The sequence below is a fragment of the Pseudomonas sp. PDM05 genome, assembly GCF_014851685.1.
Classification (GTDB): domain Bacteria; phylum Pseudomonadota; class Gammaproteobacteria; order Pseudomonadales; family Pseudomonadaceae; genus Aquipseudomonas.
Window position 1 is genome coordinate 1 of the sequence record NZ_JACVAC010000024.1, and the last position, 57,423, is coordinate 57,423.

Annotated in this window: 52 protein-coding genes and 1 pseudogene; 30 read left to right on the plus strand and 23 right to left on the minus strand. The window is 60.4% G+C overall.

The genetic code is table 11. From position 1 onward, the window contains the following. Positions 1-145, plus strand: a pseudogene (locus IB241_RS28090) (IS481 family transposase); the annotation flags it as partial. A gap of 335 nt (positions 146-480) precedes the next feature. On the opposite strand, the gene IB241_RS26605 reads toward IB241_RS28090, so the two are convergent. Next, positions 481-1,824 carry an ABC transporter substrate-binding protein gene (locus tag IB241_RS26605; RefSeq protein ID WP_192301157.1) on the minus strand — a complete coding sequence of 448 codons (1,344 nt, stop codon included), beginning with the start codon at positions 1,822-1,824 and terminating at the stop codon, positions 481-483. Positions 1,825-2,077: 253 nt separating this feature from the next. On the opposite strand from IB241_RS26605, the gene IB241_RS26610 reads away from it, so the two are divergent. The 9 genes from IB241_RS26610 (at position 2,078) to IB241_RS26650 (ending at position 15,065) form a co-directional block, all read left to right on the plus strand. Next, positions 2,078-2,614, plus strand: coding sequence for a sterol desaturase family protein (locus tag IB241_RS26610; RefSeq protein WP_192301158.1), 537 nt, complete (start codon positions 2,078-2,080; stop codon positions 2,612-2,614). Positions 2,615-2,767: 153 nt separating this feature from the next. Next, entirely contained in the window at positions 2,768-4,135 is a 1,368-nt protein-coding gene (locus IB241_RS26615) for a cytochrome C (protein ID WP_192301159.1), read from the plus strand. Then, a complete protein-coding gene (locus IB241_RS26620; RefSeq protein ID WP_192301160.1) occupies positions 4,132-4,644 on the plus strand; it encodes a sorbitol dehydrogenase in 513 nt (170 codons plus the stop codon). Before IB241_RS26615 ends, IB241_RS26620 begins: the two co-directional genes overlap by 4 nt. Next, complete coding sequence (locus IB241_RS26625) at positions 4,641-6,851, plus strand: GMC family oxidoreductase (protein WP_192301161.1); 2,211 nt, start codon at positions 4,641-4,643, stop codon at positions 6,849-6,851. The genes IB241_RS26620 and IB241_RS26625 overlap by 4 nt, the downstream gene beginning before the upstream one ends. 357 nt (positions 6,852-7,208) lie before the next feature. Beyond that, positions 7,209-8,450: a multidrug efflux RND transporter periplasmic adaptor subunit MexE gene (gene mexE, locus IB241_RS26630; protein ID WP_192301162.1), complete on the plus strand. Its 1,242-nt coding sequence runs from the start codon at positions 7,209-7,211 to the stop codon at positions 8,448-8,450. A gap of 15 nt (positions 8,451-8,465) precedes the next feature. After that, the gene (locus tag IB241_RS26635; protein ID WP_192301163.1) at positions 8,466-11,645 is read left to right on the plus strand and encodes an efflux RND transporter permease subunit; all 3,180 of its coding nucleotides are present in this window, start codon (positions 8,466-8,468) and stop codon (positions 11,643-11,645) included. Beyond that, positions 11,642-13,057, plus strand: a complete 1,416-nt coding sequence (locus IB241_RS26640; RefSeq protein ID WP_192301164.1) for an efflux transporter outer membrane subunit — start codon at positions 11,642-11,644, stop codon at positions 13,055-13,057. Before IB241_RS26635 ends, IB241_RS26640 begins: the two co-directional genes overlap by 4 nt. 138 nt (positions 13,058-13,195) lie before the next feature. Further along, on the plus strand, positions 13,196-13,723 hold the full coding sequence (locus tag IB241_RS26645; RefSeq protein WP_192301165.1) for a hypothetical protein: 528 nt from the start codon (positions 13,196-13,198) through the stop codon (positions 13,721-13,723). 811 nt (positions 13,724-14,534) lie between these two features. Beyond that, on the plus strand, positions 14,535-15,065 hold the full coding sequence (locus IB241_RS26650; RefSeq protein ID WP_192301166.1) for a hypothetical protein: 531 nt from the start codon (positions 14,535-14,537) through the stop codon (positions 15,063-15,065). Between the two features lie 60 nt (positions 15,066-15,125). On the opposite strand, the gene IB241_RS26655 is transcribed toward IB241_RS26650, so the two are convergent. Continuing rightward, positions 15,126-15,506 (minus strand): hypothetical protein, encoded by a 381-nt coding sequence (locus IB241_RS26655; protein ID WP_192301167.1) that lies wholly within the window; start codon positions 15,504-15,506, stop codon positions 15,126-15,128. Positions 15,507-15,801: 295 nt separating this feature from the next. Continuing rightward, on the minus strand, positions 15,802-16,818 hold the full coding sequence (locus IB241_RS26660) for an AraC family transcriptional regulator (protein WP_192301168.1): 1,017 nt from the start codon (positions 16,816-16,818) through the stop codon (positions 15,802-15,804). Positions 16,819-16,985: 167 nt separating this feature from the next. Here IB241_RS26660 and efeU point away from each other — a divergent pair, with 167 nt between their 5' ends. The 4 genes from efeU to efeO (IB241_RS26680) are packed head-to-tail and all read left to right on the plus strand — an operon-like array spanning position 16,986 to position 21,194. Next, complete coding sequence (gene efeU / locus IB241_RS26665) at positions 16,986-17,819, plus strand: iron uptake transporter permease EfeU (protein WP_192301169.1); 834 nt, start codon at positions 16,986-16,988, stop codon at positions 17,817-17,819. 10 nt (positions 17,820-17,829) lie between these two features. Beyond that, positions 17,830-19,032: an iron uptake system protein EfeO gene (gene efeO, locus IB241_RS26670; protein ID WP_192301170.1), complete on the plus strand. Its 1,203-nt coding sequence runs from the start codon at positions 17,830-17,832 to the stop codon at positions 19,030-19,032. After that, positions 19,029-20,348: an iron uptake transporter deferrochelatase/peroxidase subunit gene (gene efeB, locus IB241_RS26675; protein ID WP_370694894.1), complete on the plus strand. Its 1,320-nt coding sequence runs from the start codon at positions 19,029-19,031 to the stop codon at positions 20,346-20,348. The genes efeO (IB241_RS26670) and efeB overlap by 4 nt, the downstream gene beginning before the upstream one ends. A gap of 27 nt (positions 20,349-20,375) precedes the next feature. Next, on the plus strand, positions 20,376-21,194 hold the full coding sequence (gene efeO, locus IB241_RS26680) for an iron uptake system protein EfeO (RefSeq protein ID WP_192301172.1): 819 nt from the start codon (positions 20,376-20,378) through the stop codon (positions 21,192-21,194). A gap of 60 nt (positions 21,195-21,254) precedes the next feature. Here efeO (IB241_RS26680) and IB241_RS26685 read toward each other — a convergent pair whose 3' ends face one another. Both IB241_RS26685 and pssA read right to left on the minus strand, forming a co-directional pair. Then, positions 21,255-25,034, minus strand: coding sequence for a hypothetical protein (locus IB241_RS26685; RefSeq protein WP_192301173.1), 3,780 nt, complete (start codon positions 25,032-25,034; stop codon positions 21,255-21,257). A 158-nt stretch (positions 25,035-25,192) separates the two neighbouring features. Further along, positions 25,193-26,536, minus strand: a complete 1,344-nt coding sequence (pssA, locus tag IB241_RS26690) for a CDP-diacylglycerol--serine O-phosphatidyltransferase (protein WP_192301174.1) — start codon at positions 26,534-26,536, stop codon at positions 25,193-25,195. 125 nt (positions 26,537-26,661) lie between these two features. Here pssA and IB241_RS26695 point away from each other — a divergent pair, with 125 nt between their 5' ends. Both IB241_RS26695 and IB241_RS26700 read left to right on the plus strand, forming a co-directional pair. Then, positions 26,662-27,225, plus strand: coding sequence for a TetR/AcrR family transcriptional regulator (locus tag IB241_RS26695; RefSeq protein ID WP_192301175.1), 564 nt, complete (start codon positions 26,662-26,664; stop codon positions 27,223-27,225). Between the two features lie 54 nt (positions 27,226-27,279). Next, the gene (locus IB241_RS26700; RefSeq protein WP_192301176.1) at positions 27,280-27,759 is read left to right on the plus strand and encodes a DUF1348 family protein; all 480 of its coding nucleotides are present in this window, start codon (positions 27,280-27,282) and stop codon (positions 27,757-27,759) included. A gap of 75 nt (positions 27,760-27,834) precedes the next feature. Here IB241_RS26700 and IB241_RS26705 read toward each other — a convergent pair whose 3' ends face one another. The 4 genes from IB241_RS26705 to IB241_RS26720 form a co-directional block, all read right to left on the minus strand. After that, positions 27,835-28,992, minus strand: coding sequence for a PQQ-dependent sugar dehydrogenase (locus IB241_RS26705; protein WP_192301177.1), 1,158 nt, complete (start codon positions 28,990-28,992; stop codon positions 27,835-27,837). Between the two features lie 11 nt (positions 28,993-29,003). Further along, a complete protein-coding gene (locus IB241_RS26710) occupies positions 29,004-29,318 on the minus strand; it encodes a hypothetical protein (RefSeq protein ID WP_192301178.1) in 315 nt (104 codons plus the stop codon). A 117-nt stretch (positions 29,319-29,435) separates the two neighbouring features. After that, positions 29,436-30,335 carry a lipid A hydroxylase LpxO gene (gene lpxO, locus IB241_RS26715; protein ID WP_192301179.1) on the minus strand — a complete coding sequence of 300 codons (900 nt, stop codon included), beginning with the start codon at positions 30,333-30,335 and terminating at the stop codon, positions 29,436-29,438. 201 nt (positions 30,336-30,536) lie between these two features. Continuing rightward, positions 30,537-31,784, minus strand: coding sequence for a Wzz/FepE/Etk N-terminal domain-containing protein (locus tag IB241_RS26720; protein ID WP_192301180.1), 1,248 nt, complete (start codon positions 31,782-31,784; stop codon positions 30,537-30,539). Positions 31,785-32,093: 309 nt separating this feature from the next. On the opposite strand from IB241_RS26720, the gene IB241_RS26725 reads away from it, so the two are divergent. After that, entirely contained in the window at positions 32,094-32,480 is a 387-nt protein-coding gene (locus tag IB241_RS26725; RefSeq protein ID WP_192301181.1) for a TIGR03067 domain-containing protein, read from the plus strand. Between the two features lie 10 nt (positions 32,481-32,490). Here the strand turns inward: IB241_RS26725 and IB241_RS26730 are convergent, their stop codons facing one another. After that, positions 32,491-33,297 (minus strand): class I SAM-dependent methyltransferase, encoded by an 807-nt coding sequence (locus tag IB241_RS26730; protein WP_192301182.1) that lies wholly within the window; start codon positions 33,295-33,297, stop codon positions 32,491-32,493. A gap of 154 nt (positions 33,298-33,451) precedes the next feature. On the opposite strand from IB241_RS26730, the gene IB241_RS26735 reads away from it, so the two are divergent. After that, positions 33,452-34,690, plus strand: a complete 1,239-nt coding sequence (locus IB241_RS26735) for an MFS transporter (RefSeq protein WP_192301205.1) — start codon at positions 33,452-33,454, stop codon at positions 34,688-34,690. A gap of 180 nt (positions 34,691-34,870) precedes the next feature. Next, positions 34,871-35,125, plus strand: a complete 255-nt coding sequence (locus IB241_RS26740; RefSeq protein ID WP_192301183.1) for a hypothetical protein — start codon at positions 34,871-34,873, stop codon at positions 35,123-35,125. Positions 35,126-35,256: 131 nt separating this feature from the next. On the opposite strand, the gene IB241_RS26745 is transcribed toward IB241_RS26740, so the two are convergent. The 3 genes from IB241_RS26745 to IB241_RS26755 form a co-directional block, all read right to left on the minus strand. Beyond that, positions 35,257-35,592 (minus strand): hypothetical protein, encoded by a 336-nt coding sequence (locus IB241_RS26745; RefSeq protein WP_192301184.1) that lies wholly within the window; start codon positions 35,590-35,592, stop codon positions 35,257-35,259. A 74-nt stretch (positions 35,593-35,666) separates the two neighbouring features. Next, positions 35,667-36,314, minus strand: coding sequence for a hypothetical protein (locus IB241_RS26750; protein WP_192301185.1), 648 nt, complete (start codon positions 36,312-36,314; stop codon positions 35,667-35,669). A gap of 800 nt (positions 36,315-37,114) precedes the next feature. Next, a complete protein-coding gene (locus IB241_RS26755) occupies positions 37,115-37,717 on the minus strand; it encodes a hypothetical protein (RefSeq protein ID WP_192301186.1) in 603 nt (200 codons plus the stop codon). A 292-nt stretch (positions 37,718-38,009) separates the two neighbouring features. Between IB241_RS26755 and IB241_RS26760 the strand changes: the two genes are divergently transcribed. Together IB241_RS26760 and IB241_RS26765 are read left to right on the plus strand one after the other, a co-directional pair. Continuing rightward, the gene (locus IB241_RS26760; RefSeq protein WP_028616043.1) at positions 38,010-39,596 is read left to right on the plus strand and encodes an ABC-F family ATPase; all 1,587 of its coding nucleotides are present in this window, start codon (positions 38,010-38,012) and stop codon (positions 39,594-39,596) included. Positions 39,597-39,798: 202 nt separating this feature from the next. Next, the gene (locus IB241_RS26765) at positions 39,799-40,974 is read left to right on the plus strand and encodes an MFS transporter (RefSeq protein ID WP_192301187.1); all 1,176 of its coding nucleotides are present in this window, start codon (positions 39,799-39,801) and stop codon (positions 40,972-40,974) included. Here the strand turns inward: IB241_RS26765 and IB241_RS26770 are convergent. After that, complete coding sequence (locus IB241_RS26770; protein ID WP_192301188.1) at positions 40,968-42,005, minus strand: alpha/beta hydrolase family protein; 1,038 nt, start codon at positions 42,003-42,005, stop codon at positions 40,968-40,970. The two genes, IB241_RS26765 and IB241_RS26770, sit on opposite strands and share 7 nt — an antisense overlap. Before the next feature lie 212 nt (positions 42,006-42,217). Further along, positions 42,218-42,829, minus strand: coding sequence for an FMN-dependent NADH-azoreductase (locus tag IB241_RS26775; protein ID WP_192301189.1), 612 nt, complete (start codon positions 42,827-42,829; stop codon positions 42,218-42,220). 124 nt (positions 42,830-42,953) lie between these two features. On the opposite strand from IB241_RS26775, the gene IB241_RS26780 reads away from it, so the two are divergent. Together IB241_RS26780 and IB241_RS26785 are read left to right on the plus strand one after the other, a co-directional pair. After that, a complete protein-coding gene (locus tag IB241_RS26780; RefSeq protein WP_192301206.1) occupies positions 42,954-43,862 on the plus strand; it encodes a LysR substrate-binding domain-containing protein in 909 nt (302 codons plus the stop codon). Next, complete coding sequence (locus tag IB241_RS26785) at positions 43,859-44,215, plus strand: MmcQ/YjbR family DNA-binding protein (protein WP_192301190.1); 357 nt, start codon at positions 43,859-43,861, stop codon at positions 44,213-44,215. The genes IB241_RS26780 and IB241_RS26785 overlap by 4 nt, the downstream gene beginning before the upstream one ends. Here the strand turns inward: IB241_RS26785 and IB241_RS26790 are convergent. Then, positions 44,204-44,587, minus strand: a complete 384-nt coding sequence (locus tag IB241_RS26790) for a DUF1294 domain-containing protein (protein WP_192301191.1) — start codon at positions 44,585-44,587, stop codon at positions 44,204-44,206. The two genes, IB241_RS26785 and IB241_RS26790, sit on opposite strands and share 12 nt — an antisense overlap. Continuing rightward, on the minus strand, positions 44,584-45,414 hold the full coding sequence (locus IB241_RS26795; RefSeq protein ID WP_192301192.1) for an undecaprenyl-diphosphate phosphatase: 831 nt from the start codon (positions 45,412-45,414) through the stop codon (positions 44,584-44,586). Before IB241_RS26795 ends, IB241_RS26790 begins: the two co-directional genes overlap by 4 nt. Before the next feature lie 197 nt (positions 45,415-45,611). Here IB241_RS26795 and IB241_RS26800 point away from each other — a divergent pair, with 197 nt between their 5' ends. The 3 genes from IB241_RS26800 (at position 45,612) to IB241_RS26810 (ending at position 48,484) form a co-directional block, all read left to right on the plus strand. After that, on the plus strand, positions 45,612-47,246 hold the full coding sequence (locus IB241_RS26800) for a methyl-accepting chemotaxis protein (protein WP_192301193.1): 1,635 nt from the start codon (positions 45,612-45,614) through the stop codon (positions 47,244-47,246). A 153-nt stretch (positions 47,247-47,399) separates the two neighbouring features. Further along, entirely contained in the window at positions 47,400-47,963 is a 564-nt protein-coding gene (gene pnuC, locus IB241_RS26805) for a nicotinamide riboside transporter PnuC (protein WP_192301194.1), read from the plus strand. Next, complete coding sequence (locus tag IB241_RS26810; protein ID WP_192301195.1) at positions 47,960-48,484, plus strand: AAA family ATPase; 525 nt, start codon at positions 47,960-47,962, stop codon at positions 48,482-48,484. The genes pnuC and IB241_RS26810 overlap by 4 nt, the downstream gene beginning before the upstream one ends. A gap of 120 nt (positions 48,485-48,604) precedes the next feature. Here IB241_RS26810 and ggt read toward each other — a convergent pair whose 3' ends face one another. Both ggt and IB241_RS26820 read right to left on the minus strand, forming a co-directional pair. Continuing rightward, positions 48,605-50,329, minus strand: coding sequence for a gamma-glutamyltransferase (gene ggt / locus IB241_RS26815; protein ID WP_192301196.1), 1,725 nt, complete (start codon positions 50,327-50,329; stop codon positions 48,605-48,607). Between the two features lie 110 nt (positions 50,330-50,439). Then, the gene (locus IB241_RS26820) at positions 50,440-51,822 is read right to left on the minus strand and encodes a PLP-dependent aminotransferase family protein (protein ID WP_192301197.1); all 1,383 of its coding nucleotides are present in this window, start codon (positions 51,820-51,822) and stop codon (positions 50,440-50,442) included. A gap of 134 nt (positions 51,823-51,956) precedes the next feature. On the opposite strand from IB241_RS26820, the gene IB241_RS26825 reads away from it, so the two are divergent. The 4 genes from IB241_RS26825 to IB241_RS26840 are packed head-to-tail and all read left to right on the plus strand — an operon-like array spanning position 51,957 to position 54,662. Beyond that, positions 51,957-52,433, plus strand: coding sequence for a carboxymuconolactone decarboxylase family protein (locus IB241_RS26825; protein ID WP_192301198.1), 477 nt, complete (start codon positions 51,957-51,959; stop codon positions 52,431-52,433). Beyond that, a complete protein-coding gene (locus tag IB241_RS26830; RefSeq protein WP_192301199.1) occupies positions 52,426-52,866 on the plus strand; it encodes a GNAT family N-acetyltransferase in 441 nt (146 codons plus the stop codon). The genes IB241_RS26825 and IB241_RS26830 overlap by 8 nt, the downstream gene beginning before the upstream one ends. Continuing rightward, complete coding sequence (locus IB241_RS26835) at positions 52,863-53,456, plus strand: FMN-dependent NADH-azoreductase (RefSeq protein ID WP_192301200.1); 594 nt, start codon at positions 52,863-52,865, stop codon at positions 53,454-53,456. The genes IB241_RS26830 and IB241_RS26835 overlap by 4 nt, the downstream gene beginning before the upstream one ends. 60 nt (positions 53,457-53,516) lie before the next feature. Next, a complete protein-coding gene (locus IB241_RS26840; RefSeq protein ID WP_192301201.1) occupies positions 53,517-54,662 on the plus strand; it encodes a MalY/PatB family protein in 1,146 nt (381 codons plus the stop codon). Positions 54,663-54,704: 42 nt separating this feature from the next. Here IB241_RS26840 and IB241_RS26845 read toward each other — a convergent pair whose 3' ends face one another. From IB241_RS26845 to IB241_RS26860, 4 genes are all read right to left on the minus strand, one after another. After that, the gene (locus tag IB241_RS26845; RefSeq protein ID WP_003173733.1) at positions 54,705-54,920 is read right to left on the minus strand and encodes a TOBE domain-containing protein; all 216 of its coding nucleotides are present in this window, start codon (positions 54,918-54,920) and stop codon (positions 54,705-54,707) included. A gap of 132 nt (positions 54,921-55,052) precedes the next feature. Next, entirely contained in the window at positions 55,053-55,955 is a 903-nt protein-coding gene (locus tag IB241_RS26850) for a FecR domain-containing protein (protein ID WP_192301202.1), read from the minus strand. Further along, on the minus strand, positions 55,952-56,458 hold the full coding sequence (locus tag IB241_RS26855; RefSeq protein ID WP_192301203.1) for a sigma-70 family RNA polymerase sigma factor: 507 nt from the start codon (positions 56,456-56,458) through the stop codon (positions 55,952-55,954). The genes IB241_RS26850 and IB241_RS26855 overlap by 4 nt, the downstream gene beginning before the upstream one ends. Positions 56,459-56,603: 145 nt before the next feature. Then, positions 56,604-57,245 (minus strand): hypothetical protein, encoded by a 642-nt coding sequence (locus IB241_RS26860; RefSeq protein ID WP_192301204.1) that lies wholly within the window; start codon positions 57,243-57,245, stop codon positions 56,604-56,606. Positions 57,246-57,423 lie beyond the last annotated feature (178 nt).

The following is a 57,423-nucleotide window of genomic DNA, read 5'->3' on the forward strand; positions in this document are numbered from 1 at the left end:
GAAAGGAAAGTTGTTGTTTGTAAGCGAAGCGCTATCAGGAGAGCGGATTGCGCTCAAAGAAGTTGAAGATGATGTTTGGGATCTGTACCTGTGTGACTATCCCCTAGGGAGGCTTGGACGAGGCATGAGCCGCGTCCAAGCCTAAAATGTGTAAACGATGTCCCCGGTTTCAGATGTAAAGGATGTCTACGGTTCTACACCGCGCTGGGCGGCGAAGCCGCCCCAATAAGGCCGATGCGGTGTTTCAGGGAGACCGGGATGTCTGGTTTTAGGGCGGCTTCGCCGCCCGGCGCGGGGCAAGCCCGCTCACTACAAGGTCTGCGTTTGGGTGTGGTTGCGATGCGTAATCGCGCGGGGCGATCAGCCTGTAGCCAATACGCACGGTCAACAAACTGTAGTGAGCGGGCTTGCCCGCGCTGGGTGGCGAAGCCGCCCCAATAAGACCGATGCGGTGTTTCAGGGAGACCGGGATGTCTGGTTTTAGGGCGGCTTCGCCGCCCGGCGCGGGGCGAGGCCTTTCTCTTCGGCATATGCTGCGGACTTGGCCTCGATCAGTGGGCGCAACGTGGCGCGGTCAGCCTGTAGCCAATCCGTCACCAATACCCACTTCTGCCCATCCCACTGCTGCACGCGGGCGGAGCCGCCGCCTTCGTGGTCGGCGCACGACAGCTTCAACGGCGCCAACAAACCTTCAAAGCCCAGGGCCTTGAGGCGTGCAGCATCGATGTCCAGATGCTCGAATGCCCAGCGGGTTTCTTCGCCGTTGAGCGCACGGTTGCCAAACTTGGCCTGGCCGGTGCGCAGCGCTTCGACGGCAATCGCGGCATTGATCAGACCGATGTTGTAGTAGACCTTGCCGAAATAGCTGGGGTCCTTGAGGTTGCTCTTGCCCGGATCGAGGATGTACTGCTTGAGCTTGCGGTGAATCTCAAAACCGTCGCCGCCCGGAAACGGCGCCAGGGCCTGATAGCCCTTGGCGGCCGTGCCGGCGGGAATCACATCGGCTTCGGAACCCGCCCACACGTCACCGATCAGGCGGTCTACCGGGACGCCAAAGCGCACGGCGGTCTTGATCGCCACCGGGGTGGACACGCCCCAGGTGCGCAGGAATACCCAATCCGGGTTGAGCTGGCGCACTTGGCGCCACTGGGTCGACTGTTCGTTGCCCGGGTCCGCCACGGGGATCTGGATGTTGTCGAAACCATACTTGTGCGCCAGCAACTGCATGGCCGCCTGGGTTTCGCGACCGTAGGCGGAATCGTGGTAGACCGTCACAATCTTTTTGCCTTTGAGCTTGTCCAGGCCGCCTTCGCGCTGGGCGATGTAGTTGATGCCCACCGACGCCTGCCCGTAGTAGTTGAGCAGCAGCGGGAAGGCATAAGGGAACACGCGACCATCGGTGGACTCGGTGCGCCCACCGGCACCGTCGATCAGCGGGATATGGTCCTTCGCCGCACGATCCATCAAAGCGTAGGAAGCAGGCGTGCTGTGGGTGAAGAAAAACCCGGTGGGTGCGCCATCCAGGCCATCTTTGTAGCGCTCGTAGCATTCGATGATGCGGTCGGTTTTCCACTCGGTCTCGCATTCCTGCCAAACCAGCTTGACGCCGTTCACGCCGCCTTCGACTTCGTTGATGTAGCGAAAGTAGTCAATCTCCCCTGCCCACCACGGGATGCCGCTGGAGGCATAGGCGCCGACGCGATAAGTGGCCAGCGGGATGAACTGTTGATCATTGGCAGCCTGGGCGGCCGCCGGAAGGAGCGTGCCCAAGGTGGTGAGCGCCACCAGGCTGGCGATCAGGGTGCGTTGCAAGAGCTTGTGCATGGGTGTGGTTTCTTGTGAAGGGTGGGGTTCCCCTCCCGTGGTCGGGTTGAGGCAGCGAGTGCTTCAATCAACTGGAGACACAATTCATGCCAAACCAATAAATCAATGTATTCAATGACTTGATCCGCATCAGGAGTGCGGACTCCAGCAGGCAATCGGACAATCTCTTGAACCGCTGTTGCGTCACCAACACTGCGCCTTGAATCTGTGCTCCAATTGCCGCCGCCTTTCGCACTATAGGGATATTCCGCACATGGCTGCTTCCAATAAATGGCTGATGTCATCGCTCGCTTACTACCTCGATTTTTTCACCGTGCCCCTCTTTATCCTGCTGGCGCTCTACCTCGCGCCATTCGACCTGGGCCTGGCCCTGATGGGGCTGCTGGCCTGGACGCTGGTGGAATATTCGGCGCACCGCTTCCTGTTCCACTCGTTGTATCGCCGCGAGCATTGGACCCACCACGTCGACGTGCTGGCCTATATCGGTGTGTCCAGCTGGAAGACCAGTTCGACCTTCGCCATCCTGCTCCTGCTGGCCTGGTACACCGGGCTGACCTCGGCCTTCGTCGGCGCAGTCGCGGGCTATGGGTTCTATATCTCGGTGCACTACGTGATGCACCGTCCCGAGCACTGGGCCTACCGCTTTATGCCACGGTTGGTGGCCAATCATGATCTGCACCATCGCCAGGGGATCGAGAAGAACTTCGGGGTCTCTTCGCCGCTGTGGGACCACGTGTTCCGCACCTTTATCCGCGCCGAAACCCGCCGCGCCGACAAGGAACCTGCTTGACGCCGTTAGCGATTGTTTTTATTACGAATAAATCTAGTCGCAGAACCACCGGTCATTCCAACGTTATCTAATCTCAAGCCCGTGCCAGGAGGCGCATTGAAGAGTCCATGACGGACCCACTGTCTCCTGACGCCTGATGCCCAGGAGATAACGATGAGAACGGAAACCCATCGCCCCCGGCCCGGGTTCGGCTGCGCGCTGTTCGGCGCATTGCTGAGCCCACTGGTCGTCGCGGCCCCCACGCTGTCTACGCAAATCCCCTTCGATGTCACGGCGACCCCGCCGTTTTCCCTGACCAGCCTGCAACAGAACTTCGATGACATGTCGTGGCAGACATTCATTGCACTGAACTGGCCGGCCCTGGCCGACGGCAACCCCAACACCGGCATGCAGATCGGCCAGCAGGACGCGGCCACGGTGTGGGAAGGCTACCGGGAGAGTTACCAGATCTTCCTGCCCCAAGGGCAGAAGCCACAGCCCTATCACGCCCCGGCAGCCGTACCGCCGGCCTGTGAAGGCAAGGGCTCCGGGCGCCTGTTGCAGCAGATGGGCAAGGTCCCGGATGTGCTCGACGAGTTTATCCAACCGTTTGAAAGCGGCCCGCTGGTGGACCAGAGCGGCGTGTACACCCGCAATGAAATCGTGGTCAATCAGTCGATGTTCGACGGCATCGTCAACAACGGCCTGTATAGCATCCAGGGCCAACAGGCGTTTTTTGCCGCCAGCCCGACCAACGCAGTGGCGTTCAGTTGCGGCGACCCGGCTACCAGCCAGGTCGGTTCGCTGATGGTCAAGGCCTCGTGGAAGGTGCTGGATGGCAACGACAAGCCCGGCAGTTTCCATACGGTGGATGCGTTGGTGTATACGCCGGGCAACAGCGACCCGAGCAAGGGGCCGGTGGTGGCTGAATCCTGCGTGGCCGAGCCGGTCGGGTTGGTGGGCCTGCATATCGTGCACAAGACCACCAGTGCGCCGCAGTGGGTGTGGTCGACCTTCGAGCACGTCGCCAATGTGCCGGAAAAGACCACGCCACCGGCCGAGCGCAAGGGCCCGTATCTGTTCTACAACGCCAGCAGCCAGGCCGAGGTCAACCAGCCGCCGCCCCGCCCGTGGAACCCGGCGGTGAAAGCGACGCCGTCGCAGATCGTGCGCGAGATCCCGCTGACCGACGCGACCAAGACCCTCAACAACACCTACCAGACTCTGCTGCGCACGGTGAACCCCAACAGCGTGTGGGCCAACTACCAGTTGATCAGCACCCAGTGGCCGACCCTCACCGGCCAGCCTCCGTGCCAGATCTCGGCCACCGTGCCGCTGGGCAAGCCGGCGCCGTCGTTCCTGGCCAATGCGACCTTGGAGACTTACATCCAGGGCACCGTGCCCCAGGCGTCGTCCAGTTGCATCGCCTGCCACGGCAATGCCGCGACCCACGTGACCCAGTCGCCGCGCACCAGCTTCGCGGACTTCACCTACCTGCTCGAACGCGCCCAATCCACAGGTGCGACAGGGAGTCAGCCATGAGTACCGACCTCGACAATTTCACCGGCCTGAGCGTGGTGCTTACTGGCATCGACCAGGAACGCCTGGCGCCCTCCGTGGACCCCATCGGCCTGCCCACCACGTTTCTCAACTTCATCGGCCCGCGCCTGGGCCAGAACGTACTCGGCGCCCTGCTCGCCCAATACGCTTCGCTGCTGGCCGAGCAACAGACGCCGCAGCAGATCGGCACCGCGATCCTGATGCAGAACGGCCAGCCCGCCACCACCCAGACCGCCCTGGCGGCGCGCGCGATCATGAAGCTGTGGCTGCTCGGCGTGTGGTATCAGCCGTATGCCCAGGGGGCGTTCCCGCTGGGTGAGCAAACCGTGGTCAGCGACGAGGCCTACACCCAAAGCTGGGCGTGGAGCATCGCCCAGGCCCACCCGATGGGTTACAGCGAGTTCTTCTTCGGCTACTGGAACAGCCCGCCGCCCAGCCTTGAGGATTTCACCGGGGTGGCCGCCAGCCTCCAGCCAGGAGCATCGTCATGAGTACTGAACAAGCAGATGTAGTGATCGTCGGCGCGGGCCTTGCGGGCAGCCTGATTGCCTATCAACTGGGCCTGGCGGGCGTGAAAGTGCTGGTGCTGGAGTCCGGCCCGGAAATCCCGGCGAACCGTAACCAGTACCTGGAGCGCTTCTACACCGCGACCCTCAAGACCCCCGAGTCGCCCTACCCGCCGGTCAGCACCCTGAGCCCGGCACGCAACCCGGCCGAGCAGAATGCCCCGCGCGCGACCATCGCCGACCTGATCCTGGGTTGGGACAATCCCGACGTCAGTTACCTGGTGCAGAAAGGCCCGCTGCCGTTCACCAGCACCTACGAGCGCGTGGGCGGTGGCACCACCTGGCACTGGGTTGCCACCTGCCTGCGCATGTTGCCCAATGACTTTCGCATGAAGTCGCTGTACGGCGTCGGGGTCGATTGGCCGATCGGCTACAACGACCTGCAAAGCGCGTATTGCCGCGCCGAAGCGGAAATCGGCGTGGCGGCGAACGTGGCCGACCAGGGTTACCTCGGTATTACCTTCCCGCAGAACTACGAATACCCGATGACCAGCATCCCGCTGTCACTGGTCGACGGCAGTTTCGTCAGTGCGGTGCAGGGCCAGGCGTTCCAGGGCCTGCCCCTGGTGGTGAGCCCGACGCCGGCCGGGCGCAACTCCCAGCCCTATGCCGGGCGTCGCGTGTGTGCGGGCAACACCAACTGCACGCCGATCTGCCCGATCCAGGCCAAGTACGACGCCACGGTGACCATGAACAACGCGCTCAACACCGGCAACGTGCGGGTCCTGTACAAGACCGTGGCGAGCAAGGTTACCGTGGCGGCGGACAAGACCATCAGTGGCATCGAGTTCATCCAGTATCAATTGGGCGACGGACCGGCGACCGGCACCGGGATGGCAATCGGGCAGCGCTATGTGATCGCCGCCCATGCCATCGAGACGCCCAAATTGCTGCTCAACTCCACCAGCAGCGCCTGGCCCAAAGGCGTCGCCAACAGCAGCGGCCAGGTCGGGCGCAGCCTGGCGGACCACCCGATCTACCTGGCGTGGGGCTTGATGCCTGAAGGCAAGACGGTGTTCCCGTACCGCGGGCCGGTGTCGACCTCGGGGATTGAAAGCCTGCGCGATGGCGCCTTTCGCAGCCAGCGTGCGGCGTGGCGTATCGAGATCGGCAATGAAGGCTTCAACTGGCCGATTGGCGACCCCTACACCACCGTTGCCGACCTCATCGATGGCAGCAATGTCAGCCGTACCAACCCGCTGCCCAACAGCGGCGATGTCACGCAGACGCTATTCGGCACGGCGCTGGTACAGCAGTTGAACAACCTGTTGACCCGGCAATTTCGCGTGGGCTTCCTGGTGGAGCAAGTCGAGGAAGATCCCGACAACGCCAACTGCTACATCGTGCCGTCGAGCCAATACAAGGACCGCCTGGGCATCCCGCGCCCGGAGATCCACTACGACCTGTCGGACTACACCAAGGAGGGCTTCAAACAGGCGCGCATCCTGGCCAGCCACATCATTACCGAACTGCTCGGTGCCACCGAACTGACGGCCGACATCCAGCCGGGGGTGTTCGTCTATCAGGGCGAATCCTATTCGTTCCAGGGCGCCGGGCACTTGATGGGCACCTACCGCATGGGCGCCGACCCCAAGACCTCGGTGGTGGACAAATACCAGCGCAGTTGGGACCACGCCAACCTGTTCCTGGTCGGCGACGGCGTGTTCCCTACCACGGGCACGTCCAACCCGAGCCTGACCATCGCCGCGCTGTCGATCCAGGCCGGTGACACCCTGTGCAACGACCTCAAGGCCGTGACCGTGCAGGTGCAGGCCAACCAACCATGGCAAGGCACCGGCGTGCAGATCAGCGGGCCGAGCCCACGCCTGGTGCGTTATGTCAGCGGCAAATGGCTGGCCAGCCCGGTGGGCGGCATGGTGGATGGCAACGGCAGCCCGGGGTTGATCGCCAAGGCCGGGTATACGTTGCCGGGGGCCAATGAAGGCGCGCTGATCGGGCGTGTAGGCAGTGGTGGGACGCCGTTTCTGGTGGGCGATCTGGCAGCGGTTCCGCCGGGGCTGACGGGGGAATTGCAGCTGTGTATCAATGATGATCTGGAGGGCCGGTATGGGATTGGACTGGGGGATAACCAAGGGGCGCTGACGGTGCAGGTGGGGTTCGGCACGGTGTAGCTTGTCGACCTGATACATGGATCTCCACATGTGGGAGCGGGCTTGCCCGCGATAAGGGGCTGTCAGTCAATTAATGTATGACTGACACACCCTCATCGCAGGCAAGCCAGCTCCCACAGTTTTGAACGAGTACGGCACATGCTTCGGTGCTGCTATTCAGTTTTGCTGTTGCACGCCCCGCAACAGTCCTTTGTCATCACCGACATTGATAGCACCCTAACGAAAAGCCCATGCTAGAGGGCTAATCCCGCGCTTATATCATTCCGAATGATAGTTACCTTTGCTTCATTCGATTCGTGACATAGCACCTCGCCGCGCATGATCCGCCCATCTCAAATACATTGGCGGATGCACCTCATGGAACAGTCACTCAAACATTTGCGCTTCCCCCTGGCAATCTTGGCCGTGGTGGTGATGAGCGCGTGCGGCAAGACCCCGGAACAAGCGGCCGCCATGCCCCCTGCGCAGATCAGCGTGGCCAAGGTGCTTGAGCAACCCGTCAACGAGTGGGACGAGTTCACCGGTCGCCTGGAAGCGCCGGAAACCGTGCAGATCCGTCCACGGGTGTCGGGGCAGATCGATCAAGTGGCCTTCACCGAAGGTGCACTGGTGAAGAAAGGCGACCTGCTGTTCCAGATCGACCCGCGTCCGTTCCAGGCTGAAGTGCGCCGCCTTGAAGCCCAACTGCAACAGACCAAAGCCGCCGCCAGCCGCAGTGAAAACGAAGCACAACGTGGCGAGCGCCTGCGCGAAAGCAACGCGATCTCCGCCGAGCTGGCCGAGTCGCGCACCACGGCCGCCCAGGAAGCCCGCGCCGCTGTCGCCGGCATCCAGGCGCAGTTGGACCTGGCCAAGTTGAACCTGAGCTTTACCCGCGTGACTTCGCCGATCAGCGGCCGCGTCAGCCGTGCCGAGATCACCGCCGGCAACCTGGTGACCGCCGATGTCACCGCGCTGACCAGTGTGGTCTCCACCGACAAGGTCTACGCCTACTTCGACGCCGACGAGCGCGTGTTCCTCAAGTACACCGAACTGGCCCGCCAAGGCCGTCGTGGTGCGACCACCCCGGTGTACCTGGGCCTGTCCAACGAAACCGGCAACCCGCACCTGGGCCAGATGAACTTCGTCGACAACCAGGTCAACCCGGCCACCGGCACCATCCGTGGGCGTGCGGTGTTCGACAACACAGACGGCCGCTACACCCCTGGCCTGTATGCACGCCTGAAACTGGTCGGCAGTGGCACCTATTCCGCCGTGCTGATCAATGACGAAGCCGTCGGCACCGACCTGGGCAAGAAGTTCGTGCTGGTGATGGAAGGCGACAAGCCGGCGTATCGCTCGGTGGAACTGGGGCCGAAGATCGAAGGCTTGCGCATCGTGCGCAGTGGCTTGGGCAAGGACGACACCATCGTCGTCAAAGGCCTGCAGCGCATCCGCCCTGGCTCGCCGGTCGCCCCGCAAACCATCCCGATGGCCAGCAAGGAAACCCTCGCCGCCTTGGCCCAACAACGACAAGCGCTTGAAGCCAGCAACCTGGAGCAAGTGGCGCCGGAAAAAACCGCGCCCAAGCTCGCAGCCGTCGCGACTCCACGCGGTTAAGGGATACGACTCAAGATGAATTTTTCCAAGTTCTTCATTTCGCGGCCGATCTTCGCAGCGGTGCTGTCGCTGTTGATCCTGATCGCCGGCGCGATCTCGCTGTTCCAATTGCCGATCAGCGAATACCCGGAAGTGGTGCCGCCAACCGTAGTGGTACGCGCCAACTTCCCCGGCGCCAACCCCAAGGTCATCGGTGAAACCGTGGCCGCGCCACTGGAGCAGGCCATCACCGGCGTCGAGAACATGCTGTACATGTCCTCGCAATCGACCGCTGACGGCAAGCTGACCCTGACCATCACCTTCGCCCTGGGCACCGACCTGGACAATGCGCAGGTGCAAGTGCAGAACCGCGTAACGCGGACTCAGCCGAAACTGCCCGAGGAAGTGACACGCATCGGTATCACCGTGGACAAGGCCTCCCCCGACCTGACCATGGTGGTGCACTTGACCTCCCCGGATCAGCGCTACGACATGCTCTACCTGTCCAACTACGCCTTGCTCAACGTGAAGGACGAGTTGGCACGCCTGGGCGGTGTGGGTGACGTGCAGTTGTTCGGCATGGGCGACTACTCCCTGCGGGTGTGGCTGGACCCGAACAAGACCGCGTCGCGCAACCTGACCGCTACCGATGTAGTGACGGCGATCCGTGAGCAGAACCGCCAAGTGGCCGCCGGTGCCTTGGGTGCGCAACCTGCACCGAATGCCACCAGCTTCCAGTTGTCGGTGAACACTCAGGGCCGTCTGGTGACGGAAGAAGAGTTCGAGAACATCGTCATTCGCGCAGGCAACAACGGTGAGATCACCCGCCTCAAAGACATCGCACGGGTCGAGCTGGGTTCCAGCCAATACGCCCTGCGGTCGTTGCTGAACAACCAACCGGCAGTAGCGATCCCGATCTTCCAGCGCCCGGGTTCCAACGCGATCCAGATCTCCAACGAAGTGCGCGGCAAGATGGAGGAGCTGAAGAAGAACTTCCCGCAGGGCATGGACTACAGCATCGTCTACGACCCGACCATCTTTGTGCGTGGCTCCATCGAAGCGGTGGTGCACACCCTGTTCGAAGCCCTGATCCTGGTGGTCTTGGTGGTGATCCTGTTCCTGCAAACCTGGCGCGCCTCGATCATTCCGTTGGTGGCCGTGCCCGTCTCGTTGATCGGTACGTTTGCGGTGATGCACCTGTTTGGCTTTTCGCTCAACGCGCTGTCGCTGTTCGGCCTGGTGCTGGCCATCGGTATCGTGGTGGACGACGCCATCGTGGTGGTGGAAAACGTCGAACGGAACATCGAGCTGGGTCTGGAGCCGTTCCCGGCGACTGAAAAGGCCATGAGCGAAGTGACCGGCCCGATCATTGCCACAGCGTTGGTGCTGTGTGCGGTGTTTGTTCCGGCGGCCTTCATCAGTGGCTTGACCGGGCAGTTCTACAAACAGTTTGCCTTGACCATTGCGATCTCTACGGTGATCTCGGCGTTCAACTCGCTGACCTTGTCACCTGCCCTGGCAGCCGTGTTGCTCAAAGGGCACCACGCACCGAAGGACGGCTTCTCCAAGTTCCTCGACAAGCTGCTCGGTGGCTGGTTGTTCAAACCGTTCAACCGTTTCTTCGAGAAGGCCAGCCATGGCTACGTCGGCACCGTACGCCGGGTGATTCGCGGCAGTGGTATCGCGCTGTTCCTGTACGCCGGCTTGATGGTCCTGACCTGGCTGGGCTTTGCCCACACGCCAACCGGGTTCGTACCGGCCCAGGACAAGCAATACCTGGTGGCCTTCGCCCAATTGCCGGACGCCGCCAGCCTGGACCGCACCGAAGACGTGATCAAGCGCATGTCCGACATCGCCCTGAAACAGCCGGGTGTGGAAGCCGCGGTGGCCTTCCCGGGCCTGTCGATCAACGGTTTCACCAACAGCCCCAACAGCGGCATCGTGTTCGTGACCTTGAAGCCATTCGATGAGCGTAAAGACCCGAGCATGTCCGCCGGTGCGATTGCCGGTGCGCTGAACGGCAAGTACAGCGCCATCCAGGAAGCCTACATGGCGATCTTCCCACCGCCGCCGGTACAGGGCCTGGGTACGATTGGCGGCTTCCGCCTGCAGATCGAAGACCGTGGCAACCTGGGATATGACGAACTGTACAAAGAAGTGCAGAACATCATCACCAAGAGCCGCACCACGCCGGAGCTGTTCGGCCTGTTCACCAGCTACACGGTCAACGTGCCCCAGGTCGATGCCGCCATCGACCGCGAAAAGGCCAAGACCCACGGCGTGGCGATCAGCGACATCTTCGACACCCTGCAGATCTACCTGGGTTCGCTGTATGCCAACGACTTCAACCGCTTCGGCCGTACCTATCAGGTCAACGTGCAGGCTGAGCAGCAGTTCCGCCTCGACGAAGACCAGATCGGCCAGCTGAAAGTACGCAACAACAAGGGCGAGATGATCCCGCTGGCGACCTTTATCAAGGTCAGCGACACCTCGGGCCCGGACCGCGTGATGCACTACAACGGCTTTATCACCGCTGAAATCAACGGCAACGCTGCACCGGGCTACAGCTCCGGCCAGGCGGAGGCGGCGATTGAAAAACTGCTGAAAGAGGAACTGCCCAACGGCATGACCTACGAGTGGACTGACCTGACGTATCAGCAAATCCTCTCGGGCAACACCGCACTGTTCGTGTTCCCGCTCTGCGTGCTGCTGGCGTTCCTGGTACTGGCCGCCCAATACGAAAGCTGGAGCCTGCCACTGGCGGTGATCCTGATCGTACCGATGACGCTGCTGTCGGCCATCACCGGGGTGATCATCTCGGGCGGCGACAACAACATCTTCACCCAGATCGGCCTGATCGTACTGGTGGGCCTGGCCTGCAAGAACGCGATCCTGATCGTCGAGTTTGCCAAGGATAAACAGGCCGAGGGTCTCGACCCGCTGGCTGCGGTGCTGGAGGCGTGCCGTCTGCGTCTGCGGCCGATCCTGATGACCTCGTTCGCCTTCATCATGGGTGTGGTGCCACTGGTGTTGTCCAGCGGTGCCGGTGCCGAGATGCGTCATGCGATGGGTGTGGCGGTGTTCTCCGGGATGATCGGCGTGACCTTCTTCGGTCTGTTGCTGACGCCAGTGTTCTACGTACTGATCCGTCGCTATGTGGAGCGCCAGGAAGCGCGCAAAGCGGCCAAGGCCTTGAAGCTGGAGACACAGCAATGAGCGTGAAAGTATTCCTGCCGAGCTTGCTGGTATTGGCGCTGAGCGCCTGTGCCGTGGGCCCGGACTATAAAACCCAAACCCCGGAGGCGGCGAGCATCACGGCCGCCGCCGATGCCAAACAGTACGACCACGCCAAGTTCGAAGGTATCTGGTGGCAGCAGTTCGACGATCCGACCCTCAATCAGTTGGTGACCCAATCGCTGCAAGGCAACCGCGATTTGCGTGTGGCGTTTGCCCGTCTGCGGGCGGCTCGGGCCATCCGCGACGACGCCAGCAATGACGCCATGCCGACCATCACCAGCCGCGTCAGCAGCGACCAAGGCAAGGGCCAGATACCAGGCCAGACCACCCGCCGTGTGAAGACCGAGCGTTACGACCTCGGCCTGGACATGGCCTGGGAGCTGGACCTGTTCGGGCGCATCCAGCGCAACCTGGAAGCCACCGACGCCGACCAGCAGGCCGCGGAAGCCGACCTGTACCAACTGCAAGTCACGATGATTGCTGAGCTGGTGGATGCCTATGGTCAACTGCGCGGCGCCCAATTGCGTGAACGCATCGCCCTGGACAACCTCAAGAACCAGCAGGAATCGCGCACCATCACCGTCAGCCTGCGCGATGCCGGGGTTGGCGATCAGTTGGACGTGGAGCGTGCCGACGCACGCCTCGCCGGGGTCGAAGCCAGCGTGCCGCAACTGCAAGCCGAACAAGTGCGCGAGCGCAACCGCATCGCCACCCTCCTCGGCCAGCGTCCGGACAAGCTCAGCGTCGACCTGAGCCCGAAAGACCTGCCAGCGATTGCCAAGGCCTTGCCAATTGGCGATCCGGGGCAACTGCTGCAACGGCGTCCGGACATCCTCAGCGCCGAACGCAAACTGGCGGCCGCCACCGCACGCATCGGCGTGGCCAAGGCCGACCTGTTCCCACGGGTCAGCCTCAGCGGCTTCCTTGGCTTTACCGCCGGGCGCGGTTCGCAGATCGGTTCGTCCGCCGCCAATGCCTGGGCCCTCGGCCCGAGCATCACCTGGGCCGCGTTCGACCTGGGCAGCGTACGCGCGCGTTTGCGCGGTGCAAGCGCCGAGGCCGATGGCGCGTTGGCGACCTATGAACAGCAAGTATTGCTGGCACTGGAAGAGTCCGAAAACGCCTTCAGCGACTACGGCAAGCGCCAACAGCGCCTGGTTTCGCTGATCCGTCAGAGCGAATCCAGCCGCGCCGCCGCCGACCTCGCCGCAATCCGCTACCGCGAAGGCACGGTGGACTTCCTGGTGTTGCTGGACGCGCAACGCGAACGCCTGGCTGCCGAAGACTCCCAGGCCCAGGCCGAGGTGGAGCTGTATCGCGGCATCGTCGCGATCTACAAGGCGTTGGGTGGTGGCTGGCAGCCGGACACGGTGGTGGCCAGCAACCAGTGATGTAAAGAGCTCCTTTGGTTGGTCGCATCCAGCCAATTTTTAGCCCCACGGTCCATTCGGTCGTGGGGCTTTTTTTTAAAGTGGGATTAAGGGTGGCCGATAAATAGACGTAGCTTTCGGTTGATGGAGGACTTTGCGATGGCCGTGTTATTGACTGCGGAGCAAATGAGGCATACGAAGGCGTCTAATGCGTTTCAGATACAGCATCCGGAAAAGGTTGAAAATAAATATACGATAAAAGAAGCGTCGGTGGCGGCAGATACGTTGAAGCTGCGCGAGCAGGAAGAGATTGAGAGCTTGAAAGTTTTTCTGAAGGACTATGACATGACGTCGATCAGTACCGATGAACTAAAGAAAGTCGGTAGACGACTCTATGAAAGCGGAATGATTGACGTGAACACTTTTGGCATATTCATATCCGGCGACGGCGCATCCGATGCTAATGGAAAACAAACAGACACGCATGTTAAATTTAATGCAATCGCCCTTTTCGATGAAAAACTAGAAGACTATCTTGCGTTTGTTAAAAGCAATCCTAATGTCGGGCGGTCAATGGGCATTCCTGAATATATTCAAAGCATGGTGGACGCCAATCATGCTATCAATGCGCTGGCGCACTTTGTTAATTCATCAAAAAATAGTCTTACGTTAGACGAACGCGTTTGATTTGTTACTTGAACGCTGCAGCATGCCAATTGCCTGGCATGCTGCCCCCAACTGCGATTACCGGCCGTATCGTACGGTCCCCCAATATGATTTGGAAACCGCCTCAGGGTTTTTTACTCTTACGCGATAAGTTCCCAACGGCCCCGTCCATGTCGCCTGAACTGACAAAGGATTGCTGACTACCGTTTTCCATGACGCGCCCACCTGTTGTTCGATGGAAATCTGAGGAATCCGACCGATCCCCGTAGAAGACACCATTGCATGAATATTTGCGCTGGAACAACCATTAGCGCCCGTAATGGTGAATGGCCCCAAGGCTGTATCTTCCGAGTCAGGCTGTAGTATCCCGCTATAGTTATCAGTAAGCGTCAAGCAAAGCGCAGACACTTGCGACGACAACAACATAAGCACAGCGAAGGGTAAGGCAATTAAACTTTTCATTTTCATCACCGTAGAATTGGTTATCGAACACCCGCTCAGAAAGCGAGTGGCCACTTCCCCGCTCACATAGGATCATTCGTCCCCTTGCGTAGGAATGACACGACAAAGCCTGCATGATTTTTTTAGTTAAATATGCCAGCTGCGTCCTAAAATCATTAAGGAGCGATCTGTAATACCAAACAGTAGGATGTTGTCAGTTAACTCCTAGTCCTTTGGGTGTGCGAACAGAGCAGGCGTTTTCTCACGATTTGAATCTGAGTCAAAGCCATCAAGTCTGGACTTTATTTCGAGCGACTCGCTGCCCTTGGTTAAGCTCGGCCAAAACCGGTCGATACAGAGAGGTAGCTTTCTTTTGATGGAGAACTGCGAGATGAACACAAGCTCATCGGCGGCAACGAACACCATAAGCAAACAAGACGCTGGATACATAATCAAGAACCCAACCAAAGTAATAACTGACTTTACCGCCAGGGACGACGCACACGCTGCAAAGGCACTAAAGTTAAAAAATAACGAGCAAATCACAGAGCTGAAGAAATTCTTGAAAAACTATGACATGACATCCATCACCAACATGGAACTCAAACATGTCGGCCGAAAGCTGTATGAAAACAAGCTGATCGACGAGCAGGCATTTGGCGTTTTTATCGAGGGAACACGGGCTGTTGATAAAAATGGTAATCAAGCAGATCTTTACGTCAAATTCAATGCAATTGCACTGTTCGACCAAAGACTTGAGGAGCAGACAGCATCCTTGCCGATGTACTCTGAAAAAACCAAACAAGAACCCTTGTTCTGGCCATGGCGGCAAGGAATGATCGCTGCAAACCAAGCTATAAACGCGCTCGCATATTTTGCCTATTCGTCCAGAAGTGATTTATCAATAGATGAGCGCGCTTAACGTCTTTGCAAAAAAGCAGGGCATTGAAGATGACTCTTCACGCCCTGCGCAACTCAAGCTTCAACGACCATATCGCACTGTGCCAGAGTAAGCCTTTGAAACTGCATCAGAGTTTTTCAGCCTGACTCGGTAAGTACCGTATTGTCCGGAGTAAGATGCAATGCTCCCTATACTGAATGTCGCGCGCACCCATGACGCGCCAACTTCGCGCTCAATATAAATCTCCGGCGCCTTCCCAGCACCAGGAGCAGAGACAGTTGCATCGATATTTGCGCCAGCACATCCGCCAGCCGAAGTGATCGTGAAAGGACCGTTAGCGGTGATCGCCGTATCAGCCGCTATCGTGCCGACGAAGCTCTCGGTAGTGTACAAACACAATGCAGACGCTTGAAATGATGCAAGGGTTAGAGCCAAAAAAGGCAATACGAAAGAAACTTTCATACTATTCACCTCCACAATTAAACAACGAGTGTTATTAGCGTACGATGACAATACGAAAACTGTCGCTTCATCTCGACACAGGTAAACCTCCCGAATAAAAAACCGACAACGCAACTCGGGATGCTCTTACGCTGCGAGTAGGATCAATGATGAATCGCAGTAGGTATCACGAGACAAAGCATGCACGAATTCACACTCGGAATATGCCGGCTCCGTCCTAAAAACTAGAAAGACCACTCTGTCATACCAGGAAGCAGGACATCGTCAGTTACGTCCTAGTCCCAGATGCCGCCCATTAATCTCGACTGACTTCATTCAAAATCAAACTCCGATAATGCCCCGGATTCGACCCACACCATTTACGAAACGCCTTATAAAACGAACTGGCATCGGCAAACCCCAGCCGTGCCGCGATCTCGGCAAAGCTGATCTGAGGTTCCGCCAACCACACAATGGCCAACTCTTTACGCACGCTGTCCTTGAGCCCCTGATAAGTCTGCCCCTCTTCCGCCAAACGTCGGCGCAGGGTTGAGGCGGAGATGCACAGGTTGGCAGCGAGGCGTTCGGTTTCCGGCCAGGTGTCGGGGGGCATCTGGCGCAGGTCGTGTTTGATGCGGGTGGCGAAGCTCTCGGGGTCGCGGTATTTGACCAGGATGTTGGCCGGGGCATGGGCCAGGAAACGTTTGAGTTCTTCTGCGCTGCGCTTGATGGGCAGGTCGAGGCAGTCAGCAGAAAAGATCATGCGGGTACGTAGCCGATCAAACCGTAGGTTGTCAGAGAACATCACTTGGTAGTCGTGACAAAAGTCCGGCTGCTCACAGCGCAGTTCGATCGCCAGGATCGGAATGCGCCTTCCCGCCAGCCAGCAAGCCACGCCGTGGACGATCATCCAATAAGTGAAGTAGGTGAATGCGCGCTTGGGCACGGGCTCCGACAACACGATTTCCGCCAGGCTCTGCTGACGCACCAGTTGCGCAGGCATCTGCTCCAGCATCAATGACAAAAACCCCAACACCGTTTCCAGGCTCGCGCCCAGGGTCGGCTGCGCCATCGCGGCGCGGCACAGGAAGGCCAGGCTGCCGGACTTGAGCTTGCGTGGGTCCATGCCGAAAAACTCATCATCCGTACGCCGTGCAAGCAAACGCCACAAACGCGCGTAAGCCGTGGCCGGTACGCGGGCGTCAGGCTGCTGCAGCAGTGTCGGGTCAATCCCGACCTTGCTCAGCGCCTCAGCCGTGGCCGCACCGGGCGCACAGCTCTGCAACAGGGCTTCGCGCACCAGGTGGATGGAGATGGTGTCTTTTTCCGACATGAGCAGTTGAACATTCCGCAGCACATAACAGGGTCTGCATCATAAGGGCGCCCGCCCTTCACCACCACCGTTCAGCCACTGTTCAGTAAACGTCAAGTTTTCCTGTTTAGTAATGAGTATCATTATGTTACAAATTAGCTTCCTATCTAATGACGCTGCGGTGCCGAATGCTCGTTCCCTTTCTCATCATGCTGCGCGAAGGCATTGAAGCCGCTTTGATCGTTGGCATCATCGCCAGTTACCTGCAACAGACCGGGCGTGGCCAATGGATGCCAGCGGTGTGGATCGGCGTGTTCCTCGCCGCCGCACTGGCGCTGCTGGTGGGCGGTGGCCTGGAATTGGTCAGCGCAGAGTTTCCGCAAAAGCAGCAGGAGCTGTTCGAAGGCGTCGTTGGCCTGGTCGCCGTGGGCATTCTCAGCTCCATGGTGTTCTGGATGCGCAAAGTGGCGCGCTCGATCAAGCATTCCCTGCATGAATCCCTCGACCACGCCCTGACAGGCTCCAAGCACCAAGTGATCGCGCTGATCGCCATGGTGTTTTTTGCCGTGGCCCGCGAAGGTCTCGAAACGGTGTTCTTCCTGCTGGCCGTGTTCCAGCAAAGCGAAGGCCCGGGCGCACCGATCGGCGCCCTTCTCGGCCTGGTCCTGGCGATCATCGTGGGCTTGCTGATCTACAGCGGCAGCATGCGCCTGAACCTGGGGGCGTTCTTCCGCTGGACCGGCCTGTTCATCCTGGTCGTAGCCGCCGGCATCCTCGCCAATTCGGTGCAGGCCCTGCACGAAGCCGGCGTGTGGAACCACCTGCAAACCGTGCTGTTCGATTTCAGCGCGGCACTGCCCATGGACAGCCCGCTGGGCTCGGTGCTCGCCGGGATGTTCGGCTATCAGGAAGCGCCGACCGTCAGCACCCTGGGCGCCTATCTGATTTACCTGGTGATCGCTCTGGTGATGTTCTTCCTGCCCTCGCCTGTCGCCCAACCTTCTTCCGTTTCCAGCCAGTAAGGACCGCCTCTTGTCCAGCCCAACCCCTCAACCGGCTCTGCCACCCCGCGCCTTGCGCTGGGCCGTGGCGGGCTCGGTGGTCGTGATGATCGCCGCCGGTGGCCTGTTCTACTACGCGTCACAATTGGCCGCGAGCAAGCGCCAGACCAATCACAATGAAATTGCCGTGACCATTCATGGCCACGCCTGCGAGCCGAATGAACTGACGGTACCGGCCGGGCGTGCGAGTTTTCGCATCATCAACCGCTCCGACCGCGCGGTGGAGTGGGAAATCCTCGACGGCGTGCTGGTGATCGAAGAACGGGAAAACATCGCCCCCGGCCTGAGCCAGGTGATCAACGCCAACCTGCTGCCCGGCGACTACGCCATCACCTGCGGCCTGCTGAGCAACCCGCGCGGCACCTTGCACGTCACGCCAACGGCTGAGTCCGACGCCCAGGCCAAGGCCAAGCCGTCGATGGTGGCGTTCATCGGCCCGCTGTCGGAATTCCGGGTATACCTGAGCAGCCAGGGCGGCGCCTTGATCAAGGCCGTAAACGCCTTGCAACAGGCCATCGACGCCGGCGATCTGGCCCAAGCCCAGTCGCTCTACGTCCCAGCCCGCGAGGCTTACCAGCGACTGGCGCCAGCGTCCCAACGCCTGGCGCAGTTGGACAACGCGATCAATGCGCGTGCCGATTACTTTGAGAACCGCGAGCAAGACCCGGCCTTCAGTGGCTTCCATCGTATTGAATACAGCCTGTTCCAGCAGCGCAGCCTGGATGGCCTGGCGCCGATTGCCCAACGTCTGTTCAACGACGTCACCACCCTCAAGCAACAGTTGCTGGCCCAGTCCCTGCCGCCGGAGCAATTGGTGGGCATCGTGGTGCGCAACCTCAACAGCCTGGCGGATGTGCGTGCCCTCAGCGGGGAAGAAGAGCGCTACAGCCACATCGACCTGAATGGCTTTGCCGCCAACCTGGACGCTGCACACAAAGTGGTCGAACTGATGCGCCCACTGCTGAGCAAATCCGCCGCCAACCTGTTGCCCAAGATCGACAACGCCCTCGCCGCCTTCGACAGCGAGCTCGCCGGGTTCAAAACCAACAACCGTTACATCTCGTATGACAGCGTGACCGCCGATCAGCGCAAGCAGATCGCCGACAAGGCCAAGGCTCTGGCCGCCGCACTCGATGGAATCGATCCCGCCCTTGGCCTTTCCGGCCTGCAGTGAAGACGACCGCACACATGAGTGATTCAGCACACACCAACCTCCAACGCCGCCGTGTCCTGCTGGGCATGGCCGCCACCGGCGTCGCCATTGCCGGCAGCAGCCTGAGCTGCCCGGCCATGGCCGCCGCCGAGCAAGTCACCACCGCGCCGCGCAGCGACAAGACCCAGGACCATCACGACTTTTTCGGCAAGCACCAAACCGGCATCGTCACCCCGCGTCCGGCCTGCGGCATGCTCGTGGCGTTCGACGTACTGGCCAGCGACCGCGACGATCTGGAGCGCTTGTTCCGCACGTTGAACGAACGTATCGCCTTCCTGATGACCGGCGGTGCCGTGACGCAAGTCGATCCGAAACTGCCGCCTACCGATTCCGGGATTCTCGGCCCGGTGGTCACCCCGGATAACTTGACGATCACCGTGTCGGTCGGCGAGTCGTTGTTTGATGAGCGCTTCGGCCTCACGGCGGCCAAACCCAAGCGCTTGAGCCGTATGGTCGGTTTCCCCAACGATGCGCTGGAACCGGCGCAGTGCCACGGCGACCTGAGCCTGCAATTTTGCTCCAACACCCCTGACACCAACATCCACGCCCTGCGCGACATTGTGAAAAACCTGCCGGACCTGCTGCTGGTGCGCTGGAAACAGGAAGGCAGCGTGCCGCCCCAGGCACCGAGCAAACCCGGGGAACCGGCGCAGAGTGCACGTAATTTCCTCGGCTTTCGCGACGGCTCGGCCAACCCCAATTCCAACGATGACAAGGCCATGGACCAGATCGTCTGGGTCCAACCCCATAGCAACGAACCGGCCTGGGCCGCCCACGGCAGCTATCAGGCGGTGCGCATCATCCGCAACTTCGTCGAGCGCTGGGACCGCACGCCCCTGCAAGAACAGGAGAGCATCATCGGCCGCGTCAAGACCACCGGCGCGCCCATGGACGGTAAACAGGAAAGCCAGGTGCCCGACTACAGCAAGGACCCCGAGGGCAAGTTGACCAAGCTCGATGCCCACATCCGCCTGGCCAACCCTCGTACCCCGCAGACCCAGGCCAACCTGATCCTGCGCAGGCCGTTCAACTACTCCAACGGCGTCAATAAAAACGGTCAGCTGGACATGGGGCTGTTGTTCATCTGCTACCAGGCTGACCTGGAGAAAGGCTTTATCAGCGTGCAAACCCGGCTCAACGGCGAGCCCCTGGAGGAGTACCTCAAGCCGGTCGGCGGCGGGTATTTCTTCACCTTGCCGGGCGTCACCGGGCCAGAGGATTTCCTTGGGCGCACGCTGCTCGCCGCCACGCACCCTCACACCACTGCCAACACCTGAAACCAACCCCACAGCGGAAACCGTCCCATGAAGAAGTCGACTCTCGCGTTGTCGTTGCTAATGACCCTTTCGCCCCTGGCCGCCTTCGCCGCCACGGCGCCGCTGGACCTGGTAGGCCCGGTGTCGGACTACAAGATCTATGTCACCGAAGAAATCGGTGAGCTGGTGACCCAGACCCAGGCCTTCACCGACGCGATCAACAAAGGCGACCTGGCCACCGCCAAGAAGCTCTACGCACCGACCCGTGTGCACTATGAGTCCATCGAGCCGATTGCCGAGCTGTTCAGCGACCTCGATGCGTCCATCGACTCGCGGGTGGATGACCATGAGAAAGGTGTAACCGCTGAAGACTTCACCGGTTTCCACCGCATCGAATACGCGTTGTTCTCGCAAAATTCGACCAAGGGCCTGGAGGCGTTGACTGCCAAGCTCAACGCCGACGTCAACGACCTCAAGACCCGCGTCGACGGCCTGACCTTCCCACCGGAGAAAGTCGTTGGCGGCGCCGCCGCGTTGCTGGAAGAAGTCGCCGCGACCAAGATCTCCGGTGAAGAAGATCGCTACAGCCACACCGACCTCTACGACTTCCAGGGCAACATCGATGGCGCGAAGAAAATCGTCGATCTGTTCCGTGGCCAGATCGAGAAACAAGACAAGGCCTTCCTGGCCAAGGTCGACAAGAACTTCGCCACGGTCGACAAGATCCTCGCCAAATACACAACCAAGGACGGCGGTTTCGAGACCTACGACAAAGTGAAGGAAAACGACCGCAAAGCCCTGGTGGGTCCGGTCAACACCCTGGCGGAAGACCTGTCCACATTGCGTGGCAAGCTGGGCCTTAACTGACAAGACGTCCGCAGGCTGTGCATTCAAGCGGTGGAATGCACAACCCGCGGGCGCTGGTGCTTAACTGGTGCCGGCGTCGGGCTTGAAGTCAGTCAGCGGGGCTCCGGTTGGCTTATGGGTGAGCGGGTCAATCGCATACCACGCGGCGCCCTGCTGCACCGCGTATAACCTGCACTGCTGGCTCACACCCAGGCGGCTTCCAGGGTAAGTGGCGCTGGCCGCGGGGGTGGCACGCAACGTGTCGTACACCCCAAGTCCCCATCGGCATCGCTCAAAGGCAGTGGCCCCCATATAAAAGCCTTCACCGGCAGTCACAAACTCACCGGCCAACGCACGCTGGGCGGTCTTCATGACGTCAATCGAGCTGTCGAGCGGGTTGAACACGCTACGCACCAATGTCGGCGCCCCCTTGAGCCCGCGCATGGCAAACCCACGACCGCCGTACGGCACAACGACTTTCAGGCCCTTGAAGAATGCTTTGGCCCCAGCCACCCCGCCTGTCACGGCGAACGAGCCGAAGTCGAGCAGCAAGCCCTTGATGCCAGCCCCGACCTTCCCTTCGGCGATATCGGCAATCGCTCCGACAAACGGGATCATGCTCAACACCGTCCTCGCGTTCAGGTTGGAAAAAACCGCGCTTGAACTGAAGGGGTAGTTACGTATTTTGTGATACGTGGTGGGCTGGTTGGCATAGTCGATCAGTTGCGTGCGCTTCTGATCAAAGGTGACATCGAGTATCGCGTTGGCGATCGCAGTGGTTTTGTCCGATGCCCAACTGTTCGGTACATAATCGGCACCCGGCGCGGGCCAGTTTTCCAGGCCCAGGCCCGGCAATGCAGGACCTGCTTTTTCGATAATGACGTTCGACTTTACGTTGGGACGCGGGTCCCCCCCGCTTTTATAGGCCTGAAAATCAAACGACTCCGGCAGGCCGTCACGAAAGGACTCGCGCCTGCGCGCTACCGTTCTCTCTTTCACTTGCCCGCCATAGACCTTGAGGCTGTCGCGCAGATCGTCGCGCCGGATGATCTTCATTGAACCCGGGAAAAACTCTAAATACCCACCCGTAGGGCTCGTCGCTTTCGTGTCGTAGCGAATCAACACCCCCTGCCTGCCGATTTTTTCGGCCACGCCCTCAGGTTCGTATTGATCGTCCAGCAGGGTTTTGCCCGTGGCTTCACGCAGACTGAATACCTGGATGTCGGCAACCTCCAGGATTCGCCGCACATCCAACGGCGCGTTGGCGATCATCTGCCTGATTACCGTTGCGTGAGCGCTACGGGCATCGGCCAAATGCTTGTCCACAGCGGGTTCGACCAATGAGGCAATGTTCGGCAGCTGCTTGATGCGCTCGGAATAGGTTTCCCAGGAAATCTTCGGATGAACAAACGCGTAATCCTTGAGGTTGTTCAACACTTTTATCAGGGGGGGCATAAGAACATGTAAAAGCTCCGGCGGAGCTTGTTCATAAAGGATCACGTCGGTTAAAAGCGGCCCAGACACCCCCGTATGGCCCCGCGCGGCAGTGTCCATAGGCTGCAACCTGAAATCGCGGATCTCCTCCTCTGTCATCTCGGGAAACAGTAGCGCCAGTTGTTTGATCAGCAGGTTTGTCTGATTGGGCGTATCCCGCGTCAAGGTTTCAAATGCCTTGCCAATGCCCGTCTCTCGGTCGACAAACGCTTGCGTGGCCGCACGGTAGTCCTCTGACGAGTAATGTCCATCGGTACGCTTGGGAATCACGCCAGTCATCACGGCCCAATCCAGCACCGGTTGCGCGCCAAGGCTTTTGATCAATTGCTCCTGTTCATCTATCACCGGATTGAGCCGAGCAAGGGCATGGGCCTGGGTAATGTTCAAGGCCCGCGAACTGCCTGGGCCGCCGAGTTTTTCCGACAGGGCACAGGCAAGTCGCAGGTTGAGCCAGGACGTTGAACCGATGCTCACTTGCCCGGGCGACAGCTTCAGTGCTGCAGGCGCTTGCGCCGGCACTTGAGGGTCGGGCTTGAGCAGGAACTCGGGGGCAGCCTGCGCCAAAAACAGGTGGGCAATCAGCGGCGCGGTGGTCGCGTCCGCACCTTTGCCGATCAAGTGCCGTTCAATGTCTCGGCGCTCCTCCTCCAGCGTACGACCGAGGTTACTGGCGCGATAGATCTGGTGGCCCGCCACTACGCCCGGCTTACCGGGTACATCTGCCGTGATGCCGGTCTTGATCGCAGTTGCCAGGAGCTGATGGCGGGTTGCCCGTGAAAGCGCCCGCCCCTCGGCCACCTCGGCCATGTTCAGCAGCCGAGCCAGGGCCTGGGCTTTTGTTTTGGCCTGTGCCGAGTCGAAGAAATGTTGAAGTTTCAGATGGTCATCGTCGGGCATGCCTGACGGGAACGTGTGGTTGCGCAGTAGGCTATGCACCGAACCAGGCCCGGCGGCCTGGGCCCTTAATGTGGCCAGATCCGTTGGCGATAACGCTCCAGGGCCCCAGGTATAGGGCGTCAAGCCGGCGTAATCAGCGCCTATGGGCGAAGGCGGCAACGTGCTGCCGAGCCAGCCGATGACGGACTTCACTTGCCCGACTGTCGTGGGCGTCCCAAGCTCGGAAAACGCCAGGTACTGACGCGCATCGTAGATGGGCTGGGAGCACAACGCGTTGCCGGTCGCCTGGCTCTTTTCAACCAGTTGATCAAACTCAGTGCGCAGCGTGCCAATGGCAGCTTTTTCCTGGGCGTTGCCGGTCACCTGGACCTTGCCGATCTCATCGTCCAGATAGGCCTGTAATGACTGCCACTGCAGGTTGTCGCCACGCAGTTGCAGTTGCCCGTTCGAGATCCGGTAAACGTTATCGTCGCCGCCAAACCCGATTTTCTGGATAAACGCCTGGAATGTCGGGGTCGCCAGCCATTGCAAAAACTGCTCGCGCGGCGCCTGGCTGATTTTTGCCAGCGTCGATTCGGGGTCGATCAGCACAGGCTCATCACTCAGGTTGAGCTGATCGCCCTCGGCTTTAGCGTTGATCAGCGCCTGCAGTTGGGACGCCAGCGCTGGGCGCGTATCGCGGTCGCTGTTTTTCTGCAAAAGCTGCACGAATTGTTCGCGCCAGTGAGCCCGCTTGTCGTCGGTAATGGGTGGCCAGCCGTTATCTTCCAGGGCCTTGCCCAACTGTGCAGCGTCCGCCGGTCGAGAGGGCGCATTCACCCCATAGAAGCCAAGCATCACGCGGACATCGCGGAAATCACCGGTTTTTGCATCCGGCATCAGCACCCCGGCATAGTCAGGGCACAATATGTTGACGGCCTCGGTGACCTTCGCGCCAACCTCCCACCAGCCAGAGCCGTCAGTCGTGGTGAACCGTTGCCTGACCTTTTTGCCGTCGATATTCACCTCACCGTCGACCCCATCGTTGAAGATGCGCACGGTGGACACATCCAGGCCCTTGGACGCGAACCAGGCCTGCACCTTTGGCTCACGCAGGGCTTCGCCAAAAGCGTCGGTGAAGGGCTTGATCGAAGCATCGGGAGGAATGGGGTTGGCGTTGAGTTTGCCGGTGACCAGCCAACGCGCCAACGTGTCTTGCAAGCTGCTGTCGGCAGCCCTTGCACGCTCATCCGTTGGAAAAGCCCTGCTCGGCCTTCTCGTCACGTCACGCTTGCTGCGCCCAGAAGCCTGCTCAAGGATGACGAGCTTCAGCTGCTGGCTGCTTGTGCGCGGCGCACGCCCCGGCAGCGGCGTTTCGGTTTGCCCTGATCGCCCCTGTAGGGCTGGGGGCTCAAGGGAGGTCGCAAAGGCGTTGTTCGGGACCGAAACAACTGCGCGCACGGACGAATAATCGGGCGGGAATGTCGGCATCGGGAGTTCTCTTCACGGTTGAGATCGCGAAAGTTCTCGTCCCTTAGAACCGTCCAAAGAAATCCTACAAAGCCACCTCAAGACCGCATGTAAGTGTTTTCGCAATGCACGTGCTGCCAGGGCCCGTTCAGCCCTGGAAGTGGTTTCGGGTTGTGTCGCTACAGAATCCGGTACAGCAACCGTTCGATCCGCACCCGACTGACCCGCCGCAGAAACTTGCCTACCGCCGCCGGGTAGTCCACCAGGGTCTGCAACTGCGCGTAACCGTCGATGCGCGTGGTGTGCTGGAAAATCTGCGCCAGCTCGGTACGCCGTGGCTCCAGCCACTGGCCTTGCGGGTCATCGATCAGCAAGGCGTTTTCCAGGTCCAGCCGAAACGCCCGCGGGTTGAGGTTGTTGCCGGTCAGCAACGTATAGCGCTGGTCGATCCACATGCCCTTGAGGTGGTAGGTGTTGTCGCCATCACGCCACAGGTGCAGGTTCAACTGGCCGCTGTCGATCATCGGCTGGTGACGCTTGGCGAAGCGGCGCAGGCTGATTTCGTACAGGTACGGCAATGCCGCGATCACCTTGAACGGTTCGCTGGGCGGGATGTAGAAGTCGTTGGCGGTCTTGTCGCCGACAACGATGTCGATCTTCACGCCACGCGCCAGGGCACGGTTGATCTCGCGGGTCACCGGCAACGGCAGGTTGAAATACGGCGTGCAGATCGTCAACTGGTGCTGGGCGCTGGCGATGAGCTCCAGGATCACCCGGCTCAACGGGTTGTTCTTGCCCACCCCCAGCAAGGGGCTGACCGACAGATGACCGTTGGGCAACTGCCCGCGGGTGGTGTCGTAGGCCGCGTGTTTGAGGCGGCTGCGCAAATCGCCGATGTCGTTGCGCAGGCTGCGGGTGGTCGGCGGGTTCGGCAGGTCGAGGCGATGCACCGCTTTGGACGCCACCAGGCCGTGCTCGATCAGGTGTTGCATGGAATCGGCCAGCGGCTGGCTGTGAATCAGGTGATAGCGGTCGAAGCGATACTTGTCGAACTTGTGCAGGTAAACGTTGTTCAGGCTGGCGCCGCTGTATAGCACCGTGTCGTCGATCACAAAGCCCTTGAGGTGCAGCACGCCGAACAGTTCGCGGGTCTGCACCGGCACGCCATACACCGGCACTTCACTGGCATGGGATTGGGTCATCGCCTGGTACCAGGCGCTGTTGCCGGGCTGTTTGCCGGCACCGATCAACCCACGCTGGGCGCGCAGCCAGTCGACTACCACCACGATGTCCAACTCGGGCCTTGCGGCCTTGGCGGCATGCAGGGCGTCGTAGATTTCCTGCCCGGCTTCGTCCTGCTGCAGATACAGCGCGACGATGTAGATGCGGCGCGTCGCCTGGGGAATTTTCTCCAACAGGCAGCGGCGATAGGCATCGGCGCCGGACAGCACCTCGATGGCATCGGTGGACAGTGGGAAACCGCGCAGTTTAGGCAACAGGGAACGTTTGAAGAACGACGGCATAAGGCTCGCAATGGGTCGAATCCGAAGAGGCCCCGAGCTTACACCATGGGGGTGCTCAGGTCTTGCTGCGGCGCATGGAAAAAATTTAATTGACCATGAAGAACGATCGTTCTACTGTCTGCAGCATGAACGATATGACCCATAGTGAAACCCGCGACATTATTCTCGACGTCACTGAAAAGTTGATCTACCGCCATGGCATCGCCGCCACCGGCATGGACTTACTGGTGAAAACCGCCGGCGTGTCGAGAAAAAGTATTTACCGCTATTTCGCCAACAAGGACGAATTGGTGATTGCCGCCCTGCAACGGCGCGACGCGCGTTGGATGCAGTGGCTGCGCACTGAAGTGGCGCGCAGCGAGGGCAGTGGCGAACGCCTGCTGGCGCTGTTCACGGCGCTGAAGGCGTGGTTCGGCTCAGCCGACTTCCGTGGCTGCACCTTCATCAACACCAGTGGCGAAACCGGCGACCCACAAGACCCGGTACGCCTGCTGGCCAAGGCGCATAAACAGAAACTGTTCGAGTACGTACTTGAACTGTGTCAAGCACATGGCACCGCCGACCCACCGCAGCAGGCCGCGCAACTGCTGATCCTGATCGATGGCGCCATTACCGTTGCCCTGGTGATGGGTGATTCAACAGCTGCCGATAAAGCGCAATGCATGGCGCGAACGTTATTGGGACTGTGAACGCACTTGCCTGGCAACTTTCGATAGAACCTTATTGTTTACAGGAGCTGCCTGATGTCATCTAACACCGAAACACGCCCGCCGTTGCCGCCGTTCACCCTCGAGTCGGCGGTCGAGAAAGTTCGCCTGGCCGAAGACGGCTGGAACTCCCGCGACCCGCAACGGGTGTCCCTGGCCTACACACTGGACACACGCTGGCGCAACCGCGCCGAATTTGCTCACGGCCGTGACGAAGCCAAGGGTTTGCTCAGCCGCAAATGGGCCAAGGAGCTGGACTACCGCCTGATCAAGGAGCTGTGGGCATTCACCGATAACCGCATCGCCGTGCGTTATGCCTATGAGTGGCATGACGACTCCGGCAACTGGTTCCGCTCCTACGGCAATGAGAACTGGGAGTTCGACGAAAACGGTCTGATGGCCAATCGGTTTGCCTGTATCAACGACCTGCCGATCAAGGAGAGCGAGCGCAAGTTCCACTGGCCGTTGGGTCGGCGACCGGATGATCATCCAGGGCTGTCGGACCTCGGCTTATAAGCCTGCGCAGGATCAAACGGCGGGAGGGGACGTGCCCCCCCTCCCGCCGTTTTTGACCACGTGGTGTCAGTACCATCAGTCCTGATTCAATCCGACCCGATACAACACGCCGTCATCTTCATCCGTCAGCACATACAAGTAGCCATCCGGCCCTTGCCGCACATCGCGAATTCGCGCTTTCAAGCCGCCCAGCAGGCGCTCTTCATGCACCACCTTGTCCCCTTCGAACTGCAAACGGATCAATTCCTGGCTGGCCAATGCACCAATGAATGCGTTGTGCTGCCAAGGCTTGAAGCGGTCAGCGTCATAAAACGCCATGCCGCTGATGCCCGGTGACTTTTCCCACACATGGTGAGGCGCCACCGTGCCTTCCGCCGTCTTGCCCTTGGCTTCCGGAATCGGTGTCAGGGAATAATTGATGCCGTGGGTTGCCAGCGGCCAGCCATAGTTCTTGCCACGTTCGATGATGTTGATTTCATCCCCGCCACGCGGCCCGTGTTCGTTTTCCCAGATCGTCCCACTCCATGGGTTGAGTGCCAGGCCTTGCGGGTTGCGCTGGCCGTAGGACCAGATCTCAGGCCTCACGCCGGCCTGCCCCACGAACGGGTTGTCATCCGGCACGCGGCCGTCCGGATAAATACGCACCACCTTGCCTTGCAGCTTGTCGAGGTCCTGGGCGGTCGGCCGGTCGTTGTTTTCGCCCAGCGTCACAAACAGATAGCCGTCGCGGTCGAACGCCAGGCGCGAGCCGAAGTGGTTGCCGGTGGACAGCTTGGGCTCCTGGCGCAGGATCACCTTGAAATCCTTCAGCCCGCTCAAGTCGTCGGCCAATCGTCCGCGCCCGACCGCCGTACCGGCGGTGCCGCCCTGCCCGCCACCTTCGGCGTAGGACAGATACACCATGCGGTCCTGCTTGAAGTCCGGCGACAACACCACATCGAGCAGACCGCCCTGCCCTTTGGCCCAAACCTGCGGCACACCGCTCAGCGGTGCAGAGAGCTTGCCGTCCGGGCTGACCAGCCGCAGATGGCCGGGGCGTTCAGTCACCAAGAAGCCTTGCTTGTCCGGCAGAAATGCTACCGCCCAAGGGTGGTCCAGGCCCTTGGCGATCGGCGTGGCGGTGATGCTGCCTTGCTCACTGGGGAACTGCTGGCCATCGGCGGCGTAAGCAGTGGCCAGAGGCAGCAGCGTGCTGGTGCAGAGGACGGCGAGCAGCGTTTTACGTAAAAACATATGGCGAGTCCTTACCGGCGATTGCCGTTGGCATCGTAAGTGGGGGCTTTGGTTTCGGTGGCCGGACGGCTGGGGACGGTATTACGCGTGGGGTAACGATTACCGATACCGCCGTTTTCAAGGGTCGGCGCAGGTGGGGTCGGGCCAGTCCGGGGGCCGCGAATGGCCGGCGCATTGGGCTGGGTGCCCTGCATGCTGTTGGGGTTGGCCCGGTGGATCGCGCCGTTGTTGGCGTCGTTGTTGCCGGGCAGGTTTTGGGCCTGGGCCAGTGAGGTCAGGGCCAGGCCCACCGCCAGCGCGGCCAGATGACGTACACAACTGTTCATGACAAAGCCTCTCAAGGGCGAGTAGTACGTGCTTTCGATAGCACGCTACGCCCAGGGTTCGGCTTTGGTAACTAAATTGTTTCTCATCAGGTGTAACACGATCTGTCTGCGCCAGGCTCAGATCAGCACGAAGATCATCGCCAATGCCGCAAAAATCGCCCACTTTTCCAGGTAATAACGCGTGCGGTTGCGCTTCTTCAGCTGCTTGCCACGCAGACGAATCTTGTACAGCCGCGTAAACGCTCGGTTCAGCCCGCCAGTCTTGTCGCCAGCGTCATTCGGCGAACCTGCGGCCGCCATCACGTTGCGGCTGAACCAGCGGTTGAATGCGCTCGCCCAGCGGTATTTCATTGGCCGTTCGATGTCGCAGAACAGAATGAGTCGGTTCTGCTGGGTGGTGTTTTCGGCGTAGTGGATATATGTCTCGTCAAACATCACCGCTTCGCCGTCACGCCAAAAATACTGTTCGCCATCCACATTGATATAGCAACCGGGATCGTTCGGCGTATCCAGGCCCAAGTGGTAGCGGTAGGACCCGGCGTAGGGGTCGCGGTGCCGCACCAGCCGCGAGCCCGGCGGCAGCTCGGCGAACATCGCCGCCTTGATCGAGCCGATGCCTTTCACCAACTCCGTGGTGCGCGGGCACAGCTTCATGGCCGAGGGATGACTGTCGCCGTACCACTTGAGGTAGAAACGCTTCCAGCCCGACTTGAAGAACGAATTGAAACCCACGTCGTTGTATTGGTCCGAGCGCTTGATCGCCCCGGCGCGCATCAGGTTCTGGCCTTCTTCACGAATTTCCTGCCAGTGCTCCTGCAATGGGCTCAGGTCCGGAAAGTCGCTGGGCGACAGGTACGGCCGGCTCGGCAGTTTGGAAAACAGGTAGAGAAAGCAGTTGATCGGCGCCAGGAACGTAGAGTGGTCGCTCAGTTGGCGACCCAGTTTGTGGCGCACCCGGCCACGCAGGTGTACATACGCGATGCAAGCAACGTAGAGGCCAACAATGATGAGTTTCACGGGAATCCGTCACACGTCAGAAGAAAACAGGCTGCTCCTGCGTGCCCACGACGGCCGAGGTTTAATAAGCAGCAGCTGAAATCACAATTCACAGACCGGCGACGCGCACGGTTGAATGACTCAGCGCGACGTCGCCATTGGCAGATATTTAGCCACAATTTGTAACCAAAGGTTAACTAAGAATTGTGAAAAGCTGTCCACTTAATGTGTAGAGGGTGTGCGTTCCCCCCGCGTCTGGAAGAGATGGCGGATCAAGGCCAGCAACATCCCGAGCATCAGCCCAGCCGACAGGCTCACGACGATGATAAGCGCCTTGCGCGGCTTGATCGGGCTCAGCGGTTCCTGGGCCGGGCGGTCGATTGTCACCAGTTTCAGCCCGTTCATATCAATATTGAGGCCGCGCAGCCGTGCGATTTCGGCCCTCGGCCATTCCACATTCTGGATGAACATGTCGTCATCGCCACGTGCCTTGAGCGCATCAACCTCTCGATTCGCCTCCAGCAGATGCAGCTCCTTGCCGATTTCGGCGACGCGTTCACTGGTGAAGTCGTCGCCGGTGCGCTGCTGCAACGCGGCACGCTCGGCCTCCAGCGCTTGAGTGCCCATCAAGTAGAGCGCTGACGCCTGGTTCGTGACCTGCGTAGGTGATGCTTGGGGTGTGCCCACTGCCGAGGGCGTTTTTATTCCGGCGGACCTGGCAATCGCAATCGCCTCACTCAACTGCGCCAAACGTTGGGTGCGCTGCACTCGCAGCGCCAAGCGCAACGCATCGAGTTCGTCCTGTAACTGGGCGCGCTTGATGCTGTCGTTTTCCAGTAATTGGGCGATTTTTGCCGCTTTTTCCCGCGCGTAATCTTTACGCGCGTTATCGATCTTGCCCTCGAGTTCCGCCAGGCGATTGTTGACGATCACCGTCAAGTCGGCGCCAACCTGATCCCGTTGGCGGGCAATCGCATAGTCGATAAAACCCTTGAGGATCGCCACACCATCGACGCCTTTTGGGTACTGCATCTCCACCCGCAGGGAAGCGTTGCCCGCGTCGCTCCCTTTGGAATCAAACAACATCAGATTGAATGCCTCAGCGCTTTGGGCCTGGCTGTATCCAGAGCGCTCATCGGCTGCAAGCAACGTTGGGTTCGCCCTGAAGAAAGCCAAACGGGTTTCGTAGGAATCCAGCTGTACCGCCACTTTGGCCAAGGCATCCGCCGGTGACAGCTTGTACACATCGGAACGGTTGAGCGCATCCAACTCATTGATGGCTACCGGCCTCAGCACACTGCTGACCTGATACACCTGCGGCGACATAAACGCGTAAATGGCGCCCAGCAGCCCGGCGACAAGTGCACAGCCAGCCACCCATGTTTTCTGCTTCCAGATCGCTTGAAGCAGGTCAAACAGGTCGATTTCGTCAGAAACGGGATGCTGGCGTAACGGATGAGTATTTTTCAACGTTGATATGCCCCGAAAAGTTGTTACTCAGTGCCCAACAACACAGACCTGAATAACGACGGAATAAACAGGGGGCAACGTCAAGGACACACAAGGCGTCCTCTGTTACTGACGAAAGCATAGACGGTTGCGTGGCGGACACTGCCCGAGGGCCAGAAAATAACGCTAATCCATTGGCAAAAAAGGAAAAATCTCGGTCAGCGGAATAAAAGCAGACCATTCCTACAACCTTGTGAACTCAAGTAGACGGAGTAAAGTGAAGCCCCCCCTAACGACTCGCGACCAGTCCAACAACAAAAAGGAATTTGTATGACATTTACTGCAGACCCAGACTTCCAGGCCCTACAAGGCATCTGGGAACAGACCGCGCTGGAAGACAGTGGCGTGCTCAACCCGGTCGATGCCCACAGCGCTCCAGGCGCCGTGACCACCATTACCGATGATCGATTCGAAGTGACTACCGTCGACGGCGAAGTATTGCTGGCGGGGCGGTTTTTCCTGGACAGCGCCGCTGTCCCCAAAAGCATTACCTGGATCGATGCCATCGGCGAAGACGCCGGCAAGCAGTTGCCCGCCAGCTATCGCCTTGAAGCGGATGAGTTTGTGTTTATTGCAGCAGATGAACACATGCCCCGGCCGACGGTATTCAGCACAGGGCCGGGGCAAACCATGCGTACCTTCGTGCGCAGGGCCTGAGCGCCAATGCTCAGCGCTTGCTTGCCGTCAGGGTAAAACACAACGGCAACTGCGCGAGCTGGTGCTCATATTGGTCATAGAGCTCCTCGCGGTTGGAATGCGGGTACTCCTGCAAATGACCAATCTGCAGGCCCGCCCCAATTGCCGCGGTGATCAGACTGCCCAAGGTGTGCACAAACCAATAGGACGTAGGCCCGGCCGTCTCACCCAGCCCTTCATAGACGATGGACTCCTGCAACACGAAAGGATCGCGCTGGAAATACGAGCTGGCGGGCAACTGCGGATTGTCTGCGCGTGGGTCAAACACTTCCAGGAACGGATGGGTTTCATACATCACCAGCGTGCCGCCGGGCTTCAGGGTGCTGGCGACATGACGCATGAACAGCGCCACATCCGGCATCCAGCCCAGTACCCCAATGGTCACCAAGGCCACGTCGAACCGTTCGTGCAGACGCTCGGGCAATTGATAGACATCGGCCTCGATAAACTCGGGGTTATGGGGCGAGACCTGTGCCAGCTCCCCTGCCTGCTGCAAAAAGGCCCGGGATTGATCCACACCCACCACCGAACGCGCGCCCAGGCTGAACAACGACAGGCATTCGCGGCCGTTGTTACAGCACAACTGCACCACGTCTTTACCGTCTACACCGACGTCTCGCAGCAAGGCGGTGATGGTCGGGTCCAGCCGCGAGAAATTCGGGTCGGCGACCGCGCCCAGCAAGCTCTTCCAATTATCGGTGTCTTTGTGCAACTGCGCGGATTGGTCCCAGGCGTGCTTGTTGCTGGTGATGGCCTGTTGGGCCGAGGGCATGTCCATTGCTTCTCCAGGGAGTTGTATTCGCGGGGACAGAAAGTAAGCCAAGCGCGTCGGGAATAAAACCCTGATGACGCCGCGAAACTAATCCCAAAGCCGGCAGGTCATTAACGCAATGCGTGTTCAGCCGTTGAACGCCGCCCCCGAAGAACCCGCCGTGGCCCGACACTCAGACCTGCGCAACACCCTGTCCCTCGACAGCCTCAACTTCTTCCTCGCGGACGTGCGTGACGGCCTTGGCCCCTACCTGGCGATTTACCTGCTGGCGGTACACAAATGGGACCCCGCCAGTATTGGTGTCGTCATGACCCTGGCCGGCATCGCTGCACTGCTTACCCAAGGCCCGGCCGGAGCACTGATCGACCGCACCCACAGCAAGCGGGCCGTGATCGCCATCGCCGCCATCCTGGTCACCCTCAGTTGCCTGCTGCTGCCTTTCGTCAGCTCGTTCAGCCTGGTGGCCTTGACCCAAGCGGCCAGTGCCGTCGCCGCCTCGGTGTTCGCCCCGGCCATTTCTGCGATTTCCCTGGGCATCACCGGACCACGCGCCTTCACCCGCCGCACCGGCCGCAACGAAACCTTCAACCACGCCGGCAACGCCACCGCCGCACTGCTGGCCGGTGGCCTGGCGTACTTGTACGGCCCGGTGGTGGTGTTTTACCTGATGGCCTTCATGGCCCTGGCCAGCGTGGTGGCGATCAGTTGCGTGTCGGCCAGCGCCATCGACCATGACGTCGCCCGCGGTTTCGACCCTACCCACAGCCGCGACCACACCCAACCGTCCGGCCTGCGCGTGCTGCTGGCAAACCGCCCGCTGCTGGTGTTCGCCATCTGCTGCGCACTGTTCCACTTGGCCAACGCTGCGATGCTGCCGCTGGTCAGCCAAAAGCTCGCGCAAATCAACCTGCACCTGGCCACACCGCTGACCTCCGCCTGCATCGTCGCCGCACAATTGGTGATGGTGCCAGTGGCCTGGCTAGTGGGCATAAAGGCCGATGTGTGGGGGCGCAAACCGTTGTTGCTGGCCGGCTTCATGATCCTGCCGGTACGCGGTGTGCTTTACACCTTGTCCAATGATCCCTACTGGCTGGTGGCGGTCCAGCTGCTTGATGGCGTCGGTGCAGGCATTTTCGGCGCACTGTTTCCGGTCATCGTCAAAGACCTGACTCAAGGCACCGGCCGCTTCAACGTCAGCCTGGGCGCCCTGTCCACCGCATTTGGCCTGGGCGCGGCACTGAGCAGCAGCCTGGCCGGTTTTGTCGTGCAACAGGCTGGGTACAATGCGGCGTTCCTGACGTTGGCGGGTGTGGCGACGGTGGCGCTGGGGCTGTTGGGCATGGCGATGCCGGAGACGTTGGTGAGGGGGGCTTCGGTGCGGCGTGTCACTGTTGCCTGAAGCCAAAAATCCCACCAGGATCGTCGACGTTGTCCTGTAGGCTACCTACACGTTCGGCTACTGCCATCGGCACTGGATAATCCAATGAACTCATGGCGAAACCAGCGCTTTGTGCTGTACGTTTTCGTAGGTGTGGTTGAGTTGCTACTGCCGAATCATTTCTTTGGGGAGCATGGGTAAATGGCAGATCTGATGGAAAAGCTCGACGGCCCCAGGACCGCCCAACAGGAACTCTTCTACGACCTTGAAGATGCGGCGGCGGTCATCGCCTGGTCGGTGAACGCGCTGACCGCCAGCGCGGGGATCGACAGATCCCCCGATCAAGCAATCGCCTTGATGAAGCTGTGTGCCCTGCTCACGGCTCAGCAGGCAAAGCTCGCCGGGTATGCGGATGAGGTGAAGGCGGGACAAATAATCCGGAGCCATTCCGTTTAGGCACATGGTCTTACCCTGAAATTGCTGCCCGGCTATTGCGACGCCGGGCAGTTGGGCGATGAACACGCGGCTTGGCGGGCGATTGCATCCCTCAGAACGATTGCAGCGAGATGCAATTGGGCGTAACCCTCTTATTTGGCGATGTAAACGCCGCACAATTCCTTCTGAAGCACCTGAAAAGGTGGAGCGCTGAGTTTTTTTACCATCTCGGCAACTTCGGGTTTATATGCAGGTTCTGCTTGTATTCTTCTGACTTCTGCTTTCGTTTCAACCTCCCAAGTGTCGTTGGCGAAAGCGTTTTCGAGGCTCACATTCATCCCAGGGTTGGCGTTTTGGCAAACCTGCTCCATCGCAATAGTGGTTATAGCGGTTCGATGCAGTTCTAAACTCTCGCTTGCAAAAGCACTCGCCGCGAAGCAAATGCCTGCCCAAGATAGTGACAGCCTACAAATCCCTACAACCGACATTCACAGCTCCTTTTGGATAAACGCTGAGGCCCGCAAACAGCGGGTAGAACAGTAAAAAATATGCACCGTGCTACTTAACCCTTGCACAGCGTCTGTGGCGACTCCGAACCTGCAAGCCTTTTCGGCAATGCAAACGGTAAGTTAGGGACAGAGGCAAGCTCGACTACGCCAAACATACACACAAGCACCACATTTCCATCCGCGTTTGGCGCGCGGCCGAATCCGACCAACGCCTCATAGTCTTTTCCGGGCTCCAGATTGAATACTTTCGCCTGGCCTGGGCACACAGCATAAGTGCTGCCGTAGCTGCCGGCCGACGCCCCCAATGTCGCGATCTGAAAGGGTGTATCTGTTTTAACGCGATACTCAGCCACCATCTCGGTGTACAAGCCCTCGGCCATCCGAACAGCCCCGATATACTGCTGAAGCTTGGGTGAAACCCTTCCCGGCATACCAAGAATGGCCGGTTTAAGTGGGTACTGAGGGTAGTTAATGCTCGGCTGTCCGTCCTCGGAGAAACGGCCAGCTTCAGCCATTTTGTGGCGAGTACCCGGGGCGCAACTACCAGTCACGCTATCGCCAAACACACTGGAATTGGTGATCACACGGACTCGGGCCGTATTCTCAGCCTGAGTTGGATCGACATAGGGAACAGAGGGAATCCCGCCACAACCCGCAAGGGCGATAGACGAAGAAAACAGGAGCAACCAGGTATTACGCATCTACTACATCCTTGAATCTGGTTTTTTTGGAAGATCGTCCCAATCTCTTCTCGAGTAGGCATCGTCCAGTCAGAAGGGGTTCTTTCATGGACTGATTTATCGCGACTGTATCCACCGTAGGTGAACATCAAATGCGGTTGCGGCTAACGCCCTCACTTTAGTTCAAGGCGGCCTGAGTTTTTCATGCCCTACACCGCCCACAGCGGGCTGGTTTGCGTCTGGATTTAGAAGCTCACCAGGCGCCAAAGGAGCAGCCAATCAGCAGCGCGACCAACCAAGACGCGGTTGTACATAGTGAAATGTGACGATACCATAATGCCACGATCCTCACGGTGGTAGGGGATGGAAAAATGGAGTATAGGGACGTCACATGTATGCAGTAGGGCTTATAATTTCCTTCAAAATCGCTCTGTTAATATCGATTTTTTTAGTATTTTCGGGACTAAGAGCTGAGGCAGAGTACTTTAAAAAGCTCGGCGTGAGTGCCCCGAAGATCAAGCGATTTTACAGAGAAAATTTAGTTTCTTCGTCTATAACAGTGATCCAGGTTTCTCTGGTTGTTGGGGTTGTATTTTCGTTTATTTCCCTGACTGCGATCTGGACAGTTTCCTGATAATTATTGGGAAATGCCTTGGGCCTAGGAAAGGCAAGCCTTTAACGCAATCAAGGCGTTTCCCCACTCCTCGGTGATAGCACCTACGTCCATCTTTGCTATCAAAATTCTACGAGAACCAACTCACGCTTGAGGTATCGATCTTTTAGCGCCTGCGTGGATTTATTCAAGGTGCACAGAAGCAAGGCTAGAAAAGCCGTTTCATGAATTCCTGAGTCGTTACATCCAGCCCATTACCTTCACCGAATGCAACGTTAACCCCGTCATTTGCCCTTAACAGCATCTCACTGTGCATACCCAGAGCAGCCGCTTGATGGTAATACTCGCGCTGCTCTTGCACGTACTTATCCTTGTAGACTTGCAGGCGTTCAGCTACCAGGCCCTTGTGCTTCGGATCTGTCTCTTGGGCTAGAGCGCGCTGCTCTTCTAGCAGTCGCCGCTCAGTCATACCGACCCGCAAATTGGCCATACGAAAGCGCGTGTACGTGCGTATTACGTTCAAGGCACGGGATGTGAACTCTATTGCCGCATCTCTTTTCGCCTCGGCGCCCGACCAATCGGCAGATTGCATTTCAAGCAGATCCGCCGCCAGTTCCTTCTCAGCCTCCTCACCGCGCGCCAAATAGCTCGACAGGTCAACTCTCGGCTCCTGTTCAAAAGCAAGCAGGTGCCTGGACACCAGGGACGACGTTTTGGCGACGTTGCCCCTGTCACGTTGCTCGCACCATCCATAATCAGCTGTCCCAAACCCGAGAATGACCAATAAAAGCGGGACGATCGTTTTTCTCATGGATCCCTCCAAATCATCTTTAAAGGCTATCACGGCGCGTACCCAAAGAAGGAATTGAACCTCCTCGCGTGGTGACAATACGGAAGACGAAGAGCAAATGACGGCCCACGTCTCCATCCACCAAAGAACGCGCCATACAACTGTCGCCTGACATATGCGACAATGCGCGCCAAATTCCAACACACATCCAAATTTTCTGTTCAGCGACCGGGTTTCGCGCCTTGATGTCGCTGTTGACGCATGCCTGAAGGCTCCTGCCGCCACGCTCGCAACCCATTGATAGGTAAAGTAATTGATCTCCACAGCTAACATCACCATGCAGTTCGGCGCCAAGCCGCTCTTCGAGAATGTCTCGGTCAAGTTCGGCGCTGGCAACCGTTATGGTTTGATCGGTGCCAACGGTTGCGGCAAGTCGACCTTCATGAAAATCCTCGGTGGTGACCTGGATCCGTCCGGCGGTCAGGTCATGCTGGAGCCGAATGTGCGCCTGGGTAAGTTGCGCCAGGACCAGTTCGCCTACGAAGAATTCACTGTGCTCGACACCGTGATCATGGGCCACGAAGAGCTGTGGAAGGTCAAGGCCGAGCGTGATCGTATCTACTCGCTGCCGGAAATGAGCGAAGAAGACGGCATGGCCGTGGCCGAGCTGGAAACCGAGTTCGCCGAGATGGACGGCTACACCGCCGAATCCCGTGCCGGCGAGTTGCTGCTGGGCCTGGGTATTCCGCTGGAACAGCACTTCGGCCCGATGAGCGAAGTGTCGCCAGGCTGGAAACTGCGCGTGTTGCTGGCCCAGGCGCTGTTCTCCGATCCTGAAGTGCTGTTGCTCGACGAACCGACCAACCACTTGGACATCAACACCATCCGCTGGCTGGAGAACATCCTGACCCAGCGTTCGAGCCTGATGATCATCATCTCTCACGACCGTCACTTCCTGAACAGCGTGTGCACCCACATGGCTGACCTGGACTACGGCGAGCTGCGCCTGTTCCCGGGCAACTACGACGAGTACATGACCGTGGCGACCCAGTCCCGCGAGCAACTGCTGTCGGACAACGCCAAGAAGAAGGCGCAGATCTCCGAACTGCAATCCTTCGTCAGCCGCTTCTCGGCCAACGCCTCCAAAGCCAAGCAGGCCACTTCCCGCGCCAAGGCGATCGACAAGATCCAGCTGGCCGAGGTCAAGCCTTCGAGCCGGGTGAGCCCCTTCATCCGTTTCGAGCAGAACAAGAAGCTGCACCGCCAGGCAGTCATGGTCGAAAAAATGGCCAAAGGCTTCGACGGCAAGCCGCTGTTCAAGGACTTCAGCTTCCAGGTCGAAGCCGGCGAGCGCGTGGCGATCATCGGCCCGAACGGTATCGGCAAGACCACCCTGCTGCGCACCCTGGTCAACGAACTGACCCCGGATGCCGGTAGCATCAAGTGGACCGACGCGGCGGAACTGGGCTACTACGCCCAGGACCACGCGCATGACTTCGAAGACGACGTCACCCTGTTCGACTGGATGGGCCAGTGGACGCAGGGCGAGCAGATGATCCGTGGCACCCTCGGTCGCATGCTGTTCTCCAACGACGAGATCCAGAAGTCGGTGAAGGTGATTTCCGGTGGTGAGCAAGGCCGCATGCTGTTCGGCAAGCTGATCCTGCAAAAGCCGAACGTGCTGATCATGGACGAACCGACCAACCACTTGGACATGGAATCCATCGAAGCATTGAACCTGGCGCTGGAAAACTACCCGGGCACGCTGATCTTCGTCAGCCACGACCGTGAGTTCGTATCGTCCCTGGCTACCCGCATCATCGAGTTGAGCGCCACCGGCGTGATCGACTTCAGCGGCACCTACGACGACTACCTGCGCAGTCAAGGCGTGGTGTTCTAAACACCCGCTTGTACCCCGCGCCGGGCTGCGCAGCAGCCCTGCATCCAAACACCGCGTTCTGCCAGACAGACCGCGGTGTTTTTTTTGGGCGGCGCTGTGCAGCCCGGCGCGGGCGAGCCCGCTCACTACAATAGATAGCCTGCTTTCTTTTGTGCCAAAGCCTTGCCATGATGCCCTCACCGCCTCCCGCGAATGAGTGCTCATGTCTGCCGCCGCCCCCAGCTCCCTGTCGATTACCCTGCAGATTGTCTCCATCGTCTTTTATACCTTCATTGCCTTCATCTGCATCGGCCTGCCGATTGCGGTGATTCCGGGCTATGTGCATGAGCAACTGGGGTTCAGCGCGGTAGTGGCCGGGATCACCATCGGTTCGCAATACCTGGCGACCCTGCTCAGTCGGCCGATGGCTGGGCGCATGTCGGACAACGTCGGCACCAAGCGTGCGATTGTGCTGGGGTTGGCGGGGATTCTGCTCAGCGGCGTGCTGACGTTGCTGGCGACACTGCTCGAAAGCCTGCCCGAGTTGAGCCTGGGCATCCTGATCGCCGGGCGTTTGTTGCTCGGTGTGGCCCAGGGCCTGATCGGCGTGGGCACTATCAGTTGGTGCATGGGCCAGGTCGGCGCCGAGCACACGGCACGCTCGATCTCCTGGAACGGGATCGCGTCCTACGGCGCCATCGCCATCGGTGCACCACTGGGCGTAGTGATGGTCGCCGAATACGGCTACACCAGCCTCGGCATTGCACTGTCGGTGCTGGCGGCGCTGGGTTTGCTGCTGATCCGCAATAAGCCCTCGGTGCCGGTGGTGCGCGGCGAGCGGCTGCCGTTTTGGGCGGTGTTCGGGCGTATCGCACCGTTTGGTGCCAGCCTGTGCCTGGCGTCGATCGGCTATGGCACCCTGACGACCTTTATTACCCTGTACTACCTCAATCGCGGCTGGGCCGGTGCGGCGTACTGCCTGACGGTGTTCGGCGTGTGTTTTATCCTGGCGCGGATGGTGTTTATCTCCGCCATCAGCCGTTTTGGCGGCTTCCGCGCGGCGATTGCCTGCATGACCATCGAAACCCTCGGCCTGACGCTGCTGTGGCTGGCGCCGTCCACCGGCGTGGCGTTGATTGGCGCCGGGCTGACCGGTTTCGGCTTGTCGCTGGTGTACCCGGCGCTTGGCGTAGAAGCCATCAAGCAAGTACCCAACAGCAGCCGGGGCGCGGGGCTGAGTGCGTTCGCGGTGTTCTTTGACCTGGCCCTGGCGATTGCCGGACCGTTGATGGGCTTTGTTGCGTTGAACCTGGGTTACGGCTGGATCTTCTTCTGCGCGGCGTTGCTGTCGGTCAGCGCACTGGGCCTGACCCTGCTGCTCAAACGTCGCGCTTACTGATCAGCGGTCTGCAACCCGGCGCGGGTCGATTGCCCCAGGGTATGGGTGAAGAAACGCCCCGCCTCGGAAATCAGGTTGCGATGGATGCCTTCACGGTCGACGCCATCGGCATCGGTGCAGATCGCCGGCATCGCCAATAGTTGATCGCTGTCGCACGGGGCCATGAAGACGAAGTGCCCCGCCCCCGCCAACAGCTTGAAGTTCGGCGGTTGCGGCAACTTGCGTGCGAGGGCGGCGGCGTTCTTGTCCACGGCCACCAACTTATCGCCGTCACCACTGTAGAGCAGCACCGGCACATGCACGTCGGCCAGGGTCTGGCGACCAAACATCAGGCTCAGCGGCGCCATCAGCATCAGCGCGTGGATACGCGGGTCGGCTTGCGGTTGCAGGTCGTCGCGGTCGACCACCAGCTCACCCTTGGTAGTGCAGGCGTCGCGGTCTTCCGGACGCTCCTGGCAATAACGGCGCAAGCGGTCGAAATCCGGCTTGGCCCCTGCCAGGATCAGCGCAGTCTCGCCACCGGCCGAATAGCCGATGACCCCGACTTGATCAATATTGACGAACGGCGACAGCATCGGGTCGCCGAGGGTGGCGGTGATCGCTTCGGAAATCTGGATCGGCCGCCCATACAGGTTGCTCAGGGTGCCCAGGCGACTGTGATCCTTGTAGTTGTCGCCAGGGTGCAACACCGCCACCACCACAAAGCCCTTGCGTGCCAGGGAGGTGGCCAGGTCATGCAGGGCCAGCGGCGTACCGGTATTGCCGTGGGACAGCATCAGCATCGGGAAGCGGCCGATGGCGACCTTGGCGTCCTCACCCGCCGTGACTTGGTAGGCGCCCAGGTGCGTGGTGTGCTCGACGTCGGTGGACGGGTAAAAGGCGATGGCTTTCATCGGCTGCAAATCCAGCGGATCGAGAAAGGTCATGCGATGGAAGCCCACGCTCCAATGCGGGTGCGGCGCAGGCGCGGCATGCACTGAAACCAGGCCGCCGAGCAGGGAAAGAACCAAAACAGCACAAAGACGCATCATGGGGATGTCCACCTTTGTTGCGTAAGAACCGACATGTCGAATTAAAAGTCCAGGGCACTGAACCCGAGCTTGCATAACCTGGGCCATATTAAAAAGACAGCGGGTAAACGAAAAAACTCCGTACTCCGGTCGCGTATTGAGGCGAACAGAATACAGAGTTTAGGCGCCCGTTTTCAGATTGAAACGGGGAACGGCGATGTTTTACACAACCCTTACGCGGCGGCGAACAATTGTTCGTTGATGAGTACGTTGGCGTCGCTCAGGGACTTGTTGCGCACGTCATCACCGTAGGCCAGGCCTTGGGCGCGCACGAACTCGATGTCGGTGATGCCCAGGAAGCCAAACACCAGCTTCAGGTAGTCTTCATGGCCGACGTTGCTCGCCTGGCCGGCGTGCAGGCCACCGGCGGTGGAGACGATGATCAGTTTCTTGCCGCCGCACAGGCCTTCAGGGCCGGCTTCGGTGTAACGGAAGGTCTGGCCAGCCACTGCGATGCGGTCAATCCAGGCTTTCAGTTGGGATGGCACCGAGAAGTTGTACATCGGCGCACCGATCACCACCGCGTCCGCGGCGATGAATTCAGCCAGGGACGAAGCGCTCAGCTCGGCTTCGTGCTGTTGAACGGCATCACGCAATTCGGCAGCAGTCCCCAGCGCCCCCAGGGTCAGGCCGGAAAAATGGCTGATGGCCTCGCTCGCCAGATCGCGATAGGTCACTTCCACGCCCGGCTCGGCGGCTTGCCAGGCCTTGACCACGGCAGCGCTGAGCTGACGGGATGCCGAGTTGTCGCCGAGGATGCTGGAATCGATGTGCAACAGTTTCATGGGGGATCTCCGAGTAGGATCGTCAGTGGCGATCAGATGGTGATGATGCTACGCATGAAACCAATAGCCGATAAGCCCGCTGAAATGCGATAGTTTGTCCCACTGACAGGACAATAGGTTGACCATGCAAGACCTCAACGATCTCTACTACTTCGCCAAAGTCGTCGAAGCCGGCGGCTTCGCGGCTGCCGGCCGGCTACTGGGGATTCCCAAGTCGCGGCTGTCACGACGCATTGCCGAGCTGGAGGAACGCCTCGGCGCCCGCTTGCTGCAACGCACCACGCGGCAACTGACCCTGACCGCCGTCGGCGAACGCTACCTGCGCCATTGCCAAGCCATGTTGCTCGAAGCCGAGATGGCCGACGAGGCCGTGGCCAGCATGTCCAGCGAAGCCCGTGGACGGCTGCGGGTCAGTTGCCCGGTGGGCATGGCCCAGCACATCCTGCCGGAACTGGTCGCCGGATTTCTGGCCGCCCATCCCCATGTGCAACTGGAAATGACCCTGGTTAACCGACGTGTCGACCTGGTGGCCGAGGGCATCGACGTGGCCCTGCGCGTACGCGAGCTGGGCGACGAAGACCCACTGCTGGTAACCAAGCGCCTGCGTCAGGCCCAGACGGTGCTGGTGGCCAGCCCCGCCTTTGTGCAAGGCAAGCGCATCGACTCGCTCGACGACCTCCGGCAACTGCCTATCCTCGGCGCGTTGGAGCCGGACCGCATGGTCCATCAGCGCATCCTCGACCCCCAGGGCAACCCCCACGAACTGGTGATGGAAGCGCGCCTGGGCATCGACGATTTCATCGTGCGCAAGGCCAGCGCGATCATGGGCCTGGGGTTTACCGTGCTGCCGATGATGTATTGCGAAGAAGAACTGGCCAGCGGCCGCCTGGTGCAATTGCTGCCGCAGTGGTCGTTGCCGGGCGGTTGGTTGCAGGCCGTATACCCACACCGACGCGGCGTGTTGCCGGCGATCCGGGCGTGGATCGACTACCTGGAAGAAGGCTTCAAAAGCTGCGGAGACCGTCTGTTATGAAGATCAGCGAAGAACAAGTCGCCACATTCTGCCTGAGCCTGCCCGGCGCGCGGGAAGACTACAAATGGGGCGGCGTGCGCGTGTTTTCGATTGCCGGCAACAAGATGTTCGCCCTGCAAAACCTGCGCGGTGATTCGCTGGCATTCAAGGTCGACAAGGATCTGTTCCTCGGCCACGTCGACCGCCCAGGCATCCACCCGGCGCCCTACCTGGCCCGCGCGCAGTGGATCATCATGAACACGCCCTACCCGCTGGGCGCCGAGGAACTGCGCGGCTTGTTGCGGCGCTCCCACCAACTGGTGGTGAGCAAACTGCCCAAGCGCACGCAGATCGGCTTGCTTTTAGAGGACTGAAAGAAAGGTGCCGCCCAGGAACAACTGGTCCAGCCAGAACACCTGATGCAGCAGCACAATCGCCCAGAACAGCACCTGATAAGACACCTTGCGCGTCTTGTGCCGCAACACCTGCTGGGCGATCAACGCCCCCGGCCAACCGCCTGCCAGCTCGACGGCGTGCAGGATGTTTTCCGGGGTGCGCCAGCCGTTGGTTTGCGCCTGGCGCTTATCGCGCCAGTACAACAAGAACGCCAGCACGCTGACCACGGCGTAGGCCACCAGCGGCAGCACCGTCTCGCCGCGCCACCACAGCAGCACCGAGCCCAGCAGCGGCGCAGCGCACAGCAACAGAAAAATCGCCGCCTTCAGGCGTGGGTACTGGATGCTCATGGCTTGACGGCAGACCAGTCGATCCAACCGAACTGCCAGGTCGCCAGGATCAGCAGGCCAAACGCGATCCGATACCAGGCAAACGCCGCGTAGCTGTGGCTGGCGATGAACTTGAGCAACGCCTTGACCGCGATCATCGCGAAGATGAACGAGGTGACAAAGCCGATGGCAAACACCGGCAAGTCATCGGGCTGGAACAGGTGACGGTACTTGTAGCCCGAATACACTGCCGCACCGACCATGGTCGGCATCGCCAGGAAGAACGAGAACTCGGTGGCGGTCTTGCGCGACAGGCCGAACAACAGGCCGCCGATAATGGTCGCGCCGGAACGCGAGGTACCCGGGATCATCGCCAGACACTGGGCCAGGCCGACCTTGATCGCGTCTTTCCAGGTGATGTCATCGACGCTTTCGGCATGCACCGCGTGTTGACGCTGTTCAGCCCACAACATGATCACGCCGCCCACCACCAACGCGGCGGCCACGGTGATCGGGTTGAACAGGTAGTGTTTGATCAAGTCGGCAAAAATCACGCCCAACACCACTGCCGGCAACACCGCGATGATCAGGTTCACCGTGAACCGCTGCGCCTTGCGCTGGGTCGGCAGGCCGATGACCACGTCGAGGATCTTGCGTCGGAACTCCCAGACCACCGCCAGGATCGCGCCCAGTTGAATGATGATATTGAACGCTTCAAAGCGCTCACCGCCGAAACCGATCAAATCGGCGACGATGATCTGGTGGCCGGTACTGGAGATCGGCAAGAACTCCGTCAGCCCCTCCACCACGCCAAGAATCAATGCCTGTATGGCGGTCCAAAAATCCATGCTTCCCCCAAAAGGTCATGCGCGTGGCATGCCTCGTTAGTCTTTTTTAATTGGTTCACTGACGCTGGGCGTTTGAAAAAACCCGTGAAAAATCAGGCAGTACTCAGGTTTTCCGATTACCGGCCGAAAGCCTATCAGACAAGGCGTAAAAGTCGATGCAACGCCCACAATTATAAAAAGCCCGGAGTGACAGGACGATGAACAGTTTGCGCAATATGTCGATCAGCCGCCGCCTCTGGCTGATCCTGATAGTCGCGGTGCTGATGCTGCTGGCCTTGGGTTTACTGATGCTCAAGCAGATTCATGGCGAGCTCTACCAGGCCAAGCGCCAGCAGACCGAGCACGTGGTGCAGACCGCCAGCGGCATCCTGACGTTTTATCACGGCCTCGAAACCAGCGGCGTCATGACCCGCGAAGCCGCGCAGAAGCAAGCCCTGAGCGCGGTGCGTGGGTTGCGCTACGACCATGACGACTATTTCTGGATCAATGACCTCACGCCCGTGATGATCATGCACCCGGCCAACCCCAAGCTTGACGGCCAGAACCTCTCGGCGATCCGTGACCCAGACGGTTTTGCGGTGTTCAACGAATTCGTGGCCCTGGCCAAGGCCAAGGGTGCCGGCATCGTCAACTACCGCTGGCCGAAACCGGGCGCCGATGCACCGGTGGCCAAGACCTCGTACATCCAACTGTTCCAACCCTGGGGCTGGATCATCGGCTCCGGCGTCTACGTGGACGATGTGCAGTCCGAGTTCTCCGCCCAGGTGTGGAAAGCCTCGGCCATTGGTTTGATCATCGCGCTGGTGATGACCCTACTGGTGGTGTTGATCGCGCGCAGCATCGTGCGCCCGTTGCAGGCAGCAGTGGACGCCATGGGCAATATCGCCAGTGGTGAAAGCGACCTGACCCACAACCTCGACACCCACGGCCGCGACGAAGTGACCCAACTGTCCCAGCACTTCAACAGCTTCACCGCCAAATTGCGCGACGTGGTCGGCCAGTTGCAGGCGTGCGCCAACGCCCTCGGCCAATCGTCTACCGAGCTGGGCAACAACGCGAGCCAGGCCCACGACCGCAGCCAGCAGCAATCGCAGCAGATGGAATTGGTGGCCACCGCGATCAACGAAGTCACCTACGGCGTGCAGGACGTGGCCAAGAACGCCGAACACGCCGCCAGTGAAATGCGCGATGCCCAGGCTCAGGCACAGCAAGGCCAGGTCAATATCGATGGCAGCCTGCAACAGATCGACCAGCTCTCCGGCACCATCAGCCAGGCGGTCGAGGTGATGCGTACCCTATCCGCCGAAAGCACCCAGATCGGCAGCGTGCTCGAAGTGATCCGTTCCATCGCCGACCAGACCAACCTGCTCGCACTCAACGCCGCCATCGAGGCCGCACGGGCCGGCGAACAAGGCCGTGGCTTTGCCGTGGTCGCCGATGAAGTGCGCCTGCTGGCCCAGCGCACGCAAAAATCCACCGCCGAGATCCAGGGCATGATCGAACGCCTGCAAGGCCACTCGGAAGCGGCGGTCAAGGTGATCAGCGAGAGTCACAACGCCTCGCAACTGACCATCGAACAAGCCGGCCAGGCCGGCGCCAGCCTCACCGCCATCGGCCAGGCCCTGCACAACCTCAACGGCCTGAACGCGTCGATTGCCAGCGCCACCCTGCAACAGGCGCATGTGGTAGAGGACATCAACCAGAACGTCACCCAGGCGGCGGGCTTGTCCCACAGCACCGCCATCGCCGCCGAACAGTCGAGTGCCGCCAGCACCCACCTGCGCGGCCTGAGCGAACAACTCAACACGCTGCTGCGCCAATTCAAAATCTAACCCCAGGACGGGGTCTGTAGTGAGCGGGCTTGCCCCGCGCCTGGGGGCGACGCAGCCCAGCGCGGGGCAAGCCCGCTCACTACAAGGTTAATTCCTACGCGAAACTTCTTTCGTTACAATCACCGCCCCTTTCCACACTCCCAAGGAACCGCCATGTCCGGGCTTGAACTGTTCGCCGCCGCCCTGGGGGTGATCGCTGTCTGGCTGACGGTTAAACAGAACCCCTGGTGCTGGCCCATCGGCCTGATCATGGTGTTGCTCTACACCTGGGTGTTCTACGACGTAAAACTCTATTCCGACATGCTGCTGCAAGTGGTCTACGCCGTCCTGCAACTGTACGGCTGGTGGCAGTGGACCCGCGCCGGCGAGGTCAAGCAAGGCCGCCAGGTCACCAGCCTCGGCGGGCCAGCCATCATCGCCAGCCTCGCGGTGGGCGCCGCCGGCAGCCTGCTGCTGGGCGCCGCCATGGCCCACTGGACCGACGCCGCGCAACCCTGGCTCGACGCCGCCCTCACCGGCTTCAGCCTGGTGGCGCAGATGTGGATGGCGCAGAAACGCGTGCAGTGCTGGCCGCTGTGGATTGCCGTGGATGTGATCTTCGTCGGCCTGTTTCTCTATAAAGGTCTCTACCTCACCGCCGCGCTCTACGCCCTGTTTACCACCATCGCGGTGCAAGGCTGGCGCGAATGGCGTGCAGACCCGGCGTTGCAGGCATGAAGGTCGTGGTATTGGCCGGCCCCGAATCCAGCGGCAAAAGCTGGCTGGCCACCGAGTTGCAAGCGCATTTCGGCGGGTTGATGGTCGGTGAATACGTGCGCCATTTCATCGATCATCACCAACGCGATACCACCCTGGCCGACATCCCGGCGATCGCCCGTGGTCAACTGGCCTGGGAAGACGCCGCCCGCGCCCAACAGCCTGCGCTGTTGATCCTCGACACGCATTTGCTGACCAACAAGCTCTGGAGCCAGACCCTGTTCGGCGACTACCCGGCCTGGCTCGACAGCGAACTGCTGGCCCGTGACTACGACTTGCACTTGCTGCTGTCGCCGGACGATGTGGAATGGACTGCCGATGGGCAACGCTGCCAGCCGCAGTTAGAGGATCGCCAGGCTTTTTTCCAGGCCAGCCTGGACTGGATGCAGGAGCATGAACAGCCGGTGATTCTGATTCGGGGGGATTGGGAAGAGCGCAGAAGTGCGGCGTTTTCAGCAGTGGAACAACTGTTTCAGCCATAACACTGGCCTCAATGTGGGAGCGGGCTTGCCCGCGATGACGGAGTACCAGAAACACAATGGTTGGCTGATACACCGCAATCGCGGGCAAGCCCGCTCCCACACTTTTGACCGCGTCAGGCGTTAGTAGCCCAGCGACAGGCCGGTGTTACGACGCGGATCATTCGCGCCATAGAACCGGTTGTTCCCCACCGGCTTGCCACCCAACGACGGCGCACCCACCAGAATCGCCGCCAAGTGGTTCGCATCCTGCGGCCCGGCGAACTTGTGGCCCCAGCTTTCGAGGATCTTCTGGGTATCCGGGCTCACTGCAAACGTCTCAAGGTTGGTAGTCTCCGGCATCCACTGCTGGTGGAAACGCGGCGCGTCCACGGCTTCCTGGATGTTCATCTTGTAGTCGATGACATTCAGCATCGTCAGCAAGGTCGCGGTAATGATGCGACTGCCACCCGGCGTGCCCACCACCATTACGGCCTTGCCATCCTTGGTCACGATGGTCGGGCTCATCGACGACAGCGGCGCCTTGCCCGGTGCGATGGCGTTGGCTTCACCCTGCACCAGACCGTACATGTTCGGCACGCCGACCTTGACGGTGAAATCGTCCATTTCATCGTTGAGGATGACCCCGGTCTTGCTCGCCATCACGCCCGCACCGAACCAGTCGTTGAGGGTGTACGTCACCGAGACCGCGTTGCCCCACTTGTCGACAATGGAGTAGTGCGTGGTGTTGTTGCCTTCATGGGGCGAAACACCCGGCTTGATCGCTTGGGAATCGCCCGCCTTTTGCGGTTCGATGGCAGCGCGCAGCTTGGTGGCGTAGTCCTTGTCCAGCAGGTGGGCGATGGGGTTCTTCACGAAGTCCGGGTCGCCGAGGTAGCTGTTGCGGTCCACGTAGGCATGGCGCATCGCTTCGATCTGGTAGTGCAGGCCCTGGGCCGAGTGATAACCGAGGTCGGCCATCGGGTAGCCTTCGAGGATGTTCATGATCTGGCAGATCACCACGCCACCGGAACTCGGCGGCGGCGCGGAGACCACGTGGTAGCCACGGTAGTCGCACTCGATCGGCGCCAGTTCGCGGGTCTTGTACTTGTCCAGGTCAGCCTGGGTGATGATGCCTTTGCCGGCCTGGCTGGAATCCACCAGCGCCTTGGCTACCCAACCTTTGTAGAAACCGTCGCTGCCCTTGGCCGAGATTTCCTTGAGGGTCTTGGCCAGGTCTTTCTGCACCAGCTTCTGGCCCACCTGCATCGGTTGACCGTTGTGCAGGAAGATCCCGCGCATATCTTTATCTTTTTCGAACTCGCCGGTGGCGGTATGCAGCAGGTCGATATCGCCCTGCTCCAGCTCAAAGCCGTTTTCCGCCAGCTTGATCGCCGGGGCAATCACCTGGGCGCGCTTGAGGGTCCCGTATTTGCTCAGGGCCAGCTCCATGCCCGAGACGGTGCCGGGCACGCCGACCGCCAGGTGGCCCTTGGCACTGAGGCCTTCGATGACGTTGCCGTCTTTATCCAGGTACATGTTCGCGGTGGCCGCCAGCGGGGCTTTTTCGCGGAAGTCGAGGAAGGTCTTGCGCCCGTCCGCCAGTTGCACGGTCATGAAACCGCCGCCACCGAGGTTGCCCGCCGCCGGGTATACCACCGCCAGTGCGTAACCTACGGCCACGGCCGCATCCACGGCATTGCCACCGGCCTTGAGGACATCCACGCCCACATGGGTGGCCAGATGCTGGGCCGTGACCACCATGCCATTTTCACCGGCCACCGGGGCCTGGGACGCGGCTTGCACACCGCCGACCGTCAATACCAGCGCAGTGGCAATCAAGGTACGGCTGAAGGGTTGGTATTTCATCCATGGCTACTCTGGTTATTGAGATGCACCAAAATAGCCCGTCGAGGATCTAATCCCCAGCGCAGTGACGTTTTTATTACAGAACTTGTCGGTCACAGATTCGTACAGCATCACCGCCCCTGTGCCCCAGCCACGGTTTGCCCGGCAATCACCCCACGCAACACCTGCGCAATAGCCTGGGCCTGTTGCGCCGTTGCCACATTAGTGAACCCCATCAGCAAGCCCTGTGGCCCCGGTTCAATCGCCCACCGCGACAACGCCTGCAGTGCCAGGCCCGCCTCATTCGCTGCCTGCGCCACCGCCTCGTCCGGCACCGCGACCACCAAGCGTGCCAACAGATTAATCCCGCCCGCCTGCTCATCGACCCGCAGGACATCCGCGCAATGGGCCTGCAACGCCTGCACCAACAGCCCGCGTCGCTGCGCATACAACTGACGCATTTTCTTCAGGTGCCGGGTGAAATACCCCTGCTCGAGAAAATCCGCCGCGGTCAGTTGCAACAGTTGCGCACAGCGTTGCTGCAACAACTGCGCACTGCGCTCAAACGCCGCCACCAAGGCGTTCGGCACCACCAGGTAGCCCAGGCGCAAACCGGGGAACAACATCTTGCTGAAGCTACCGGCGTAGATCACCCGGTCGTCGTGATCCTGGCTCTTGAGCGCGGCCAGCGGTTTGCCGTGATAGCGGAATTCGCTGTCGTAATCGTCCTCGACCACCCAACTGCCCTGCGCCGCTGCCCAGCCCAGCAAGGCCTTGCGCCGCGCCGGGCTCAGCGCCACGCCGAGCGGGCTCTGGTGCGCCGGCGTGACCAGCGCCAGCCGCGCCTGTGGGCTGCGCAGGATGCCCTGGCCCACATCCAGCCCATCGCGGTCCACCGGCACCGGCACCAGTTGCAAGCCTTGATGGCTCAACAGCTGCCGTGCATGCACGTAACCCGGGTCTTCGAACCAGCAGCGTTGCCCGGGCATGTCCAGGGCGTCACAGACCAGGGTCAGGCCCGCCGCATAACCGGCGCAGACAAACACCTGATCCGGCGAACACTCCACGCCCCGGTACAACGCGAGGTAACCGGCGATGGCCACGCGCAGGGCTTGTACGCCGCGCACGTCGCCCATGGCCAGGCTGTCGGCATCGGTGCGGCGCACTTGCTGGGTGACCAGCCGGGCCCACAGCTTGCGCGGGAACGCGTCCAGTGCCGGCACGCCCATTTGCAGCGGCAACGGTCCGCTGGGGACGGGCGCCGGCACGGGCGCAGGCTTTACCGCGATCTGGGGCAGCGTCGTCGCAATCACCGTACCGGCCTGCCCGCGCGCCTCAAAAAAACCTTCGCTGACCAGCAACTGATACGCCGTCTCCACCGTGCCCCGCGCCACCTTGAGTTCCTGGGCCAGCGCCCGCACCGACGGCACCCGCTCGCCGGGGCGCAATTGGCCCTGGTCGATGGCCTGGCGAAAACGCCGGTAGATTTCCTGGTATTTGGGCAGTGACGACATCGCGGGCGGGCTCGGCGGGTAAACAGGGCCAAGTCTGATCATGTCCCAACCCACTTGTCCAATCATGCCCCTGTCGACTGGCCGGGCGAGCCGCGAAAATGGCGCATCTGTTCAACCACCTAAGGAACCTTCCCATGAAAGACCGTCTTGATTACGCCCAGGCCGCCCCCGCCGGTTACAAAGCCCTGGGCTCGGTGCACAGCTACGTGCATGGCTGCGGCCTGGAAAAGGAATTGATCGAACTGGTGTACCTGCGCATCTCCCAGCTCAATGGCTGCGCCTATTGCCTGGACTCCCATTCCCGCGACCTGCTCAAGCAAGGCGTGAGCCTGGAAAAAATCATGCTGGTGGCCGCCTGGCACGAAGCCTCGCCGCTGTTCAGCCCGCGTGAACGTGCCGCATTGGCCTGGGCCGAATCGGTTACTCAAGTGGCCCAGACCCACGCGCCGGACGCCGATTACGCCGCCGTCGCCGCAGTCTTCAATGACAAGGAAGTCGCCGACCTGACCCTGGCCATTGCCCTGATGAACGCGCTGAACCGCGTCGGTATCAGCTTTCGCAAGGTGCCGGCAGCGGTCAAGGCCCATCTGGAGAACCTCAGCTATGCATGAGCACGTCGACTTCGTGCCCGTGGAAAGCGACGCCGACTGCCTCGCCAGCTTTCAGTTGATGCAGCAACTGCGCCCGCACCTGACGGACGCCACCGCGTTCGTCGCGCAGATCCAGCGGCAACGGCAGAACGGCTACCATCTGCTGGCCGCCCGTGAAGACGCCAAGGTGATCGGCCTGGCCGGCTACCGGCTCAGCGAGAACACCCTCTACGGACGCTTCATCTATGTCGATGACTTGGTGGTAGATGCCAGCCTGCAGCGGCGGCGTCTGGGTGAGCAACTGCTCGAGCGGGTCCGCGAGCAAACCCGCGCCCTGGGCTATCGCTACCTGGTGCTGGACACCGGCATGCACATGGCCATGGCCCAACGTTTCTACTTCCGCCAAGGCCTGTTGCCGCGCGGCATGCATTTTTCCCAGGATTTAAGCCAATGACCCGCGCCCTGCTGCTCAGTTTCAGCCCCCACGGCAAGTCGGCCCAGAACTTCCAACTGGCCCGCAACCTGCTCAGCGACTGCCTGCCCGACGCGCAGGTCAGCGAGCGCGATTACGGCAGCCAGGCCCTGCCGCCGCTGACCTGCGAATACGCCTGCGCCCTCACTGGCGCTGACGACGGCAGTGAGGACGCCACCGCGCTGTCGGAACAATTGATCGTCGAGTTGGAAGCCTGCGACCTGCTGGTCATCTGCACCCCGGTGCACAACTTCACGGTGCCGGCGGCGCTCAAGGGCTGGATCGACCATGTGGTGCGCATCCACCGCAGCTTCACGGTGAACGAGCGGTTTGAAAAAATCGGCCTGCTCGACGACCGGCGCACCTTTGTACTGGTCAGCTCGGGCAACGCCCGCAAGGGGCATGAGCCGGACTTTTTGACGCCGTATCTGAGCGCCATCCTGTCTATCGTGGGCATCCGCAGCGTGGAGTTCGCCTACCTGGGCGCCATGGTGCGCGGTGAAGAAGCGGTCAGCCAGGCCGTGGCACAGGCACATCGGCAACTGTCCGAGGCAATCAGCTCTGGTCTATAAAATTAATGGCGCTAGAATCAGCGCCATTCTTTGCGCCAGCCCCCCTGATACGAGCCGCCCATGAGCTTTGATTTCGACACGATCCACCCCCGCCACAACACAGGCAGCACCAAATGGAGCCGCTACCCGGCGGATGTGCTGCCGATGTGGATCGCCGATATGGACATCGCCGCGCCGCCCGCCGTGCTGCAAGCCCTGCGCGAACGCCTCGACCAGCAGATCCTCGGCTACAGCGTAGCCGGCCCGGATGTGCGCGAGGCCATCGTCGCCGACTTGTGGCACAAGTACGCCTGGCGCGTGCAGCCCGAAGACCTGCTGTTCCTGCCCGGCGTCGAGCCCGGCTTCAACATGGCGCTGCACGCATTCGTGCAACCGGGCCAGCCGGTGGTGCTGCAAACCCCCAACTACCGGCCGATCCGCCTGGCGCCAGGGCACTGGAACCTGCCGAAAATCGAAGTGCCATTCGAACTCGTCAACGGTGAATACCTCACGCCCCTGCCCGCCCTGCGCGATGCCTTGAGCGGCGCCGGTGCACTGCTGCTGAGCAATCCGCACAACCCCATGGGCAAGGTGTTTCCCCGCGAAGAACTGCTGGCCGTGGCCAATGCCTGCCTGGAACAGGGCGCACTGATCATCAGTGACGAAATCCACGCCGAACTGTGCTTCGACGGCCGCCGCCACATCCCCACCGCCAGCCTCAGCCCGCAGATCGCCGAGCGCACCATCACGCTGATGTCGGCGAGCAAGGCCTACAACGTCGCGGGCCTCAAGACCTGCTTTGCGGTGATCCAGAACGCCGAGATCCGCGAGCGCTTCAACAATGCCCGCTGCGGCATGGTCGACAGCGTCAGCCCCCTGGGCCTGGAAGCCACCCGTGCCGCCTACAGCCAATGTGGCGAGTGGCTCGACGCACTCAAGGGCTACCTGCAAGCCAACCGCGACTACCTGCTCGACGCCGTGAACAGCCGCCTGCCGGGCGTAGTCATGCACGCGCCGCAAGGCACTTTCCTGGCCTGGCTCGATTGCAGCGCCCTGGGCCTGGACGACCCGCAGCGGTTTTTCCTGGAACAGGCCAAGGTCGGGTTGAGCGCCGGGATCGAATTCGGCGATGACAGCCAGCAATTCGTGCGCCTGAACTTCGGCTGCCCACGGGCCTTGCTGGAAGAAGGTTTGCAGCGAATGGAGCATGCCCTGCGCGGTCGGTAAGCCATGTGGGAGGGGCTCGCCCCTCCCACATTTGAGTGGGATCTACAGCTTGGCGATGGACACTTCGGTGGACTTCACAAAGGCAATCACTTCACTGCCCACTTTCAATTCCAGGTCACGCACCGAGCGGGTGGTGATCACCGAAGTGACGATGCCGGACGCCGTCTGTACGTCGATTTCGGACACCACTTCGCCCAGCAGGATCTCCTTGATCACGCCCTTGAACTGGTTGCGCACGTTGATCGCTTTAATGGTCATGTCGGCTTTCCTTTTGGCTGTTGGGTCAATCCGCACGAATGCGCAGGCCTTCAAGATGCCGCAGGCGGCAAAAACCTAAAAGGAATATATAAATCTTTATTTATTCCATATGGAAATATAAAGCAGCATTTCTCAGGTGAGAGTGACCCAGTAACGCGTTCGCGCCTGCACCTTGAAGCCCAGGGTCGAGGCCAGCAGGTTGAGGATGCGGTCGGTGTCGTCCAACTGAAAACTGCCGGTGACGCGCAACCCCTCCAAACGCGGGTCCCAACGCAAGACACCCGGGCGGTAGCGCTGCAACTCGCGCAAGAAATCCCCCAGCGCCTGATCCTGCGCAGTCAGCACACCATCACGCCAACCCAGTTGCAGCACATCAAACGCCACCGACGCGCCAAGGCCCGTGGCTTGAAGCGACGCTTGCTGGCCACCGTGCAACGTCGTCGAGTGCCCATTGAGGTCGCGCACCTGCACCGCGCCCTTGAGCACCGAGACCCGGCAGCCCGACGCCAATTGCCGCACACCCACCTCGGCCTGGCTGACCGTCAGTTCGCCATACCGGGTCTGAAGCGTCATTGCACTCACGCCCGGCACGTTCAACGCCAACTCGCCTTCCACCAGCCGGATGTGCCGTGGCGCCACGTCCACGGCAGTGGCGGTATTGAGTTGCAGGCTGGCGCCGTCGCCCAGGGCCATGCGCGTGCGCTCACCCGTGGCGGTGTGCAGGTCTGAGCGCCACACGTCGATGGGTAACTGGCGGCTGATCAACCACGCGGTCGGCACCAGAGCCGCCACGCCCAAGGCACGCTTGAGCACGGCGCGCCGCCCCGGTTGCGGACGGTCGAGGCTGGCCAGCGCCAACGCCTGGGGCAACCCGCCGAACCGCTGGCGCAGGGTCTGGGCTTTTTGCCAGGTCTGTTCGTGCTGCGGATGGCTGTCGCGCCAGTGCTGCAGGGCGAGGTGATCACGCTCGGTGGCCGCGCCGGACTCCAGCAGCGCCAACCATTGCGCGGCGGCACGGGCGACGTCGCGGTTCACAGGTCCACCAGCAAACAGTGTTCATAGGCCTGGGCCATATAGCGTTTGACCGTGCGTTCGGACACCTCCAGGCGTGCGGCAATCTCGCGATAACCCAGGCCTTCCAGCTGGCTCCAGAGAAACGCGCGGCGCACCAGCACTGGCAAGCCATCAAGCAATTCATCCAGTGCTTGCAGGGTTTCCAGCAACACCCAGCGCTGTTCCGGAGACGGCACGCAGGCTTCGGGCAAGCTGGCAAGCGCATTCAGATAGGCCTGTTCCAGGCTACGGCGCTGATGAAAATTGACCAGCAGGCGCTTGCCGACTGTCACCAGGTACGCCCGTGGCTCCTGCATCTGCGCAAGCGGCTGGGCACTGGCCAGCACGCGCAAAAACGTATCCTGGCTCAGGTCCGCCGCATCCCAGGCATTGCCCAGGCGCCGGCGCAGCCAGCTTTCCAGCCAACTGCGGTGGTCGCGGTAGAGGCTGGATAACGTCAGTTCGGGGGCGACAGCATCATTCATGGCAAGCAACCTGCAAGGCGCGATTATATCTCAAATGAGATTCATTCTATTTAATATCGCTACTGCATACCATGATCTTTTCAACATGCCGTTTAGAGCATCGCCGCCTTCTGCCGCAGCAGGTCGATAAACAACCCCAGTCGGCTCACACCCCGCCGACTTCCTTGATCACAAACGTCGTCGGCATGATCTTGAGCACCGAGAGCTTGAACTGGCGATTGTGTTTCCTGAATGTCCACACCGGCAGGTCTTCCCGGGTGTCGAGCGTTTCTACGTGCTCCTCGGAGTCGGGCAGCGTCAAGAAAAAATCCACCGAGGAATTCAATGGCCCCAAGGAATAGCCGCCCATCCTGATACTGACCCCGAGGCGCTCATCGGACCAGTTCCCACCTTTTGTCATGACGATATTCATCGGTGGTAACGGGCTGGGGATTGCGCTGACCTTGGCCGTCAGATCGGCCAGTTGTTGCTGTAGCTGCTGATAGTCAGCTTTCGGCACGTAGAGGCTGTGGATTTTGTCGATGGCGACGTAGTTTTTTTCAACATCGACCTTGCTCAAATAGTCCGACGATACCTTGGCAAGTGGGAGGTATGACTCGGCAAGCACGGTCCGCGAAACGTAGTTTTCCATCAGTTCCGCGGACGGGATAAAGTTGTCTGCCGCGCCGAATTTAAGGCCGAACAGTGAGGCCGCAGCGGTAAATGCCGCCCACAGGCCGGCCGCGACGATAATGATCAGCGGCCAGGAATAAGTGGTGGGCGTGGGTGTAGGTGCACCTTGAGTCATACGTACTGACGTCCTTTTCTAGAAACTGAGCCTTGCGTGTCACGATTGACAACGACCGCTCTGGTTCAACGGTTTGAGCGCCAACAATATCACTAGGCCACCACCCCTGACAGGGGAATGCCCCTGCGACGATCAATACACTCTCGTTCGTTGACCCATCCCCGCACACACCATATAG

Bases quoted from the DNA above. Each gene is read 5' to 3' on its own strand.
- IB241_RS26750 (WP_192301185.1), bottom strand. From the start codon at position 36,314: ATGCGTAATACCTGGTTGCTCCTGTTTTCTTCGTCTATCGCCCTTGCG.
- IB241_RS26755 (WP_192301186.1), bottom strand. From the start codon at position 37,717: ATGAGAAAAACGATCGTCCCGCTTTTATTGGTCATTCTCGGGTTTGGG.
- IB241_RS26640 (WP_192301164.1), top strand. From the start codon at position 11,642: ATGAGCGTGAAAGTATTCCTGCCGAGCTTGCTGGTATTGGCGCTGAGC.
- IB241_RS26725 (WP_192301181.1), top strand. From the start codon at position 32,094: ATGACATTTACTGCAGACCCAGACTTCCAGGCCCTACAAGGCATCTGG.
- IB241_RS26765 (WP_192301187.1), top strand. From the start codon at position 39,799: ATGTCTGCCGCCGCCCCCAGCTCCCTGTCGATTACCCTGCAGATTGTC.
- IB241_RS26790 (WP_192301191.1), bottom strand. From the start codon at position 44,587: ATGAGCATCCAGTACCCACGCCTGAAGGCGGCGATTTTTCTGTTGCTG.
- IB241_RS26770 (WP_192301188.1), bottom strand. From the start codon at position 42,005: ATGATGCGTCTTTGTGCTGTTTTGGTTCTTTCCCTGCTCGGCGGCCTG.
- IB241_RS26855 (WP_192301203.1), bottom strand. From the start codon at position 56,458: ATGAATGATGCTGTCGCCCCCGAACTGACGTTATCCAGCCTCTACCGC.
- IB241_RS26660 (WP_192301168.1), bottom strand. From the start codon at position 16,818: ATGTCGGAAAAAGACACCATCTCCATCCACCTGGTGCGCGAAGCCCTG.
- efeO (WP_192301172.1), top strand. From the start codon at position 20,376: ATGAAGAAGTCGACTCTCGCGTTGTCGTTGCTAATGACCCTTTCGCCC.
- IB241_RS26800 (WP_192301193.1), top strand. From the start codon at position 45,612: ATGAACAGTTTGCGCAATATGTCGATCAGCCGCCGCCTCTGGCTGATC.
- IB241_RS26775 (WP_192301189.1), bottom strand. From the start codon at position 42,829: ATGAAACTGTTGCACATCGATTCCAGCATCCTCGGCGACAACTCGGCA.
- IB241_RS26795 (WP_192301192.1), bottom strand. From the start codon at position 45,414: ATGGATTTTTGGACCGCCATACAGGCATTGATTCTTGGCGTGGTGGAG.
- IB241_RS26605 (WP_192301157.1), bottom strand. From the start codon at position 1,824: ATGCACAAGCTCTTGCAACGCACCCTGATCGCCAGCCTGGTGGCGCTC.
- IB241_RS26730 (WP_192301182.1), bottom strand. From the start codon at position 33,297: ATGGACATGCCCTCGGCCCAACAGGCCATCACCAGCAACAAGCACGCC.
- IB241_RS26740 (WP_192301183.1), top strand. From the start codon at position 34,871: ATGGCAGATCTGATGGAAAAGCTCGACGGCCCCAGGACCGCCCAACAG.
- IB241_RS26650 (WP_192301166.1), top strand. From the start codon at position 14,535: ATGAACACAAGCTCATCGGCGGCAACGAACACCATAAGCAAACAAGAC.
- pnuC (WP_192301194.1), top strand. From the start codon at position 47,400: ATGTCCGGGCTTGAACTGTTCGCCGCCGCCCTGGGGGTGATCGCTGTC.
- IB241_RS26845 (WP_003173733.1), bottom strand. From the start codon at position 54,920: ATGACCATTAAAGCGATCAACGTGCGCAACCAGTTCAAGGGCGTGATC.
- IB241_RS26710 (WP_192301178.1), bottom strand. From the start codon at position 29,318: ATGAACAGTTGTGTACGTCATCTGGCCGCGCTGGCGGTGGGCCTGGCC.
- IB241_RS26625 (WP_192301161.1), top strand. From the start codon at position 4,641: ATGAGTACTGAACAAGCAGATGTAGTGATCGTCGGCGCGGGCCTTGCG.
- IB241_RS26695 (WP_192301175.1), top strand. From the start codon at position 26,662: ATGAACGATATGACCCATAGTGAAACCCGCGACATTATTCTCGACGTC.
- IB241_RS26615 (WP_192301159.1), top strand. From the start codon at position 2,768: ATGAGAACGGAAACCCATCGCCCCCGGCCCGGGTTCGGCTGCGCGCTG.
- IB241_RS26745 (WP_192301184.1), bottom strand. From the start codon at position 35,592: ATGTCGGTTGTAGGGATTTGTAGGCTGTCACTATCTTGGGCAGGCATT.
- IB241_RS26830 (WP_192301199.1), top strand. From the start codon at position 52,426: ATGCATGAGCACGTCGACTTCGTGCCCGTGGAAAGCGACGCCGACTGC.
- IB241_RS26635 (WP_192301163.1), top strand. From the start codon at position 8,466: ATGAATTTTTCCAAGTTCTTCATTTCGCGGCCGATCTTCGCAGCGGTG.
- IB241_RS26645 (WP_192301165.1), top strand. From the start codon at position 13,196: ATGGCCGTGTTATTGACTGCGGAGCAAATGAGGCATACGAAGGCGTCT.
- IB241_RS26820 (WP_192301197.1), bottom strand. From the start codon at position 51,822: ATGTCGTCACTGCCCAAATACCAGGAAATCTACCGGCGTTTTCGCCAG.
- IB241_RS26700 (WP_192301176.1), top strand. From the start codon at position 27,280: ATGTCATCTAACACCGAAACACGCCCGCCGTTGCCGCCGTTCACCCTC.
- pssA (WP_192301174.1), bottom strand. From the start codon at position 26,536: ATGCCGTCGTTCTTCAAACGTTCCCTGTTGCCTAAACTGCGCGGTTTC.
- IB241_RS26810 (WP_192301195.1), top strand. From the start codon at position 47,960: ATGAAGGTCGTGGTATTGGCCGGCCCCGAATCCAGCGGCAAAAGCTGG.
- IB241_RS26825 (WP_192301198.1), top strand. From the start codon at position 51,957: ATGAAAGACCGTCTTGATTACGCCCAGGCCGCCCCCGCCGGTTACAAA.
- IB241_RS26785 (WP_192301190.1), top strand. From the start codon at position 43,859: ATGAAGATCAGCGAAGAACAAGTCGCCACATTCTGCCTGAGCCTGCCC.
- IB241_RS26705 (WP_192301177.1), bottom strand. From the start codon at position 28,992: ATGTTTTTACGTAAAACGCTGCTCGCCGTCCTCTGCACCAGCACGCTG.
- IB241_RS26860 (WP_192301204.1), bottom strand. From the start codon at position 57,245: ATGACTCAAGGTGCACCTACACCCACGCCCACCACTTATTCCTGGCCG.
- IB241_RS26610 (WP_192301158.1), top strand. From the start codon at position 2,078: ATGGCTGCTTCCAATAAATGGCTGATGTCATCGCTCGCTTACTACCTC.
- mexE (WP_192301162.1), top strand. From the start codon at position 7,209: ATGGAACAGTCACTCAAACATTTGCGCTTCCCCCTGGCAATCTTGGCC.
- IB241_RS26685 (WP_192301173.1), bottom strand. From the start codon at position 25,034: ATGCCGACATTCCCGCCCGATTATTCGTCCGTGCGCGCAGTTGTTTCG.
- efeU (WP_192301169.1), top strand. From the start codon at position 16,986: ATGCTCGTTCCCTTTCTCATCATGCTGCGCGAAGGCATTGAAGCCGCT.
- IB241_RS26780 (WP_192301206.1), top strand. From the start codon at position 42,954: ATGCAAGACCTCAACGATCTCTACTACTTCGCCAAAGTCGTCGAAGCC.
- IB241_RS26620 (WP_192301160.1), top strand. From the start codon at position 4,132: ATGAGTACCGACCTCGACAATTTCACCGGCCTGAGCGTGGTGCTTACT.
- IB241_RS26840 (WP_192301201.1), top strand. From the start codon at position 53,517: ATGAGCTTTGATTTCGACACGATCCACCCCCGCCACAACACAGGCAGC.
- ggt (WP_192301196.1), bottom strand. From the start codon at position 50,329: ATGAAATACCAACCCTTCAGCCGTACCTTGATTGCCACTGCGCTGGTA.
- IB241_RS26655 (WP_192301167.1), bottom strand. From the start codon at position 15,506: ATGAAAGTTTCTTTCGTATTGCCTTTTTTGGCTCTAACCCTTGCATCA.
- IB241_RS26835 (WP_192301200.1), top strand. From the start codon at position 52,863: ATGACCCGCGCCCTGCTGCTCAGTTTCAGCCCCCACGGCAAGTCGGCC.